Origin of the sequence: Amycolatopsis sp. NPDC051061 (assembly GCF_040682935.1) — a bacterium.
Taxonomy (GTDB): Bacteria; Actinomycetota; Actinomycetes; order Mycobacteriales; family Pseudonocardiaceae; genus Amycolatopsis.
The window spans coordinates 296,080-340,515 of record NZ_JBFBBZ010000006.1 but is presented as its reverse complement, the minus strand read 5'-3'; the positions used below and the strand labels follow the sequence as shown (position 1 = coordinate 340,515).

Here is a 44,436-nt window from a genome sequence, read left to right as displayed (position 1 = left end):
CGCAAGAACGGCCTCCACATCATCACCGCGCTACGCGACGCCATCACCGGAAACCCCTGGCTGCCAACGAACACCGAAATGCCCTGAACAGTTACTTGAATTCATGGACGCGAACCGAGTTTCGGCAATGTCAGGGTCACCGCTGCGGTGGTCAACCAGCTCAACAGGTCGGCGAGAGGAATGCGGGAAAGCCGTTCCGGCCACTCTTCGGCCACGGTGTGCAGCACGAGTTCGTCGTGCCGCGGTTCCACCTTGGTCAGCTTTGTCCCCGGCGGAAGTTCCGGCAGGGGCAGCACGATGGGCTGGAAGCGCTTCGGTGGGCGGAGAGTGCGCTGTCCGATGTGGAGAGTGCGGGGTACGAGCACGACGGCGTCGTCTTCCACTTGGGCTTCGAGGGTCAGGTGGCCCCAGTGCGGCTTCTTGGCCCAGTGGATCTGGAGCAGCCCGCTGTCCGCCGGGGCGGCCACGATCCCGGGCCGGACCTTCGCCACCCTTTCCCGGAGCACGTCCGCGGACACGGCGATCCGCAGTTCGACGCGGGCCGGCTTGGCGGCCGGCGTGGGCAGCGAGCGGAGGCGGACGTCTTCGGCGAGCACGGTGACCCGGCGCAGCGGAATGCTGCCGCCGTCGCCTTCGGGCCAGTCGACGTCCTCGGCGACGATCCGGACGTCGCCGACGCGGCCGGTGGCCAGGCGGAGGCTGTCGGCCGGGTAGTCGAGCTCGGCGAGAGTCAGGCCGACATCGCGCCCGTCGACCTTGGCGGTCAGCCTGCGCCCGACGAGCTGCTCGGTGACGGTGCGCACCAAGGCAGCCGGCGTGACCGGGACGTTCGGGAGCAGGGAACGCCCGGCCGCGGCCAGCCCGGCCAGTTCTGGCCAGGGCGACCAGCCGTCGAACCACCTGCCGTCACTCATCCGTCCAGTGTCGCGGAAGAAGAGGAGGTCTGCCGCCAGCAGGTCACGCGAAAGCGGCGCTTCTCACCCGGCTGCCGATCGAGAGCCACCTGCCGCCACCGGAGGGGGCGGTGACGACAGGTGGCAGTTCGGAGGGCGGTGTCGCCCGCCGGTCACCGGCTCGCGAACCGGGCGATGATGCCGGTGATGACCAGCCAGAACACCGCGGCCAAGCCGAAGTCGAGGATGACTTGGAGGCTGGGGTTGTCCACGTTGAACAGCCCCGGCCAGAACAACGCGAGAGGGACCGCCAACGACTTGATGAAGATGAAGAATGCGTTGCCGGCATTGGCGCCGGCGAGCACCATGATCATGTAAAGGACTTCGATCCCCGCGAAGATCGCGCCGATCGCCGTGATGACCCGCACGGCCGTGTTCCGACTGGTGGTGGTTCGCCAAGGAGACATGTCCGGAAAATTCCCGGAATGGGTGACCGATCAAACGCTCCAACCCCAAAATTGCGCCGTTCGGCCGCTCCCTGTTGCTCTCCGCTGTGCCTCCGGCACGCTCAGTCGCCCCCAAATGCCGTCCCAGTCACGCGTGATGCCCTCCCCGTCACGGGTGATGCCCGTCCGTCACGCCGGTTCCGGCTTCAATCACGCGAGTTCCGGCTTCAATCACGCGGGTCCCGTCCTCGATCACGAGAGTCCGGGCTCGGAGGTCGCGACCGTCAGCGCAGTCCGGCATCGCCCAGCAGCCGAGCGATGGCCCAGTCCTGCACCGCGAGACCCACCGACTTGAACACCGTCCGCCCATTCACCGCCGGCGGCGCACCCAGCGCATCGCCGAGCTCGACCAACGAGGAGCGCTTCACCAATCCGCTCTCCACCGCGTGGATCACCTCACCGGCTTCCTCGAGCACGGCCTCGACCTGATCCACCACGACGCACTCGGCAGTACCGAGCAGCTCGGCCGGAAGCTCCCGCATGGAAGGCAGGTAGGACCCGATCGCATTGACGTGAACCCGCTCAGGCAAGTCGTCCACATCGAACAGGGGAGTCGAAGACGAAGTAGCACAACAAACGATCTCCGCATCCGAAACCGCGTCAGCGGCCGAAGCGGCAACCCGCGTCACGATGTCCGGGAACTCGGCCCGTAGCCGGTCCGCGAAGACGTGAGCACGCGACGGATCCCGTCCGAACACCGCCAGCCGGCGAACCGGCCGCACCGCCGTCACCGCTCGCACCTGATCGGCGGCCTGCGCGCCGGTGCCGAGGAGCGCCAGGCAGTCGGCGGAGGCCGGCGCGAGCAGGTCCGTCGCGACGCCGGACGCCGCGCCCGTGCGCAGCGTCGTCACCTCGATCGCGTCGGCGACCACCTGGCCCGCGGCGGTGTTCCACACCAGCGTCCCGAGGATCATCGGCGTGCGGCCGGCGACCAGGCTGAGCGTCTTCACCACCGTCGTCGACGTCGGCGTGTGGCAGGCGCTCATCACCAGCGTCGTGCCGCCGCCGAAGGACAACCGTTGCGGCACCACGAAACGGCCGGCGGCGAGGTCGAGGAACGCGTCTCGCACCGCGTCGACGGCGGCGGTCATCGGCACGGCCGCCCGGACGGCGTGAGCATCGAGCATGCGCGGTCCCTTCGGAGTCGGAAACTGCCGCTAGCCTGACGGGGTGCCCGATGCCACGCAAGATCCACCCGTCGAGGAACAGCGGTTCGCCCGCGACGACTGGTACGGGGAGGAGATCACCGGACGGCACTACGTGCGGTGCCAGTTCCACGAGGTCGACTTCTCGGAGGCGCACACGCGGAACTCGGTCTTCACCGACTGCGTGTTCGGCAACGTGCGCTTCAACGCGTCCCGGCACACGGACTCGGCGTTCACCGGCTGCGCCTTCAAGCGCTGCAACTTCTTCGACGCCGAGTTCACCGGGTGCAAGCTCGTCGGAGCGACGTTCAGCGAGTGCGAGCTGCGCCCGCTGCGGGTCACCGGCGGCGACTGGTCGTTCGCCGGGCTGGCCGGCGCCGACCTGCGGTCGGTCGCCTTCCACGGGGTGCGGATGCGCGAGGCCGACCTCACCGGAGCGAACTGCGCCGACGCCGTATTCGCCGACGTCGACCTGTCGGGGGCGGCGCTGCACGCGGTCAAGCTGCTCCGCGCCGACCTGCGCGGCAGCGACCTGTCGGCGCTCGACCCGGTGAACGCCGAGCTGGCGGGCGCGATCGTGTCACCCGAACAGGCTGCGGTGCTCGTCACGTCGCTCGGGCTGCGCGTCCGGGCGTAGGCTCGGCCCGACCGGGAAGGAGGGCCGCGATGGGCGTCGTGACACCGGGGTTCCGCGGCCGGGCCCGCAGCGGCAACCCGCGCCTGCCACCCGGGCAGTACCTGGCCGAAGACTTCCCCGTGCTGTCGGCCGGCCCGACCCCGCGCGTGCGCACCGAGACGTGGGAGTTCACGGTCACCACCGAGACCGGCGAGAAGCACGCCTGGAGCTGGGCCGAGCTGATGGCCCTGCCGAGCGAGAAGCCCACAGTGGACATCCACTGCGTCACCCAGTGGTCCAAACTGGACACCCGCTGGCGCGGCGTCTCGGTCGACACGCTGGTCGGTGGGCTCGACACCGCCGCCGATTACGTCATGGTGCACTCCTACGGCGGCTACACCACGAACCTGCCGCTCGCCGACCTGCTCGACGGTCAGGCGTGGATCGCCTACGAGTACGGCGGCAAGCCGCTCACCCCGGAACACGGCGGCCCGGCGCGGCTGCTCGTGCCGCACCTGTACTTCTGGAAGTCCGCGAAGTGGGTGCGCGGCCTCGAGCTCAAGACCCGGGACGAGCCCGGCTTCTGGGAGAACGTCGGCTACCACGACTACGGGGATCCATGGCGCGAACAGCGGTATCAGGGCGACTAGCCTGGCGGGTCGCCCGCTTGGCCGAATTCCGCGACGAGACCCCGACGGCCCGCACGCTGGTCTTCGACCTGCCCGGCTGGCCGGGGCACCTGGCGGGCCAGCACGTCGACGTCCGCCTCACCGCGGCCGACGGCTACCGGGCGCAGCGCAGCTATTCGCTCGCCGCGCCCGCCGACGGCGACCGTGTCGAGCTGACGGTCCAGCGCGTCGCCGACGGCGAGGTGTCCGAGCACCTGGCCGGCCCGTACGCGATCGGTGACCCGGTGGAGATCCGCGGCCCGGTCGGCGGCTGGTTCGTCTGGCGTCCGGCGGACCCGGCACCGGTCCTCCTGATCGCGGGCGGCTCGGGCATCGTGCCCCTGATGGCGATGATCCGCGCCCGCCGGGCGGCGGGCGTCCGCACGCCGTTCAAGCTGATCTACTCACTGCGAACCCCGGCCGAGCTGTACTACGCGGACGAGCTGCGCGCACCGGTGGCGGGGCTGGACATCACGTACGTGTACACGCGCGAGCAGCCCGAAGGCCGCCCGGGAATCCCGCGACGCATCGACGTGGCCACGCTCAACACAGCGGGCTGGCCGGCCGAGTTCGGCGCGTCCTGCTTCATCTGCGGTCCCACGGGTTTCGTCGAGACGGCGGCGGACATCCTGGTCGCCCTGGGCCACGACCCCCACCGCATCCGCACGGAGAGATTCGGCCCCAGCCGCGACTGACTCACAGCAGTCCACAACCCGGCCGTGATGTGGACAACTCGCTCCCGCCGGCGCTCATTTTCCGTTCCCGTCGGACACCCCCAGTACGCTGGAAGCGGGGCCGGTCCCCCGGAGAGGGTGGGGGCTGCTCTCAGGGCGCCGATACCGCCGTTCGCCCGACACCCATCCGATGATTAGGTGACAGTGCGCCCCGGTGAGCGGGAATTTATCGACACCGTCGCGCAGAGATCCTATGTTTCTCTCCATGCTGACCAAGTGGGGCTCGAAGCGGCGCCGCAGCGTGGCGACCGTTCTCCTGGGGGCGGGCGCCCTGCTCGCCGCGACCGGGCCGGTGGCGGCCGCGGATCCTGGCTCCGCGAGCCGCGACGTCTACGTGTCACCCGCCGGCTCCGACCGTGCGCCCGGTACCGCGCGGCAGCCCGTCCGGACCCTGGACAAGGCGCGCGACCTCGTGCGCCAACGGGCGCCGCACCTCACGCGGGACCTCACCGTGCACCTCGCCTCCGGTGTCTTCCGGTTGGCGCGGCCGCTGCGCCTCGACGCCCGGGACTCCGGTGGCAACGGCCACCGCGTGATCTGGCAGGGCGGCGGGGACACCGAGCTGAACGGCGGAGTGCGCGTCACCGGCTGGCGGCCGGTCCCGGGCCGCCCCGGGTTGTTCGCCGCGGGTGCGCCCGCCGGGCTGAACGACACCCGGCAGCTCTACGTCGACGGTGTCCGCGAGCAACGCGCCCGCGGCCCGCTGCCCGTGACCGTCAAGGCCACCGGCACCGGGTACACCGCGAGCGCGGACACCCTGGCGCACTGGCGCAACCCGAAGGACATCGAGTTCGTCTACACCGCGGGCGAAGCGCTCTGGAACATCCAGCGGGACGGCCTCGGCCAGTGGACCGAGCCGCGCTGCCCGCTCGCCGCCGCCCAGGGCACGACGATCACCATGGCCCAGCCGTGCTGGGACAACTCGACGAAACGCGTCCTGTTCCCGGACATCCCCGGCCGCAGCGTGAACATGGTCGGCCCGGCGGACCTCACCAACGGCCGGCACCCGTCCTACGCGGAAAACGCTTTCGAGCTGCTCGACGACCCGGGTGAGTGGTACCTCGACCGGCCCGCTCACCTCGTCTACTACCGGCCGGCAACGGGCCAGGACCTGCGCCGCGCCGACGTCGAGATGCCGGTGCTGGAACAGCTCGTCGACGCGCGGGGTACGGCCGAAGCGCCGATCCACGACATCGCCTTCCGCGGGTTGCGCTACTCGTACGCGACGTGGCTCCGGCCGTCGTCGCCGGAGGGCTTCTCCGAAATCCAGGCCGGGTACACGATCACCGGCTCCGACGGCTGGGCCGTCCAAGGACTCTGCCAGTTCGTGCCCGGCGGCACCTGCCCGTACGCCTCGTGGACGCGCGAACCCGGGAACGTCTCCGTGTCCCACGGCCGGCGCGTCGAGTTCGCCGACAGCGTGTTCGCCCACCTCGGCGGCGCCGGGCTCGACCTCGTCGACGGCACCAAGGAGTCCCAGGTCCGCGACGACGTCTTCACCGACATCTCGGGCAACGGCGTGCAGGTCGGCGGCGTCGACAAGCCGGTCACGGACACCGATGCCGACGTCGTGCGCGACGTCGCGCTGACCGACAACCACCTCTACGGCCTGCCCCGCGAGTTCCACGGCGGCGTCCCGATCGTCAACGGCTACACCGTGCGGAACACCATCGCCCACAACCAGATCGACCACGTCGGCTATTCTGCGGTCTCGGTCGGTTGGGGCGGCTGGCCGGACAAGATCAAGAGCCCGGCGACGCCGAACCTGTCGCACGACAACGCCGTGTCGGACAACCTGATCTTCGACTACATGCTGATGCTGGACGACGGTGGCGGCATCTACACCCAGGGCATCACCGGCAGCTCCCTCGACGACGGCGAGAAGGTCACCGGCAACGTGGTGCACGACCAGTGGGGGCTGGGCAAGGGCGTCTACACCGACAACGGCAACACGTACGAGACGGTCCGCGGCAACGTCCTGTACCGCATGGCGTACGCCAACGTCGGCACGGTGCACGTCGACTACCGCGACGGCCTCGGCAACAACGACCCGACGCTGACCGAGGACAACTACTGGGAGCAGGGCGACCGCGACAAGGTCGACAAGGGCGCGATCCTGCGCGGCAACAAGCTCCTAGGGAGCCCGGCCGACGCCCCGGCGGCGGTCGTCGCGAACGCGGGCCTCGAACCGGCCTACCGCGGCCTGCTCACGCGCCGGGTCGGCGGCGCGGCGCCGCCCGAAGCGCCGTCGCGGGTCGGCACGTTCGCGGTGTCGGGAAAGCTGTACGCGACGTGGAACCCGACGTACGCGTTCAACAACGCGCCGGTGACGGACTACGTGGTGACGGCGACGGGTGGCGGCCGCGCGAAGTCGGCGACGGTGTCCGCGGCCGACTTCGCGAAGCGCGCGTACGCGGAAGTCCCGGGCCTGACGGACGGGACGGCGTACACCGTGACGGTTTCGGCGCGCAACGCCTACGGCACGAGCGCGCCGTCCCTGGCCGCGGCCCCGGTGACACCCGGCCCGAAGCCGGCCGTGCCGCCAGGCGTCCCGACGAGCGCGAAGGCGCTGCCGAGCGCGACGGCGGCCTCGATCCGCTGGAACCCGCCGGCGGTGACGGGGGACACCCCGGTGCTGGGCTACGTGATCACGGTGTCCGACGGCCGCACGATCACGGTGGAGGGCCGCGACGCCCTGGTCACCCAGCCGACGATCAAGGGCATGACGCGGGTGGTGGACGACCTGAAGCCCGCGACGGCGTACACGTTCACGGTCGCGGCCGTGACGGCGACGGGAACGGGCCCGGCGGCGTCGTTCACGGCGACGACCGCGGCCTGACCGCGGGCGGGGTCAGGGGGTGTCCGGGCGGGAAAGCAGCTCTCGCAAGGTCGCGAGCAGTTCCCGCCGGTCCGCCGCTCCGAGCTTCCCCCGGATGCGGGCCATGTGGTGCTCGACGGTCTTCCCCGAGATGAACAGCTTCGACCCCGCCTGCTTGTACGTCAGCCCCTCCACCACCAGCCGGGCCACCTCGAGCTCCCGCTCGCTCAGTGCCGCCAACCCGGTCCCGGCCGCCGCGGGCTCCGATGTTCCCGGCTCCCGGCGGGCCGCCGTTCCCTGGAACTGGCGGGCCGCCTCCAGGAGCCGGACCATCGCCTTGCGGTCGGACGTGCGGATCGCCGCCTGGCCGGCCAGGCGGGCCGCATCCCAGCGAAGGCCCAGGTCGTGCATCTCGGCCGCCGCCGCGGTGATCGTGTCCGGGTCGAACGTGCCGCCGAGGACCGACAGCCAGCACCGGGCCGCCGTCGCCAGCGCGCTCGGGTAGCGGCCGCAATGGGCGTGCGTGGCCAACGTCGCCAGGTGCGCCTTCGCCGCGTCCGCGTCTTCCAGCGTGATCGCCGCGTGCAGTTCGTGCCACACCAGGGAGACTGTCCACAGTGGAGGCTCGTCCAGCCGGGCCAAGAGGCTGTGGGCGCGTTCCAGCTGGCCCGAAATCTTCGCGTACGCGCCCGTGCGGGCCGCCGCGATCGCCAGCTCGCCCAGGGGCAGCAGCGTGAACAGGTCCGTCTGCTGGCGCATCGACGCCTGGTAGGCGCGGTGCCACGACCGCTGCAGCCCCACCAGATCACTGGCCCGGCGCGCCAAGCCGAGCTCCAGCGTCGCGAAGAACAGCTCGTCGCGGGCCTCCAGCGTGCGGCCGGCGACGGCGTCGTGGTGTTCGGCCGCCGTCGCGAGGTCGCCGACCGTCATCGCGACCCAGCCCAGGAGCAGGCGGTGCCGCACCGAAAGCAGGTCGCCGCCGATGCCGCCGTCGAGCGCCCGGGTCAGCACCGGCTCCGCCAGCGCCAGCTCCCCGGTGTGCAGCGCGGCGAGCGCGGACAGCGCCGCCGGGCTGTCCGGCAGCAGCGTGCCGCCCAGCGCCGGCTCCAGCATCGCCGCCGCGCCGAGCAGCGTCGACAACGTCTCCGTCGCGCAGCCGGACACCGAATCGGCGATGCCGCGGGCCATCCGGGTGGCGGCGCCGGCGAACAACGTCGGCGCGACGCCGGGCGCCGGGGAGTCGAGGAGGCGCCGGGCGCCGTCGGCGTCACCGGTGCCGACGAGCGCGATCGCCGCGAACGCGTCGGCCCCCGGCCAGTTGCCGGCACCCGTCCCGCCGGCCTCGGTTCCGGCGGCGCTGCGCGAAGCCCAGTGGTACAGCTCCGCGCTGCGGGCCAGCTCACCGCGGTGCGCCAGCACGGTGGCCGCGATCGCCGCCCCGGCCGCGCGGGTCTCCGCGTCCGCCGCGCCGAGCATCCCGTCGCCGAGGCGCAACGCCGTGTCGAGGTCGCCCGACAACGCTGCCGCGCGCGCCCAGCCCGCCGTGACGGCCGGGGCCCGTTCGCCCGCTTCGGCGGCGGCTTCGAACAGGCGGGTCGCGAGCCGCGCGTCGGCCGGCAACGCTTCCGCGGCCGCGGCGGCGAACGCGGCCGCGGCGGACGCGCCCGAGCTCCCCGTGCCGAGCAGGGAGCGGGCCAGGTCCAGTACCGGGAGGCCGTTCGCCAGCTGCAGCTCGACGAGCCGCTGCACCGTCGTCAGCCGGCGCGCGGGCGGCCCGAAGTCGCGGACGGCGGCCGCGGCCAGCGGGAGCAGCGTGTCGTCCGGGCCGAGCAGCCCGGTCGCGCGGGCCGCGTCGACGATCGCGGGGAGCTGGTCGGGTTCGCGGTCCAGCAGCGCGCACAGCAGGTCGAGGTTGCGCCCCGCCCCGGCTTCGGCCGCGATCAGGTAGCGCAGGACGTCGTCGTCGAGCTCGTCCAGCTCCGGCCGGAACTCCTCCAGCCGCCCGAGCAGCTCGCGCTCGGCCAGCCGCGGCACCCCGCCGCTGCGCGCGTGCAGCTCGGCCGCCGCCGCGGGATCGGCGGCCGAACCCGTCACCGCCGAGATCAGCCGCGCGATGTCCCCGACGCCGAGCGGGCCGAGCTGCAGCAGCGTCCAGCCCGACGCCACCGCGGCCGGCCGGTGCGCGACGACGATCGGCCCGTCCGCGCCGGTGAGCAGCTCCTCGAGCTGGTCGGCGCCCAGCCGGTCGGCGTCGTCGACGAGCAGCGCCTCGACGCCGGCCGCGCGGAAGCAGCGGTCGAGCGCGGCGAGCAGCACGCTCTTGCCGTACCCGCCGGGGGCGACGACGGCCAGCCGCAGCGGCGCGGCCGGATCGGCCTTGACCTGGTCGAGCAGCTGACGCGCCGCCGGGTGCACGGGAACGGTGCGAAGCGGGGAAACCTGCGTGAGCAGAGTGTTCAACAGTGACCTTCACCGGAGGGGGCGCCGGGGCCGGCGCAGTGGCTCGGGGCGGGGGAGGGGTCGGGGCCGGCGGTGGCTTCGCGGGCGGTGAGGGTGATCGCCACGGCCGAGAGGGCCGCGGCGAGCACGAGGACCGCGGCGGCGAGGGGACGCCGCCGCCGGAACAGGTTCATCGGGCTGCTCTTCTCGGGCAGCTCGAACGGCGTGATCTCGATCGGCGGCCGGGGTGGCCGCTCGCCGAGGTCACCGAGCGTGTCCACCTGGGGGAGCAGGGTGGTCTCGACGGCGGGGGGTTCGTAGGGGGTACCCCGGTGGTCCGCGCGCAGCGCCGCGAGGGCGGCCGCGCCGAGCGCGGTGGTCGCGGGCGGAACCGGTCCCGCGAACACCGGGCACGGCGGCCGGGCCGGCAGCGCGTGCGGCGGGACGTCTCCGCAGAACACCACGCCGGCCAGGCCCTTGGGGGACGTCGACGCCGCGCCGGCGAGGGCGAAGAGCGTGCTGAGGGCCGCGGCCGGGGCCACGCCCTCGGCGCTCGCGGCCGGCTGCCAGCCGCTCGCGCCGGTCGCCGTGGCCAGGGTGACGTTCACGCCGTCGGCGCCGAATTCGCAGACCCCGGCGGCCGTCGCGCCGGGGCCGGGGACGGGCAGGTGCGCGCCGAGCGCGGCGATCGAGCCGGGGACCAGCGTCACCGCGGGGAACCCGGCGTCGGCCAGTGCCCGGCGCAGCACGTCACGGCGGTAGCCGCCCCAGTCGCCGGGGTGGGTCAGCACCAGGTGGCGCGGGGCGCCGCCGAACAGGTTCGCGGCGTGCTCGGCGATGCCTTCGACGAGCACGGTGGTCAGCGTCTCGGGCGGGAACGGCTCGCCTTCGACGAGCATCGGTACGTCGTCGCCGATCCGCCGGTGGAAGCCGGTGAGCAGCCGGGACGGGACCCGGGCGCCCGCCTGCGCGGCCGCGTCGCCGGTGAGCAGGTACCCCTCGTCGTCCAGGAAGAGCGCGGACGCGGCGGCCGGGGTCCGTTCACCCAGCCAGAGGGGTTCGGGGTCGCCCCAGCCGGGGCCGTGGCGGCGGCAGGTCGCGGCGTGGGTCCGCCCTTGTGCCACATCGATCCCGAGGACGTAGGACAACGCCGCTTCCTCCTCACCTCGCGGGAGCCGATCGGGGGCGCGGAATCCCCCCTAGGGCTCGGGGCATCCTCACCCAAACGGGTTAGTCAAGCAAGTCGTTGGAGGGATTTAACCCAACTGAGCGCGTCGCGGATGAGCCCCTAACTCCCTAACGATGACATATCGATCCCCTATCGGCTGACCCGCCTGCGACTCGGAGTGATCCCCGATGTGCGTGGGGGGACCGGGTCCCTAACTTGATGACGGAGAGCAGCGGTCCTTGCGACCGACGCCGTCCCCCGAACCACCGGACCAGGAGAAAACCCCATGGACTCCGTGCAGACGTTGCACGATTTCGCCCTGAACCTGCTCAACGACCCGACCGCGCTGGCGGCCTTCGGGACGGACCCGCAGGGCGCCCTCGCTGCCGCCGGTCTCGGCGACGTCAGCGCCGCCGACGTGCACGAGGTCATCCCGCTGGTGCTCGACTTCGTCCCGGTCGACAGCCTCCCGCTCGTCGGCAGCCTCCCCGTCGTCGGCGACCTGTCCCTGGTCGGCACCGACGCCGGCGGCATCCAGGGCGCGATCGACCAGCTCACCGCCCTCACCGCGGGCCTCGGCCTGCCGTCCGTCCCGGAGCTGCCGGTCGTCGGCGACCTCGGCGGCGAGCTCCCCGGCCTTGGCACCCTGCCGGGCATCAACGAGATCACCAACGTCGGCAACATCACCAACGCCGGCAACGTCACCGCCCTGGCGGGCAACGTCACCAGCGTCATCATCGGTGGCGACCTGGCGAGCGGCCTCGACTCGGCCGCGCTGACCAACCTGACCGCGGCCCCGGCCTACCTGACCGACGCCAACGACGGTGTCCTCGCCGGCGCCGTCGACCAGGCCCACCAGGCCGTGGGCGGCGTCGTCGACCAGACGCACCAGGCCGTCGGCCTGGCCAACGCGGAGGTCCACGAGGTCACCGCCGACATCCACGACGTCACCGGGGGCCTCGGCCTCAGCGACACGGTCGGCAGCCTCACCGGGCACATCGGCGACTTCTCCGGCATCCTCCACGGCGCCGGCGACATCGCCTCCCCGCACGGCGGCCACGTCGCCGGACACGGCCTCGGCGACGTCACGAGCGTCGTGACGAACGCCACCGGCATCAACGTCGAGCACAACGTCGCGGGCGCGGTCGGCGACATCGCCAGCGGCAACAGCGCCGGCACCGCCGTCCACGACGTGGTCTCCGACGTGGCGGACGTCAGCCACAACGCGCTGGGCAACCTGCACATCGGTGACATCGCGTCGAACGACATCCACCTCGGGCACTGATCCCCGAACCGGTCACCGGTGCCCGTCCCGCGGTCTGGGTGCAGCCGCGGGACGGGCACCCGGTGTGCGCACAGGGAGTAAACCGGGGACACTCGACCGCTGTGACCGCACCGGCTTGGCTCGAAGTGCTCAACGAGACGCTGGACGCGTGCCGCACCCACGGCCGCGCCGATCTCGCCGAGCGCCTCCGCAGACGTCGTGACGCCCCCGAGGGGCAGATCCGGCTCGGCGTGCTCGGGTTCCCCAAACAGGGCAAGGGATACCTGCTCAACGCGGTGCTGAACGCGCCCGTGTGCGCGGTCGGCGACGCCCCGACCCCCGAAGTCCCCACCGAAATCGGCTACGCCCCCGAACCCGCCGCCACCCTGGTCAGCCGCTCCCGTGAACGGACGCCCGTCGCGGTCGACCGGCTCACCGGTGAGCTCGGCGCCCGGCCCGCCGGGACGCTCAGCCGCGTCGAGGTCGGCGTGCCGCGCGAGCTTCTTTCCGCCGGGCTCGTCCTCGTGGACACCCCACCGGTCGGCGACCCGCGGTCGCCGCGCACCGCCGCCGCGCTCGACCTGCTCGCCGAAGCGGACGCCGTGATCCTCGTCTCCGACGCCACGGCACCGCTCAGCGCCGCCGAGCTCGCGCTGGCCCGGCACGTCCGCACCTGGTGCCCGCACGTCATGCTGGCGCTCACCAAGATCGACGCCGCCCCGGGGTGGCGCGCGGTCGCCGAGCGCAACCGCGGGATGCTCGCCGAGGCGGGGATCGACGCGCCCGTCCTGCCGGTTTCGGCCGTCGTGCGCCAGGCGGCCGCGAAGGCCGGGGACGCCGAGCTCAACGCGCGTTCGGGCTTTCCCGAGCTGCTCACGTGGATCGCCGAGCAGGCCGCGCGCCCGCCCGAGCAGTCCCGCGCCCTGCTCGCCGCCGTCGGCGTGCGCGCCGCCGCCGCGGAACTCGTCGAGTCGCTGCGCGACCGCATTGATACAGCCGCCCACGACGCCGGGCTCGGGCAGGCCGCGCTGCTGCAGCGCGCGCAACGCCGCGCCGACGACCTGCGGCGGCAGAACACCCGGTGGCAGAACCTGCTTTCCGACGAAGTCACCGACCTGATGGGCGACGTCGAGTACGACCTGCGCGAGCGCACGCGCAAGATCGTCAACACCATCGACCAGACCTTCGACGAGGGCGACCCGGCGAAGGTGTGGGACGAGTTCGCGCCGTGGCTGGACGAGACCCTGGCTGACGCCGTCGAGACGAACTACGCGTGGCTGGCCGAGCGGGCGCAGTGGACCGCGCAGGCGGTCGCGGCGTGCTTCGGCGCCCAGTACGACCGCGCGCTGCCCGATCTGCCGCTCGACGGCTCGGGCATCGAAAACCTCGACGACGTCCGGCGCCCGAAGATCGAGAAGTTCAAGATCGGCCAGCAGGCCTTCACCGGGCTGCGCGGCTCCTATGGCGGGGTGCTGATGTTCGGCCTGGTCACCAGTCTGCCGTGGCTGGGCCTGCCGCTGATCAACCCGGTGTCGATCAGCGCCGGCGCGGCGTTCGCGGTCAAGACGATCCGCGACGAGGGCGGGATGCGGCTGCAGCGGCGCCAGGCCGTCGCCAAGCAAGCCGCGCAACGGCACGTCGACGACGTCTTCCTGCGCTACAGCAAGGAGTTCCGCGACGGGATCCGCGTCGTGCAGCGGCGGCTGCGCGACCACTTCACCGGGCTGGCCGAGGACCTCGCGGACGAGCTGACGCGCGAGCGCGAGACGATCATGGCGGGCACGGCCGAGCGTGAGCGCAAGACCGGGCACATCCGCAAGGAGATCGACCGGCTCGCCGGCCTGCACCAGCGCGCGGGCGAGCTCGGCACGATCGCGGGGCGGCAACGGCGGGAGCTTTCGGCGTGACGCAGGACGTCCGCGACCTGCTGCACGCCGCGGCCGGGCTCTACCGCGACGACCCGCGTGCTTCCGCGGTCCTCCACGACTGCCTCGACCGGCTGGAACAGCCGCTGCGCGTCGGGTTCGCCGGGGCGCCGTCGTCGGGCAAGACGACGCTCGCCGCCGCGCTGGGCGAGTGGCCGACGCGGGCGCTGCGCGACCTCGTCCTGCTGGACGACCCCGGCCCGGCCGACGACCTCCCGGACGCGACCGTGCGGCTCGTGCGCCACCTCGAACCGGACGAGCTCGCGGCGGCGCGCCCGCCGGGTGGTTCGGCGTTCGCGCGGCAGAGCGCGGTCAACTCCGTGCTGGTGCTGGCCCGGGCGGACGAGGTCGGCGCGGGCCGGATCGACGCGTTGCTCACCGCGAAGCAGCTGGCGCGCCGGGCCTGGCGGGAAGACCCGCTGTGCACGGGCTTCCTGGGCGTGATCGCCGTCGCCGGGCAGCTGGCCTACGGCGGGCGGTCCTTGCGTGACGACGAGTTCGACCTCCTGGCGGCCTTCGCCGCGGTGCCGCGCGAAGAGCTGGAACGGCACGTGCTTTCGGTGGACTCGTTCACCGATCCGGCGTTCCCCGGCCCGATCCCGGTCGAGACGCGGCGATCGCTGGTCGTGCGGTTCGGGATGTTCGGCGTCCGGCTGGCGCTGACGCTGATCCGCACCGGCTGCGACGACCGCGTCAAGCTCTCGGCGGAGCTGGTCCGCCGCAGCGGGCTCGGCGAGCTGCGCGACACCCTCGCCGGGTGTTTCGTGGCGCGGGCCGAGGCGTTGAAGGCGCGCACGGCGATCATCCGCTTGGAAGCCCTGCTGGCGGCCCAGCCGCGCCCGGGCGGCGACCGGCTGGTGTCCCGCGTCGAGCGCTTCGCGGCGGCCGCGCACGACTTCCGCGAGCTGCGCCTGATCGCCGACATCCGCGGCGGCCGCACGGCGCTGTCCGGCGAGCCGGCGGAGGAGGCGGTCCGGCTGCTGGGCGCGCAGGGCACGGCCCCGGCGGACCGCCTGGGCCTGGAACCGGACGCGGACCCGGGCGACATCTACGACGCGGGCCTGGACGCGCTGCGGCGGTGGCGGCACGAGGCGGAACGTCCGGACCGCCCGCACGCGGAGCGCACCGCGGCACACGTCGTGGTGCGCTCGACCGAGGGGCTCTTGGCGTTGTTCGCCTGATCCGGCACGGTTGACGGACGGGCGACCGCGACGCACCATAGACCGGTCTATGGTCCAGCGCCGGCCCAAGGAGCCCCCTGATGCCCGAAGACGTCCGCCCTCGTGTCCGGCTGTTCGGCGAGCTCCTGGCGCATTGGGCGCGCGAACGCCCTGGCGACACCGCGCTGATCTTCGGCGACCGGCAGTGGACTTGGGCGGAGTTCGATGCGCGCGTCCGGCGGCTGTCCGGCGCTCTCGCGGCGGCCGGCGTGGGCCGCGGCGACCGCGTCGCGTTCGTCGACAAGAACCACCCCGCCTGCCTGGAGACGACGTTCGCGGCGGCCGGGATCGGTGCGGCCAACGCCGTGGTGAACTGGCGGCTTTCCGGCGACGAGCTGGCGTACGTCCTCGAAGACGCGGGTGCGAAGGTGGTCTTCGTCGGCGCGGAACTCGTTCCCGCGCTCGACGCGATCCGCGACCGGCTGCCGGCCCTCGAGCGCGTGGTGGTCGTCGACGAGTACGAGTCCTTTCTCGCCGGTGCCGAGCCGCACACCGAGTCCGGGCTGGACGAGGACGACGGCGTCCTGATCATGTACACCAGCGGCACCACGGGTTTCCCGAAGGGCGCGGTGCTCACGCACCACAGCGTCATCGCGCACGGCCTCGCCGCGGGCACCGCGTTCCCGATCGGCCCGGGTGACGTCAACCTCGTCGCGATGCCGCTGTTCCACGTCGGTGGCAGCTGCTACGCCGTTTCCGGGTTCCTCTACGGCGAACCGTCCTACCTGACGCGCGAACCGGACGCGGCGTCGCTGTTCGCCGCGCTGCAGGCCGGGATCACGCACGCTTTCCTGGTGCCCGCCGTGGTCGCCGGGATCGCCCAGGCCGGCGAGGCCGCGCTCAAGGCGTTCTCCCGCCTGAAGTACCTCTGCTACGGCGCGTCGCCGATGCCGCTCCCGTTGCTGCGCACGGCGCTCGCCGCATGGCCGGACACCCGGTTCGCCCAGGTCTACGGCATGACCGAGCTGTCCGGCGCGGTCACCGCCCTGACCCCGGAGGCGCACCGGGACGCCTCGCGCCCCGAGCGGCTGGCGTCGGCGGGCACCGCACTGTCCGGAGTGGACATCCGGATCGTCGACCCGGTGACGGCCGAGGACGCGGAGGTCGGCGAGGTCTGGATCCGCACCGAACAGCGGATGTCCGGCTACCTCGGCAAGCCCGAGGCGACCGCGGAGACCATCGTGGACGGCTGGGTGCGCACCGGAGACGTCGGACGCCTCGACGACGGCGGGTTCCTGTTCCTCGAGGACCGCGTCAAGGACATGATCATCACCGGCGGCGAGAACGTCTACTCGCCGGAGGTCGAGCGCGTCGTCGCGGAGTTCCCCGGCGTGGCCGAGGTGGCCGTGATCGGCGTGCCGGACGACCGCTGGGGCGAGCAGGTCAAGGCCGTCGTCGCGGGGGAGGGCCTCGACGCCGACAAGCTCATGGAGTTCTGCCGCGAGCGGCTGGCCCACTACAAGTGCCCGCGCAGCGTGGACGTCGTGGAAGCGTTACCGCGCAACGCCACCGGCAAGATCCTCAAGCGTTCGCTGCGCGAACCCTATTGGCGGGACCGGGACCGGAACGTCTGATGCCCCCGGTCACGCGGCAGGCGTACTTCGCGGCCGCGCTGGACGTGTTGGCGGAGCACGGGTTCACCGAGCTGAACGTCGGCCGGCTGTGCCGCGGCCTCGGCGTGACGAGCGGGTCGTTCTACCACCACTTCGGCGGCTGGCCCGGCTTCGTGGAGCAGCTCCTGGACCACTGGGAGAACCGGCAGGTGCTCATCCTGCGGAGGAGGAACTTCGGCAGCGGCGGTCCGTCGGCGGACTTCGCCGCGCTGATGGACCTGACGCTCGGGCTGCCGCACGAAGCCGAGGCCGCCATCCGCGCGTGGGCGGCGAACGACGAAACCGTGCGGGCGGCGCAGAAACGCGTCGATTCCGCGCGGCTGCGGACGGTCGGGCGCGCGGTCAAGGGCATCGTCGGCGACGGCGACCTCGCGCGGACGTTGACGTCCCTGGGCATGGCGATGCTGGTGGGGCACCAACAGCTGGCGTCGGCGGGGGAGCACAGCGAGCTGGCGACCCTGCTGGCGGAGTACGCGCGGCTGGTGCACGCCCGGGCTTCGTGAGTGTCAGGGCGGTTGGAACCGCCCTGACCACTCACGAACCCGGGGTCAGGCGTTGCCGAGGATCCGGCTGACCGTGATCTCCAGGACCACCCGCTGCGGGTTCGGCTTGGGCTGCCGGTAGCGCGAGGCGTAGCGGTTTTCCGCGTCGCGCACCGACTCCGGGTCGTCGCGCAGCACCGCGCGTCCCTCCAAAGTGGACCACTTCGGGCCTTCCAGCTGGCAGACCGCGACCGGGACGCCGTCGGCGCCCGCGGCCCGGATCAGCCGGGCCTTGACGGACGTGTCGAACGTGATCACGCGGGCCAGCCCCGCGTCGAAGTCCACGGTCACGCCGACCGCGACGACGTGCGGGGTGCCGTCCGGCCGGACCGTCGTCAGGGTGGCCAGCCGGCGCTCGGTCCAGAAGGCGCGGAAGTCCGCGCCGCGGTCGATCTTCATGCGGTCCACGCTAGTCCGTGTGGCCGGAGGGCCGTGAGACCACTCACGGTCATTGTAAGGAAAGTTTCCTAATGGTCTTGACCTGGTCTTGAACCTTCTGTCACGCTCTGATTGCCGTCGCCGCAGCCAACGATGTCTGTCCACACGGAGGACTGATGAAGAGAACCATCCGCGCGGTGGTGGCCACGGCAGCGACTCCGCGACCGACGGCGACCTCGAAATCGCGTACGGCCTGCTCGTCGCGGACAAGAAGTGGGGCAGCACGGGCTCGGTGAACTACAAGACCGAAGCCGTCCGGATCATCAACGCCATCAAGAAGTCCGAGATCGACAACAGCACGAAGTTCACGCTGCTCGGCGACTGGGGCAACGACGCGGAGTACAAGAACAGCTCGCGTTCGTCGGACTGGATGCCGGGGCACCTGCGGGCCTTCGCGAAGGCGACCGGCGACAGTTTCTGGGACCAGGTCCGGACCCGGTCGGAGACCGCGGTGAGCCGGCTGCAGTCGCAGTACGCGCCGAACACCGGGCTGCTGCCGGACTTCGTGGTCACCACGAACTCGACGCCCAAGCCGGCGCCGGCGGACTTCCTCGAGGGCGAGTACGACGGCAAGTACAGCTGGAACGCCTGCCGCGACCCGTGGCCTGGGCGCGGACGCGATCACGGCTTCGGGGAGCGCGGCGACGGCTCAGGTCCGCAAGATGACCACGTGGATCAAGTCCGCGACGGGCGGCGACCCGGCGAAGATCCAGAGCGGCTACTCGCTGTCGGGCTCGAAGACGGAGAGCGGCCGGCACCCGTGCTTCACGGCCCCCGTTCGCGGTGGCGGCGATGACGGACGCGGGCAGCCAGGCGTGGCTGGACAAGCTGTGGACGTCGATCTCGACGTGGTCCCCGGACGCGTCGGACTACTACGGGACCGGCATCACGGTCCAGGTGCTGCTGATCCTCAGCGGTAACTACGTGGCCGCCTAGGCCGGCTCGCGCGGCGGCAGTCCCGCGGCACGGTAGATCTCGTCGATCACGGTCATCGTCTCGACCGCGTCGGCCGCCGAGGTCTTCACCGGTTCGCCGCGCAGGACTGCCGCCGCGAACGCGTCCAGCTGGTACGCATACGTCGCCCGGCGCGGGAACTTCTCCGTGCGCCGCGCGCTGCCGACACGCACCGAAAACCGGTGGTAAGCCTGCGGCATCAGCGGGTTGAACACGCTGAGCGAGCCCTTCGAGCCGGTCACCTTCGCGCTGATCTTCAGCACCGACGACGACCACATCGAGCACGTCACCCGGCCGGTGTGGCCGGAGGGGTAGCGAAGCTCCGCTGTCATCGCCCGGTCGACCCGGGGCGAACGCAGCTTCGCCGAAGCCGAGACCACCGCCGGGGTCTCGCCGCCGCCGAACGTCCGCGCCATGTGGACCGCGTAGCAGCCCGCGTCCATCGTCGCGCCGCCCGCCAGCTCGTAGTCGTAGCGGATGTCCGAGAACTTCGGGAGCGGGAAGCACAACGCCGTCTCCACGCGCTCGAGCGTCCCCAGCTCGCCGGACGCGACGATCTCCTCCACCCGCAACGCCAGCGGGTGGTAGCGGTAGTGGAACGCCTCCATCACGACGCGATCGGACCCGGCGGCCAGAAGAGCGATCTCCCGCGCCTCCGCCGCGTTGGCCGTGAACGGCTTCTCGCACAGCACGTGCTTGCCCGCTTCCAGCGCCGCCCGCGTCCACCGCCCGTGGAGGCCGTTCGGCAGCGGGTTGTACACCGCGTCGACTTCCGGATCCGCCAGAAGCGCTTCGTAAGACCCCTGGGCGGAAGGGATGCCGTGTTTGGTCGCAAACGTTTGCGCGCGCTCGAGGGACCGTGCCGCGACCGCGACGACGTCCACTTCGGGGCGGGAAGAAGCGGGCTTGACCAGGGCAGCGGGGGCGATGCGAGCCGCCCCGAGGATGCCGATCCGCAGGCTCATGGCGCGAAGCTAGCACCGAAACGAATTTCAACAGTGAGTTGACCTCTTCAACAACGGGTTGTACCGTTCCGGCCAGCCGAACAGTGGAGGTCCGTTATGTCCCGTTGTCGCGCCGCACAGGCAGTGCTGCTCGCGAGCTTGGCCGTCCTGGTGACGGCCTGCGGTGGTGGTCCGGACGGCGCAGGCGGGACGTCGCAGGCTCCCGGCGCGCCCGCGTCCGGCATCCCGGACACCGCGGCGATCGTCCAGGGCGTGCAGAAGGACGCCCAGCTCAACGCCGCCCTGCCGGCGAACGTCAAGCAGGCGGGGCTGCACCTCGCGTCGAACCTGCAGTCCGCGCCCAACAACTTCTACGCCGCCGACGGCAAGACCCCCATCGGCTACGAGGTCGACCTCGCCAAGGCGATCGCCGCCAAGCTCGGCGTCCCCGTGACCCACCAGGACATGGCCTTCGGCTCGCTCATCACCAGCCTCCAGTCCGGCCGCATCGACTTGACCATGGCCGGCATGAACGACACCAAGGCCCGTCAGGCCCAGATCGACTTCGTCGACTACTTCACCTCGGGCATCACGATCATGATCCGCAAGGGCAACCCGGACGGCATCACCGGACCGGACGCGCTCTGCGGCAAGAACGTCGCCGTCGTGCAGGGCACCAGCCACCAGAAGTTCGCCGAAGCGCAGAGCACGAAGTGCACGCAGGCCGGCAAGCCCGCGCTGAACGTCACCGCGACCGACAGCGACAACCAGAACCAGAACCAGCTGCGCACCGGCCGTGTCGCGGCGATCCTCAACGACCTGCCCAGCGCCGTCTACATCTCGCGGACCGCCGGCGACGGCAAGTTCTTCGAGGTCGTCCCGGGCGAGCCGATCGAGGGCGGGCCGTACGGCATCGGCGTCAACAAGCAGAACACGCCGCTGCGCGACTCCGTGCAGAAGGCGCTGCAGGCGCTCATCACCGACGGCACCTACGGCAAGATCCTGCAGGCCTGGGGCGTCGAGCAGGGCGCGCTCAAGGAGGCCGCGGTCAATGGCGGCTCCTGAGCCACTGCCGATCGTCCGGCTGCGCCACTGGGGCCGGTGGGTCGCCGCCGTCGTCATCCTCGCCCTGCTCGTGCTGCTGGGCATCGCGCTCGGCAACGCGCAGATCGCGTGGAGCCAGGTCCCGGACTTCGTCTTCTTCAAGGTGATGGCGACCGGCCTGCTCAACACCGTCGTGCTGGCGGTGCTGTCGCAGGCCGTCGCGATCGTGCTCGGCATCGTCATCGCCCTGCTGCGCCGCAGCGCCAACCCGGTCGCCCGGTGGTTCGCCGCCGGCTACATCTGGATCTTCCGCGGCCTGCCGGTGCTGCTGCAGATCCTGCTCTGGTACAACCTGGCGCTCGTCTTCCCGGTGATCGACATCCCGTTCCTGGTCCACGCGCAGACGAACGTGCTGATCAGCGCGTTCACCGCGGCGTTCCTCGGCTTGGCGCTCAACGAAAGCGCGTACATGGCCGAGATCGTGCGGGCGGGCTTGAACAGCGTCGACAGCGGGCAGACGGAAGCGGCGAAGTCGATCGGTATGACGCCGGCCGCGACGCTGCGCCGGGTCGTGCTGCCGCAGGCCATGCGCGTGATCATCCCGCCGACCGGCAACGACTTCATCAACATGCTCAAGGGCACGTCGATGGCCTCGGTGATCGGCGTGACGGAGCTGATCCACGCGGCCAACAACATCTCGTCGAACAACCTGCTGGTGATGGAGACGCTGCTGGCCGCGGCCGTCTGGTACATGGTCGTGGTGACCGTCGCCGGCGTCGGCCAGCACTACCTGGAACGCTCGTTCGGGCAGGCCGACCGCGGGCCCCTTTCCCGCGCCGGCAAGGCGTTGCGCGGCGTGCCACTGGTGAGGAGTGCCCGTGTCTGAGCCGCTGCTGCGCGCCGTCGGCGTCAAGAAGTCCTACGGCCACACCGAAGTCCTCGGCGGCATCGACCTGGACGTCCACAAGGGACAGGTCGTCTGCCTGCTCGGGCCGTCCGGCGCCGGGAAGAGCACGTTCCTGCGCTGCATCAACCACCTCGAGACGATCGACGCCGGCCAGATCTGGGTCGACGGCGAGCCGATCGGCTTCCGGCAGCGCGGCGGGAAGCTGTACGAGCTGCGCGAACGTGAGGTGGCGCGGCAACGTCGTGACATCGGCATGGTGTTCCAGCGGTTCAACCTGTTCGCGCACCGGACGGCGCTGGAGAACGTCGTCGAGGGCCCGATCCGGGTGCTCGGCCGCAAATCGGACGACGCGCGCAAGCAGGGCCTCGAGCTGCTCGACCGCGTGGGGCTCGCCCATCGCGCCGGTGCCTACCCGGCACAGCTGTCCGGCGGGCAGCAGCAGCGCGTCGCGATCGCGCGGTCGCTGGCGATGAAGCCGAAGCTGATGCTGTTCGACGAGCCGACGTCGGCGCTCGACCCGGAGCTGGTCGGGGAGGTGCTGGAAGTGATGAGTACGTTGGCGGGGGAGGGGATGACGATGGTCGTCGTGACGCACGAGATGAGCTTCGCCGCGGAGGCCGCCGACGAGGTGGTGTTCCTGGCCGACGGCGCCGTCGTCGAGACCGGGCCGCCCTCGGAAGTACTGAGCGCGCCGAAGCACGAACGGACCCGGCAGTTCCTGGCGAGGATCCTCGCGTGACGCGGATTTCGCCCCGGTACCTGCTCCAGTTCGACGAGCCCGCCGGCTACCTCGACTTCGCCCGGTTCGGCCCGCCGTCCCACGCGGTGCTCGACACGACCGCCGCGCTGCTCGACCAGGCCACCACGGCCGGTCCGTCCACTGTGGACGAGCTGATGCGGCAGGAGATCCGGGCCAAGGCGGCGGCCGCGCGGCTGTCCGGTTCGGACACCGACCACACGGTCCTGCTGCCCAACACCAGCCTCGGGTTGTTCCAGGCCGCGTTCCACAGCTCCGGCGAGGTGCTGGTGTCGGCGGCGGAGTTCCCCGCCAACACCTACCCGTGGGCGCGTGCTGAACAGGCCGGACGGCTCACGTTGCGGCGGCTGACCGGCGGTTACGTGACGCCGGAGCGGGTCGCTTCCGCTTTGACGCCGGAGATCACCACGGTGAGCGTCAGCGCGGTCGACTTCCGCACCGGCTTCCGCGCCGACCTCGCCGCGCTGCGCGACGTCGTCGGCGATCGGCTGCTGGTCGTCGACGGCATCCAGGGCTTCGGCGTGATCGAGGCGCCGTGGGAGGTCGCCGACGTCCTGGTCGTGGGCGGGCAGAAGTGGCTGCGCGCGGGCTGGGGGACCGGCTTCGCGGTCTTGTCCGACCGTGCGCTGGACCGGCTGGACCCCGTGCTGTCGGGGTGGACCGGCGCGCGCGACCCTGGCCTGTTCGACGACGAGATCCACCCGCCGGACGTCACCGCCCAGGCGTGGTCGATCTCCAACCTCAGCCCGATCACGTCCGGCGCGTTCGCCGAGGCTCTGGAGCTGGTCGAGGACGCCGGGGTCGGCGCCATCGCGGCCCGGATCGCCGAGCGGATCGGGTCCTTCGAGGAGGTACTCGCTTCCTGCGGCGCCGAGGTCGTCTCGGCTACCGAACGGCGAGCGGGAATCCTCGCGTTCACCCTGCCCGGGCACCCCGCCGAGCAGGTCGGCGCGGCGCTGGCCAACGCCGGGATCGCGGCGACCGTGCGGCCCGAGCACGTCCGGCTGTCACCGCACGCATCGACTCCGGCGGCCGCCGCGGACCTGCTCCGGGAAGCGTTGGAGACGCTGACCAAGCCGCGCGAACCGCTGGTCGTCCCGGCCGCGGGCGCGACGACGCACGAGGTGCTGACGGCGCTGGTGCCGGCGATCCCGGGGCTCGCGGCCATGCTCGGGCCCGGCAACGAGGTGCTGCTGCACGACCTGAGCCGGCTGCCGGACTCGATCGTCGCCATCGCCGGCGACCTGACCGGCCGCACCATCGGCGGGCCGATGACCGACCTGCTGCTCGGCCTGGTCCGCCGCGGCACCACCCAGGACCTGACGAACTACCGCACGCACGGGCCGGACGGACGCGCGATCCGCTCGTCGACGCTGTTCCTGCGCGACGCAGACGGGGTCGCGGTCGGCTGCCTGTGCGTCAACAGCGTCGACGCGTCCGCTTCGGCGGGCGGGAACGGCGAGCCGGAGACTTTCCCACCGGACGTCGACAGCCTGCAGCGGTTCCTCGTCGACCGCGCGGTGACCAAGGCCGGGATCCCGGTGGACCTCATGAAGAAGCGGCACAAGGCGGCGGTGGTCCGGGAGCTCGACGAAGCCGGCTATTTCCTCATCAAGGACGCGGTCGACCACCTGGCCGGGCGCCTCGACGTCACGCGCTACACGATCTACAACTACCTCAACGAGATCCGTGCCTGATCGGGGCCTTGCCCGCGGTCGCCGCGGGGCGCACCATGGCGCGCATGACCGAACCGGACACGCGGCGGGCGGTGCTTCGCATCGAAGCAGTGGACGCCGACGCCGAGGAGCTCGACGGGCTCGCCCGCCGGCTGCGCGCCGAGCTGACCACGCTCGACGTCGAGCTGGGCGCGGTGCCCGGTGAGCTGCCGGCGGGCGCGAAGGCCGCCGACCCGGTGACGATCGGCTCGCTCATGGTGGCGTTCAGCGCGGCGGGCGGCGTGTTCCCCGGCCTGGTCGAGACGCTGAAGGACTGGCTCGGCCGCCAGGCGGGAAAACACCGGATCAAGGTGACGGTCGACGGGGACACCGTCGAGCTGGAGCGGGCGACGTCCGCCGAGCGGCAGCAGCTGATCGACGCCTTCGTCCGGCGACACGGCTGACGCGACCGCGATCCCCGCATCGTCCACTCCGGACGGTGGGTGACCCGGGTATCCGATTTCCGCCTTTCGTAGGGCATTCGGGCCCGGCCACCCGTTTGCCGTCCCCGGTGGACGTGCGCGGGGCTAGGGTTCAGCCGCTCGAAGCTGAAGCCGAAAGGGAGAAAACAGTGAGACGTGCCCTTTTCGCCACTGTGGCCGCCGCCGCGGTGGCCTCCGCGCTCGTGGCCGCGCCGGCCGCGTCCGCAGCGCCCGCGAGCCAGGCGTCGATCGCCTGGGGGGCCTGCACCGATCCCACCCTCGTCGCCGCCGGCGCCGAATGCGGGTACCTGGGGGTCCCGCTCGACTACTCGAAGCCCCGTGGCGAGCAGGTCCAGCTCGCCGTCAGCCGCGTCCAGCACAAGGTCGCCGACGCGCAGTACCAGGGCGTCATGCTGACCAACCCCGGCGGCCCCGGCGGTTCCGGCCTGCTGCTGGCCACCCGCGGGCCGAAGGTGCCCAACCACGCCGGCGACGCCTACGACTGGATCGGCTTCGACCCGCGCGGCGTCGGCGCGAGCAAGCCCGCGCTGTCGTGCGACCCGAACTACATGGACTACGACCGGCCGGAGTACGCGCCGTTCACCCCGCAGCTCGAGCGGACCTGGCTCGACCGGGCCAAGGGCTACGCCGACGCGTGCGCGAAGAACAACTCGAAGGCCCTGCTGGAGAACATGAAGACGACCGACACGGTCAAGGACATGGACTCCATCCGCAAGGCGCTCGGCCAGAAGCAGCTGAACTTCTACGGCTACTCCTACGGCACCTACCTCGGTCAGGTGTACGGCTCGCTGTTCCCGCAGAACGTGCGCCGGATGGTGCTCGACTCGACGGTCGACCCGCGCGGCGTCTGGTACGGCGACAACCTCAACCAGGACGTCGCGTTCGACAAGAACATCCTCATCTGGTTCGGCTGGCTCGCCCAGCACGACGACGTCTACCACCTCGGCAAGACCCAGTCCGCGGTGCAGCGCGTGGTCAACGAGCAGCTGCTCAAAGCGTCGTTCACCCCGGCCGGCGGCGTGATCGGCCCGGACGAGATCCTCGACGTCATCCAGCAGGCGTCGTACTACCAGCTGCGGTGGACGCTCCTGGGCGACGCACTTTCGCGGTTCGTCAACCAGGGTGACTGGCAGAACTGGAAGTCGCTCTTCGAGGCCTTCGGCGGCCGCGGCGACGACAACGGCTACGCGGTGTACCTCGCCGTCCAGTGCTCCGACGTCCAATGGCCGCAGAGCTGGAACCAGTGGAAGATCGACAACTGGAGGACGTCCGTCAAGGCGCCGTACTTCACCTGGCAGAACGCGTGGTTCAACGCGCCGTGCCTGTACTGGCCGGCGAAGGCGGGTAAGCCGACGAAGATCGACGGCGGCGGGGTCAAGAGCGTGCTGATGATCGACGAGACGCTGGACGCGGCGACGCCGTTCCCGGGCAGCCTCGAGGTCCGCAGCCGCTTCCCGGGCGCGTCGCTGATCGCGGAGCCGGGCGGCACGAGCCACGCGATCACCCCGCGCGGCAACGCGTGCGTGGACACCAAGATCGCGGACTACCTGGCGACAGGCGCGCTCCCGGCCCGCAAGCCGGGCCGCACGGCCGACGTCGAGTGCGCGCCGCTGCCCCAGCCGACGCCCCCGGCACCGACGGCGGCGAAGGCTGATCTGAGTGCTACTCAGGGGTTGGTGGCCGGGCGGTTCACCGGCTGACCTGCGGAAACCCTGAGGAACGGGGTGTCGGGCCCAGTGCCCGGCACCCCGTTTTCGTGTCGTCACCGCAAGCGCCCCAATGTGGCCTTCGGTGCGTTCAACGCACCGAAGGGCCCCTTGGGTGCGTTGAACGCAACCAAGGCCACCTTGGGGCGCTCTCCGCCACCGTGGGCTTTGAACTTGCGCGGACTTTGTGTTACAAAGTCCACAGTGACGTTGCGATGCAAAGTCCACGAACGAAAGGAGAGCGCCATGACTGGGGGACCGGCGTTCGCACTCCGCGGCCTCACCAAGCGCTTCGGTCAGGTCACGGCCGTCGACGGCGTGTCCGTAGAGGTCGCGCACGGCCAGATCGTCGCGCTGCTCGGGCCGAACGGCGCGGGGAAGTCGACCACCGTCGACATGCTGCTCGGGCTGACCAAGCCGGACGCGGGGGAGGTCGCCGTCGCCGGTGGCAGCCCGCGCGAGGCCGTCGACCAGGGGCTCGTCGGCGCCATGATGCAGAACGGCGCCCTGCTGCCGGACGCCACCGTCGGCGAGATCGTCGACCTGGTCGTCTCGACGCACGCCAAGCCGCTGCCCGCGGCCGAGGTGATCGCCCGGGCCGGCCTGCAGCACCTCGTGAAGCGCCGCTGCGGCAAGCTCTCCGGCGGGGAACGGCAGCGCGTCCGGTTCGCGCTCGCGCTGGCCGGCGACCCACGGCTGCTGGTGCTCGACGAGCCCACCGCCGCGATGGACGTCGATGGTCGGCGCGCGTTCTGGGCGTCCATCCGGGAGTTCGCCGCCTCCGGCCGGACCGTGCTGTTCGCGACGCACTACCTCGCCGAGGCCGAGGACTACGCCGACCGCGTCGTGCTGATGCGCCACGGCGGCGTCGTCGCCGACGGCGCGGTCGCCGAGGTCCGGGCCGCGGTGTCCGGGCGGGTGCTCAAAGCCGTCGTGCTCGGAGCCGCCGAAGCCGATCTGGCGGAACTGCCGGGCGTCACGACCGTGCAGCTGCGTGCCGGCCGCGCCGAGCTCGCCTGCGCCGACTCCGACGCCGCCATCCGCGCCCTGCTGGCCGCGTACCCGCAGGCGTCCGACATCGAAATCACCGCGCTGGGCCTCGAAGAGGCCTTCCTGGCGCTCACCGCCGACGAGACCGAAGGGGCAGCGGCGTGAACACGACCTACCTGAGCCTGGAGATCAAGCGGATCGTCCGGAGCCCGCAGTTCGCGATCTTCACCATCGGCATGCCGGCGGCGATGTACCTGCTGTTCGGGTCCATCTACGGGGACGCCGTCCTGGACAACGGCCTGCGCTCGAGCACCCAGACGATGATCACCATGGCCGCGTACGGCGCCAGCGGCGGTGCCCTGTTCACCGGCACCCGCGTGGCCCAGGAACGCACCGACGGCTGGCAACGCCAGCTCCGCCTGACGCCGATGCGCGGCCCCGGCTACCTGGCGGTGAAGGTCGCCTCGGCGATGGCGGTCGCCCTGCCGGTCCTCCTGGTCATCTTCCTCGTCGGCTTCCTGCGCGGCGAGCAGCTCGGTATGGCCGACTGGGGCCGGCTGCTGGTCTTCCTGTGGGCGGCGACCCTGCCGTTCGCCGTGCTCGGCCTGGCGATCGGCCTGTTCGGCAAGGGCGACACGGTCGGCGCGGTGACCGGTGCCCTGATGATGCCGCTCGGCATGCTCGGCGGCCTGTGGATCCCGCTCGAGTTCCTGCCCGGCTGGATGACGACGCTGGCGCACTTCGTGCCGACCTACTGGTTGCGCCGGGTCGGCGTCGACCCGCTGACGCACGCGTCCGGGACGTGGGTCGCGGTGCTCGTGCTCGCGGGCTGGCTGGTCGTACCGGCGCTGGTCGTGCTGCGCCGGTTCCGGCTGGACACGGCGCGGCTGTGAATGCGTGTTAACTTCCGTGCAGCGTTGAGGGGTCTGCACGGCAGGAGGGCGGGACAGGTGGACGACGAGCCGATGTCGGCGGAGGAGTCGCTGAACCTGATCGCCCAGCAGAACCGGCGCACGCGCCGTGAACTGGGCGGAGGCCCCGCGCGCATGCTCGCCGCGTGGGCCTTCGCCTGGATCGTGGGCTGGGGCTTCACCTACTTCGCGACGCGGACCGCGAGCGTGCCCGGCTGGGTGGGCGGGGTGGTCGTCGCGGTGCTGTTCGTCGCCGCGATGGTCTACACCGGCTACGTCAGCGCCCGGGCCGGGCGGGGGATCCGCGGCCCGTCCAAGACGGTCGGCGCGATGTACGGCTACAGCTGGGCGCTCGCCTCGATCGGGCTGAGCGTCATCGACATCCGGATCACGCAGTTCGGCACGCTGTCCTCCGACCAGGTGTCGCTGCTGTGGTCGGGCACGTGGCTGCTGCTGACCGGCGTCCTGTACCTCGCCGGCGGCATGCTCTGGCAGGACAAGCTGATGTACGGCCTCGGCGCGTGGATGATCGTCTCCGCCGGGCTGAGCGTGCTGGTCGGGTTCCCGGCGAACTTCCTGGTGCTGGCGATCTGCGGCGGCGGTGGGTTCCTCCTCGCGGCGACCGTGTACTTCGTCCGCGAGAAGTCCCGATGAGCGATCCGTTGCCCCAGCTCGATCCCGTTATCCACGCCCAGGCGCGGCTGCGGGTCACGGTGGCGCTGGCCGGGCTGCGCGCCGCCGACCAGATCACGTTCCCGCGGCTGCAGCAGCTGCTCGACATGACGGCCGGCAACCTCTCGACGCACCTGCGCAAGCTCGAGGACGCCGAGTACGTCGAGATCACCAAGGCCTACGAGCACCGCACGCCGGTCACCCTGGTCCGGCTGACCGCGGCCGGACGCGCGGCGTTCGAGAGCTACACCAAGGCGCTGCACCAGCTGCTGGACGCCACCGGCGGGGACTGACGTGGCCCGCTGGGTGATCCACCTCGACCTGGACGCCTTCTACGCGTCGGCCGAGCAGCTCACCCGCCCGACGCTGGCCGGGCGCCCGGTGCTCGTCGGCGGCACCGGGCCACGCGGCGTCGTCGCGGGCGCGAGTTACGAGTCCCGGGCGTTCGGCATCAAGTCGGCGATGCCGATGGCGCAGGCGCGCCGGCTGCTCCCGGCCAACGGCGTGATCGTGCCGCCGCGGTTCCGCGTGTACGAGCGGCTCAGCCAGGAGGTGTTCGCCGTCGTCACGTCGGTGGCGCCGCTGCTGGAGAAGATCTCCCTCGACGAAGCGTTCGCCGAGCCACCGTCGCTCGTGGATGCGTCCTTCGACGACGTGACGGCGTTCTGCGCGTCGCTGCGTTCCCGGATTCGGGCGGAAACGGGCCTGGTGGCGTCGATCGGCGCGGGCAACGGCAAGCAGATCGCCAAGATCGCCTCGGACGAAGCCAAGCCGGACGGCCTGCTGGTGGTGCCGCAGGGCACCGAACGCGAATTCCTCGCGCCGCTGCCGGTGCGCGCGCTGTGGGGGATCGGCCCTGTCGCCGAAGGGAAGCTTCGGTTCATCGGCGTCCAGACGCTCGGACAGCTGGCGGCACTGTCCGAACAGGACGCGGCGGCCACGCTGGGCGGCGTGATCGGCCGCGACCTGCGCCGGCTCGCCACCGGCTTCGACGACCGCCCGGTCGCCGACCGCGGCGAGACGAAGCAGGTCAGCGCGGAAACGACGTTCGACACGGACATCATCGACCTGGCCACGCTTCGCTCGGAAGTTCGCCGGATCGCCGTCGGGGCGCACAAGCGGCTGGTCAAGGCCGAGCGCGTGGCCCGCACGGTGGTGATCAAGCTCCGGCACACGGACATGCACACGGTGACCCGTTCGGAGACGATCTCCGCCCCGACCGACGATTTGGCGGAGCTGTCGGCGGTGGCGGAACGGCTGCTGCTCGACCCGGCGGAGTTCGGCGGCATCCGGTTGGCCGGGGTCGCGTACAGCGGGCTGTCGGTGCCCCACCAGGACGCGCTGTTCAGTCTCTCCGTGCGGGAAACCCCGGCTGCCACCGTGGTCTCCGCCGCGCCCGCGCCGGTCGCCGCCCCGTCGGAGTGGCGACCGGGCGACGACGTCGTGCACGAGGAATTCGGCACGGGCTGGGTCCAGGGCGCGGGCCACGGCCGGGTGACGATCCGCTTCGAGCACCGCACTTCGGGCCCGGGCGCGGCTCGCACGTTCCCCCAGACGGACCCCGCCCTGACCCGCGGCGACCCCGCCGACTGCCTGAAGTAAAGCGCCCCAATGTGGCCTTGGTTGCGTTCAACGCACCCAAGGGGCCCTTCGGTGCGTTCAACGCACCGAAGGCCACATTGGGGCGCTGGGGACCTACTCGGCCGAGCAGCCTTGGAGCTTGGCGACTTCCTGGCCTGCCAGGAGGAACGCGCCGACGCCGTAAGCCGCGGTGTCGGACGCGTGAGCCGTCGCCGGACGGTCGCCGACCGGCTGGACGTAGCCGACCAGACCGGACGGCTGCAGCGCCTTCGTCGACAGCGCCGTCCACGCCTTGTCGACGACCGGGCGGAACCGCGCCGCGGGGAGGATGCCCGCGGAGATGCCCCAACCGAGGCCGTAGGTGAAGAACGCCGTGCCGCTCGTCTCCGGGCCGCCGTGGTCGAACGGGTTCAGCAGGTCCGAGTTCCAGAACCCGTCACGGCGCTGCACCAGCGCCAACGTCGAAGCCATCTTGTTGAACACCCGCAGGTACTCCGGCCGGCGCGGGTCGTCCGTCGGCAGGACCTGCAGCACCTTCGTCAACGCCGCCAGGGCCCAGCCGTTGCCGCGCGACCAGAACACCCCCGAGCCCGTGAACCGCGCGTCGCGGTACCACAAGCCCGTGAACTCGTTGTACAGCTTGTGTTCCGACGACTTGAACAGCTTGTCCATGGCGTCCAAATAGGACGGATCGTGGTCGATCACGCTCATCCGCGCGAACGACGGCATCGCCATGTTCAGCGCGTCGACGTAGTTCCAGTAGTCGCGGTGCCCCGCCTGCACGGAAGCGACCTCGTCCTGGATCCGCGTGCGGATCGCATCGAGCGAGATCTCCGGGTGGAAGTACGTGTACAGGTCCAGGTACGCCTCGCCGGCGGCCTGGTTGTCGGGGAAGAACGGCCGCTTCGGATCGGACGGCAGCCGGTAGCCGTTCGCCTCCGCCCACGGCAGTGTCTTGTGGTTCGACTGGCCGGTGGTCCGGACCAGCGCGAGGTTGCCGACGTGGAACGTCGCGTTCTGCCAGTCCGGGGCGTCGAGGTTCGTCCCGTTGGTCACCCAGTAGTTGCCCGCGGACACCATCTGGTCGGTGATCGGGCATTCGGCGGGGGCCGCGACGGCCGCCGGGGCGGCGAACAACCCGCCCGCCACCACCGCGGCCGCGAGCACGCCAAAGCCACGAATTCCCGGGAAACGCATGAAAGCGTCCTCCTCAGCACGTCATGGCGGCGGTCGTTCGCAGCGAGTGTTCAGGGTTCCCGGTGGACGTGTCAAGGTGCCGGTGAGCGGTACGGCGCAACGGTTTCCAGCAACCGGCGAGAGGCGGACTCGGCGCCGTCGGCGTTCTTCGCCAGCACGAGCGTCAGCACCCGGGAATGCGCCACGAGCTCCATCGGCTCGCCGTGCGCGGTCAGGGCGGCCACCACCGGCACGTGCAGCTGCGCGATCAACGCGTTCCCGGACGCGCGGATCAGCGCCGCGTGGAACCGGGAATCGGCGTCCCGGAACGCCGCGCGGTCGGAGCGTTCGACCGCGTCCGCCATCAGCTCGTAGGCCGTGGCCATCGCCGAAAGCTCGTCCGGACGCCGGTGCTGCGCGGCCATCCGCGCCGCCTGCGGCTCGATCGTCAGCCGCAGTTCCCGCAGCTCGCGCAGGTGCTCCTGGCCGTCAGGACCGTTGACGCGCCACGCGATGACGTCCGGGTCGATCGCGTCCCACGCGTCGGGCGGCAGCGTCCACGTGCCGACCCGCGGGCGCGCGGTCACCATGCCCTTCGACTCCAGCACGCGCAGCGCCTCGCGGACCACGGTCCGGGACGCGGAGAACCGCCGGCCGAGCTCCTCGGGGACGAGCGGCTGCCCGTCCCCGAGGACTCCTTCGACGATGAGCCTGCCCAGTTCGTCGACGATGCGGGCGTGGAGGTTCCGGGGAGCGCTCATCGCCGGGCGCCCGCGCTACTCGGGCAGGCCGACGCGGCGCTCTCCGCTGCGCAGCTGCTGCAGCACGACCGCGATCACGAGCAGGGCGCCGTGGGCGACGTTCTGCCAGAACGGGTTGATGCCCAGGCCGGACATGCCGTTGTCGAGCACGCCCAGGATGATCACCGCGAGCACGGTCGAAATGATCGACCCGCGCCCGCCCTTGAGCATCGTGCCGCCGAGCGCGGCGCCGGTGACGGCCTGCAGCTCCAGGCCTTCGGACCCGGACACCGGCTGGCCCGAGCCGGTGCGCGCGGTGATCAGGATGCCCGCGACCGCCGCGACCACGCCGGCCAGCGCGTAGACGCCGATGATGTACCGGTTGATGTTGATGCCGGCCAGGCGCGCGGCCGTGTCGTTGCCGCCGATGGCGTAGACGTTGCGGCCGATGTCGGTGTACTTCAGGAGGAAGTGCAGCAGCGCCGCGACGATCAGGAACACCCACACCAGCGACGGCAGGCCCGCGATCGCGCCCTTGGCCAGGAAGATGAACAGGTCGTCGCCGCCGGTGTAGCCCTGCGACTTGCCGTCCGAGATCACCTGCGCGATGCCCTTGTAGGTGGCGAGCATGGCCAGCGTCGCGACCACCGGGTTGACCCGGCCGAAGATGATGATCATGCCGTTGACCAGGCCGCAGAGGATGCCGACGCCGATCGCGGCGAGGATGCCGACCTCGGCGTTGCCGGTCGAGGTGAACACCATCGCCGAGATGACCGAGGCGAGCCCGGCCATCGAGCCGACCGAGATGTCCAGCGCGCCCAGGATGATCACCAGCGTCTGCACCAGGGCCAGCAGCCCCATGATGGTGATCGCGCTGCCGATCAGCAGCAGGTTGTTGGTGCGCAGGAAGTTGTCGTTCAGGATGCTCAGCAGGACGATCAGCGCGATCAGGGTGATGATCAGGCTGGAGTTCTGCACGCCGATGCCGGTGAGCACGCGGCGCGCGGCCGACGGCTGCGGCGGCGCGGCGGGCGCCGACGTTTCCTTGGTGGGGGTACTCATGCGCCGACCTCGCTGACGCTCAGCTCGGCCTGAGCGGCGAGCGCTGTGTTGAATGGTTCGTTCGCAGGCTCACTCATGCGCCGATCTCCTGGGCTTCTTCCACGGCTGGTTCGGTTTCGGGGATGGCGAGGGTCAGCACGGCTTCCTCGGTCGCTTCGTCGCGGCCGAGCTCGCCGGCCAGGTGGCCCGCGCGCATGACGAGGATGCGGTCGGCCAGCGTCAGCACCTCGGGCAGGTCGGAGGAGATGACCAGCAGCGCGATGCCTTCCGCGGCGAGACCGTCGATGATCCGGTAGATCTCGGCCTTCGCGCCGACGTCGACGCCGCGGGTCGGCTCGTCCAGGATCAGCAGCTTCGGCCGCCGCGCGAGCCAGCGGGCGAGCACGGCCTTCTGTTGGTTGCCGCCGGACAGCTTGCGGACTTCCTGCTCCATCGACGGCGTCCGCACGCGAAGCTCGCTGATGTATTCCTCGACGAGCGCGCGTTCCTTCGCGCGCTTAACGACGCGGAAGCGGCGAAGCCGGTCCAGCACCGAGATGGAGATGTTGTCGCGTACGGACCGCTGCATGAGCAACGCGTCCGTCTTGCGCTCTTCGGGCGCGAAGCCGATCCCGGCTTTCACGGCGTCACCCGGGTTGTGCGCGCGCAGCCGCTTGCCGTCGAGTTCGACGGTTCCGGACCGGATCGGCAGGTCGCCGACGATCGCGCGGGCCAGCTCGGAGCGTCCGGCGCCGACCAGCCCGGCCAGGCAGACGACCTCGCCCGCGCGGACCTGCAGGGAGATACCGGTGACGTCGTCGGTCGTGACGTCGTCGAGCTTCAGCACGACGTTCCCGGTTTCTTGCGTGACGCGCCGTTCCAGCGCCGAAAGGTCGCGGCCGATCATCATCCGCACCAGGCCGGGCTCGTCGGTCTCCGCGACCTGCTGGACGCCGACGAGCTTCCCGTCGCGCAGCACGGCGATGCGGTCGGCGAGCTGGAAGATCTCCTTCATCCGGTGCGAGACGTAGACGACCGCGACCCCGCTGTCGCGCAGCCGCCCGATCAGCCGGAACAGCGCTTCGACTTCGTGCTCCGACAGCGACGACGTCGGCTCGTCGAACGCGATCACCTTCGGCGGGGTGGCCGCGGTGAGCACGCGGAGGATCTCGACGATCTGGCGCTGGGCGGCCGACAGTGCGACGCCGAGCGTCGCCGGGTTGAGCACGCCCTCGAAGCCGTACTCGGCGAGCGCGTCCTGCGTCGCCTTCACGAGCGTGCGGCGGTTGAACACGCGCGCCTTGGCGGGGAGCTCGCCGACGAAGACGTTCTCCGCCACCGAAACGTGCGGGATGATCTCGGGTTCCTGGTAGATCACGCGGACCCCGGCGGCCATCGCCGCGCGCGGGGTGTCGAACGCGACCTCGGTGCCGTCGAGCAGCAGCCGGCCGTCGTCGGGGCCCTGGTCGCCGGAGAGGACGCGCAGCAGCGTCGACTTCCCGGCGCCGTTCTCGCCCATCAGCGCGAGCACCTCGCCGGAGCGGAACTCCAGCGAGACGTCGTCGAGGGCGGTGACGCCGGAGAAGCGCTTGCCGATGCCCTCGACGGCGAGCGCGGCAGGAGAGCTGGACATGGTCGCCTTCCGTACAGCGGTCGTGAGTGTTTAGGGCGGTCAGAACCGCCCTAAACACTCACGAGGGGTCGGTCAGGTGCAGTTGACGCCGGCCTGCTTGTAGTTGTCCTTGTTGACGATCGTGGTCTTCGCGATCGTCTCCGCGGGCAGCTCCTTGCCGTTCTTCACCTTGTCGACCAGCACCTGGATCGCCGAGCGGCCGACCTCGGCGCCGGAGATGTAGAGCGCGGACTTGTTGCCGGTGTCCTTGCCGGCCGCCCAGTCCTTGCAGGTGAGGTACGCGCCGAGCCCGACGCCGATGATGTTGTTCGCCTGCACGCCGGAGTTGGCCAGCGCGGTCACGACACCGGTCTCGTTTTCGTCGTTGCAGCCCCAGACGACCCAGTGCTTGACGCCCGGGTTGGAGCCGATCACCGCGCCGGAGCGGTTCTGCGCGTCGACGGGGGAGTTGTCGGTGCCGACGTCGATCACCGGGACGTCCGCGCCCGCCGCTTTGGCGAACGCCGACTTGGCGGCGCCGACGCGGTCGGTGCAGACGCTGAGGTCCTGCTTGTAGGCGCTGATGATCTTGGTGTCGGCGGCGGCCCAGCCGGCGGCCTTGAACAGCTTCCCGGCCTCGGTGCCGACCGAGTCGCCCATCTGGCTGCCGTTGAAGCCGACGAACGGGGCCTTCGCGCCGGTGCCGTCCTTGATGACGTCGTCGGAGGCGATGATCGGGATGCCCGCGCTCTTGGCCTTGTCGATCACCTGCGGGCCGATGGCCTGGTCGGGGACGACGATGGCGACGCCGTTCGCGCCCTGCGCGACCGCGGCGTCCAGCTCGGTGATCGCCTTGTTGGCGTCCTGGCCGAGGTTGACGACCTTGAGCTCGACGCCGAGCTCCTTCGCCTTCTCCTGCGCCCCCTGCGCCTGCTCGACGAAGTACTGCTGGTCACCCTGTTTCTGCAGGTAGTAGAGGGTGATCTTGCCGTTGGCGGGCGCCTGCTGCGATGCCGGGGCTTCCGTCTTGCCGGAGGAGCACGAGGCCATCAGGACACCGGAAATCAAACAACAACCAACAACGCTCCAGGCGTGCAGCCTGTGCGAGTGTGGGGACATCGTTGCTCCCAAGGAGGCCGGGGTTCGAGTGGCGCGTGGGGGCGCCGCTGGGTGACTGGTATTACAAAACACCCGTTCGTGCAGCGTCAAGCCGCAGTTAGCGGAGCGATACCTACTCTGTGTAGTTGCATCGTGGCATATGCCCGCCCCATTTATCGTATTTTTTCGGCGCTGTCCTGCGCGTTGTCCGGTTTTGTCCTGGGCGAATGTTCTGATCGGTGTTGTCGACTGTGGTGGAAGTTTCCGTTGACCAGGTCGCCGCACGTGTCGGGTTCGTCCGGATGGCAGGATGACCGGACCACAGCAGCAGGGGGACCGATGACGAAGCTCCGCGTCGCCGCGATCGCCGGGGTAGCCGTCCTGGCGGCCGCGTGCAGCAGCCCGCCGCAGTCCGGCCCGGCGCCGACGCCGTTCCCGGAGACGCCTTCTTCGGCGCAGGCGGCACCGGACGGCTCGTTCAGCGTCGTCGCGACCGGCGACGTCCTGATCCACCCGGCGCTGACCGAGCAGGCCGAGGCCGACGGCGGCGGGAAGATCGACTACCGGCCGTTGCTCGCCGGGATCAAGCCGCTGATCTCCGGCGCCGACCTCGGGATCTGCCACCTCGAGACGCCGTTGGCGCCGGAAGGCGGCCCGTACAGCGGGTACCCGTCGTTCAGCGCGCCACCGGAGATCGCGGACGCGCTCAAGGACACCGGCTACGACACCTGCTCGACGTCGTCCAACCACACGATCGACCAGGGCGCCGACGGCGTGAAGCGGACCTTGGACAAGCTCGACGCCACCGGGATCAAGCACACCGGCTCGGCGCGCTCGGCCGCGGAAGCGGCGAAACCGCTGGTCCTCGACGTCCACGGTGTGAAGGTCGCGCAGGTGTCGTACGCCTTCGGGTTCAACGGCATCAAGGTGCCGGCCGGGAAGCCGTGGCTGGCCAACCAGATCGACGTCGACGACGTCCTCGCGGCGGCTCGCAAGGCGCGTGAGGCCGGAGCGCAGGTCGTGATCGCGAGCCTGCACTGGGGGGTCGAGTACCAGCACGACCCGACGGCCGAGCAGCGGTCGCAGGCCAAGAAGCTCCTGGCGTCCGACGACATCGACCTGATCGTCGGCCACCACGCGCACGTGGTTCAGCCGTTCGAGAAGATCGGGGACAAGTGGGTGGCCTACGGGCTCGGCAACAGCGTCGCCCGCCACTCCGAGCCGCGCGGCGACACGGAGGAGGGTGCGGCGGCCCGCTTCCGCTTCGTCCGCGACGGCGACCGCTGGAAGGTCGACAAGGCCGAGTACATCCCGACCTACATCAAGCTCGAGGCCCCGATCCGCCTCATCGACTTGTCGACATCAACAGCATCGGCGCAGGTCACCAAGGCCCTGGGCGACACGGACAAGAACATCCTGAGCCTGAAAGCGGACCAGGACGGCCTCACCCGCCCCGGCAAGTAACCGTGATCAGACGGTCGACACGCGTGATTGAGGAGTCGACACGCGTGTTTGAAGGGTCGACACGGCAGCGACCGACCTGCTGTGGCGTGTCGACCCTCCGATCACGTGAGTTGGCGTTCTGATCACGCGAGTTGGCGTTTCCCTCACGGAGTCAGTGGGTGCGGGTGGTGATCAGGCGGGCCAGGGCCGCCAGTTCCGCGGCCGGGCGGGGGACCGGGTTCACCGCCGCCAGCTCCCGCAGTCCCTTCGCCACCAGCGCCGCCGCCTGGGCCTGGCTCCACTGGCGGCCACCGGCCTCGTCGACGAGCGTGGCCGCGAGGGCCAGTTCGATGTCGTCCAGCGGGTCGGTGCCGGAGTACAGCGCCGCCAGCTCCGCTCCGGCCGTCGTGCCGGACGACAGCGCCGTCACGACCGGGAGCGACTTCTTGCGGTTCTGGAGGTCCGAGTACACCGGCTTGCCCGTCTCGGCGGGGTCGCCCCAGATGCCGAGCAGGTCGTCGACGTGCTGGAACGCGAGCCCGATCGACCGGCCGAACTCCCCGAACCGCGGCACCGCCTCCGGCCGGCCGGCGAGCAGTGCGCCCAGCCCGCAGGACGCGCCGATCAGCGCCGCCGTCTTCCCGCCGGCCATCCGGACGCACTCGGCCGGCGTGACGTCGTCGCGCTGCTCGAAGTCGACGTCGGCGGCCTGGCCTTCGAGCAGTTCGAGCACGGCCTGGGACAGCAGCTTCGCGCCGTCGGGCGCCAGCTGTTCGAACGCCACGCTCAGCAGCGCGTCCCCGGCGAGCACCGCGGGCCCGGTGCCGAAGACCGTCCACGCCGTCGGCCGGTGGCGCCGGGTGGTGTCGCCGTCCATGACGTCGTCGTGCAGCAGCGAGAAGTTGTGCACGTACTCGACCGCGACGGCGGCCGGCACGGCGTTCGCGGGGTCGCCGCCCGCGGCTTCCGCGCATAGCAGCACGAGCGCCGGCCGCAACGCCTTCCCGCCGTCCGCGGAGGACGGTTCGCCCTGGGCGTCTTCCCAGCCGAAGTGGTAGCCGGCGATCCGCCGCATCGCGTCGGGCAGCCGCTCGGCCGCCGTGCGCAGCGCCGGGTCGACCAGTCCCTTGCTCCACGCGAGGACGTCGGCGAGGGGGCGGGCGGCGGTCCGGGAGTCCATGGTCGTCATGAGCGGCCGATCTCGACGTGGTCGAGGACGCCGAGTGCGTCCGGGACGAGCACGGCGGCGGAGTGGTAGGCGCTGACGAGGTAGGACGTCACGGCGTGGTCGCTGATGTTCATGAACCGGACGTTGAGGCCGGGCTGGTATTCGTCCGGGAGTTGCTGGGGGCGCAGGCCGATGACGCCGGCGTCGTCTTCGCCGGTGCGCATGGCGAGGATCGACGTGGTGCCGGTGTCGGTGATGGGGATCTTGTCGCAGGGCAGGATCGGGACGCCGCGCCAGGTTTGGACGCGTTTGCCGTCGAGGACCGCCGGGTCGGGGTAGATGTGTGCCCGGGTGCATTCGCGGCCGAACGCGGCGATGGCGCGGGGGTGGGCGAGGAAGAATTTCGTTTTGCGGCGGCGGCAGAGCAGGTCGTCGAGGTCGAGTGGTGTGGGTGGGCCGGTGCGGGTGGTGAGGCGGTGTTTGAGGTCGGCGTTGTGCAGGAGCCCGAAGTCGGTGTTGTTGATCAGTTCGTGTTCTTGTCGTTCTCGCAACGCTTCGACGGTGAGCCGCAGTTGTTGTTCGAGCTGGTTCATGGGGTTGTTGTAGAGGTCGGTGACGCGGTTGTGGACGCGGAGCACGGTTTGGGCGACGGCGAGGTCGTACTCGCGGGGTGAGGGGTCGTAGTCGACGTAGGTGCCGGAGAGGATGGGCTCGCCGTCGTGGCCGGCGGAGAGGTCGATGCTGGCTTCGCCGGCTTTGTTTTGGGGTTTCCGTGGGCGTCCGATGGCTTCGGCGACGTGGTTGCGGAGTGATTCGGATCGGCCGTTGAGCCGGGCGTACGCCGAAGCGGGCAGGACCAGGGCGATGACGTGGGTGGCGGCGCGTGCGGTGAAGCTCCACCGGGCGTCGTCGCGGGTGAGGAGTTCGGCGCCGAAGTGGTCGCCGTCGGTGATGGTGCCGAGGTGGGTTTCGTCGCCGTATTCGCCGCGGCCGTGCTGGGTGACTTTGCCGTGGGCGATGAGGATCAGGGTGTCGAGCGGTTCGCCGGTGGTGGTGATGGTGGCGCCGGGTTCGTATTCGCGTTGTTCGAAGGTGTCGGCGAGTGCGGCGAGGGCTTGTTCGTCGCCGAAGCCGTGCAGGAGTTCGAGTTCGGTGAGTTCGGCGGGGATGACCTGGACGCGGGTGCCGGTGGTGTAGAAGCTGACTTTGCCGTCGCCGATGGTGTAGGTGAGGCGGCGGTTGACGCGGTAGCTGCCTGCGGGTACGTCGACCCAGGGGAGCTGGGAGAGCAGCCAGCGGGTGGTGATGCCGCGCATCTGCGGCAGTGTCTTGGTCGTCGTGGTCAGCGCCCGCGCGGCTGTGACGCCCAGGGACAGCTGCGGTGCCGACGGTTCTTCGGTGACGGTCAAGGGTTCACGCGCCGATCGGGTTCGGGGGCTGCGGGGAGACCGGGCTTGGGCACGACCCGCGCCGCGGCCGTGCCGAGCCCGGTCGGCCCGAAGGCCGACGGCGGCAGGCCGGGCCCGGGGCGCGGCGGTTCCGCGTCGGGCTTGCGGGGCGGTGTCGCGGGCTCCGGCATTACCCCTCCCGCCCGAGTTCGGCGCTTTCCAGCACGGCGAGTGCATCGGGGACCAGTACGGCGGCGGAGTAGTAGGCCGACACGAGGTAGGAGATGATGGCCTGCTCGGAGACACCCATGAACCGCACGTTCAGCCCCGGCTGGTACTCATCCGGCAGCCCGGTCTGGTGCAACCCGACCACGCCCTGGGCCTGCTCCCCGGTGCGCATCAGCAGGATGGAGCTGGTGCGGGTGTCGGTGACGGGGATCTTGTTGCAGGGCAGGATCGGCACCCCCCGCCAGGCGGGGACGTGGTGCCCGCCGAAGTCGACGGCGTCGGGGTAGACGCCGGCTTTGGTGCATTCGCGGCCGAACGCGGCGATGGTTTTGGGGTGGGCGAGGAAGAACCCGGGGTCCTTCCAGACCAGGGCGAGCAGTTCGTCGAGGTCGTCGGGGGTGGGAGGGCCGGTGCGGGTGGGGATGCGCTGGGCGAAGTCGGCGTTGTGCAGCAGCCCGAAGCCGGTGTTGTTGATCAGTTCGTGTTCCTGGCGTTCCCGCAGTGCCTCGATGGTCAGCCGCAGCTGTTGCTCGATCTGGTTCATCGGCTGGTTGTAGAGGTCCGCGACGCGGGAATGGACCCGCAGGACGGTCTGGGCGACCGACAGTTCGTATTCGCGGGGTTGGGCGTCGTAGTCGACGAAGGTGCCGGGCAGTATCGGTTCGCCGTCGTGGCCGGAGGCGAGGGAGATTTCGGCTTCGCCGTGGTCGTTGCGGGCACTCGAGCCGCCGGCGGTGAATGCTTCCAGGTGGGTTTGGAGGGTTTCCGAGCGTGAGAGGACGTCTTCGAACACGTCCCTGGGTAGTGAGAGGACGGTGCAGGTGGTGACGGCCTTGGCGGTGAATTCCCAGATCCCGTCGACCTGGGTCAACGCGGTTTCGCCGAAGTAGTCGCCGTCGGCGAGGGTGCCGAGGACGGTCTGGTCGCCGTAGGCGCCGGTGCCGACCTTGGTGATTTTGCCGTGGGCGATGAGGAACACCTGGTCGGCCGGGGAGCCGAACTCGACCAGGACGTCTCCGGGCTCGTACTCGTGCTGGGAGAACCGGGAGGCGAGTTCGGTGAGGACGTCTTCGTCGTCGTAGCCGCGCAGGGGTGCGAGTTCGCCGAGTTCGGGTGGGATGACGCGGACTTCGGCGCCGGTGGTGGTGAAGGTGACCCGGCCGTCGCCGACCGAGTAGGACAGGCGGCGGTTGACGCGGTAGGCGCCGCCGGAGACCTCGACCCAGGGCAGCAGCTTGAGTAGCCAGCGGGAGGAGATGCCCTGCATCTGCGGGACCGACTTGGTCGTCGTGGCCAGGGTGCGGGCCGCGGCCCGCCCGAGGCTCAGCGGCGCCTGCTCGGATTCCACCGGGTCGGTGACAGTCACAACGAGAACCACCCAATCATTCGGAAGCCGGGATTGCCCAAGACTGGCAACGAAGAATCAACATAGCAACGGCGCCCGGCCGCACAATGACACGATCGGGTCGGCGGGCTGATCACGTGCTGGGTTCCCGGCCATTCCGGGCACCATCTTCCCGCCGGGTACCCACCGATCATCACCCGGCGTTCGTGGTCGTCACCCGGTCGGGAATATCCCTCCACGTAAGGGGAATCCGTCGTCGCGGTGGGGAGCGGTGCGGGTCACCCCGGCGGCGGGGAACTGCGCCGAACCGGCTATGGTCGCGGCCTGGGTGAGGCCACTCGGATGAATCGAACAATTCCCGGTTGTCCGGCCGTAAATGGGTGACTAACTTGGGCGGTCCGGCGGTGAATCCGCCTGGCGGGAAAGGACGTGGATGAACATCTTCCTGGCCGGCGGTCTCTGGGTGGCCGGCGCGGCCCTCGTCGGGGGCTTGATCGCGTACCTGGTCCGCCGGTTCGGCTGGGACGAGGGGCGGCCCGACAACAACGACGCGGCGGGCCAGGTGTTCACCATCGTCGGCGGGCTGCACGCGGTGCTGGTCGCGTTCGTGCTCATCTCGCTGTTCGACTCGGTCGGCGCCGCGAGCGAGGACGCGCAGACCGAGGCGGACAGTCTCATCGCGGCGACGTGGGCGGCCGACGCGCTGCCGGCCGAGACGAAGGACCGGGTGCACCAGCTCGCCGTCGCCTACGCGCGGACCGTCGAACAGCAGGAGTGGCCGCGGCTGTCCGACGGCGGCGAGATCCCCGCCACGGGCTGGACGCAGCTGGACCAGATGCGCCAGGCCGTCGCGGCCGCCGACGTCGACGGCGACTGGCAGATCGACCGCAAGACCGAGGCGAGCAACCAGCTCTGGTCGGTCTACCAGGCCCGCACGCAGCGGCTGAACAACGCCACCGGCGGCGGGGTCGGGGCGGTCGTCTGGTTCGCGTTGATCCTCGGCAGCCTGATCACCGCGATCCTGCTGCCCAACCTGTTCGGCGGCACGCGGCTGGCCGCGCACGTCATCATCGTCTCCACCCTGGCCGGCACGATCACGTTGCTGCTGTTCGCGATCCACCAGCTGCAGAACCCGTTCAGCGGAGGCGCGAAGATCCCGCCGGAGGCGTTCACCGGCGCGCTGGAAAGGCTGGCTTGACCGGCAGGCGGGCCCGCTGGGCGGCGATGCTCGGCGTGGCCGCGGCGGTCTCGGCCCTGCTGGCGGCGACGGGCTGGCTCGCGTCCGGGCCGTCCCGCCGCCCGGCGGCCCAGGACCCGGACGGCTGCACGATCCTGCAGGCGGAGAACGAACGCGACGGCGCTCCGACGACGTTGCGGCTGCTGTCCCTGCCCGACGGGACGACGAAACGCCTGACCCAGGCGGGCTACTGGATCAACGCGATGGGGTACTCGGCCGCGCAGGACGTCGTGTACGGCGTCGCCGACGGAACGCGCCGCGGCCGGTACGGCCACGGCGCGCACGCGGTGCGCATCGACGCGTCGGGAGCGGTGACGGACCTCGGCATCGTCGGCCGGGCGGGCGCACAGCATCCGTTGTGGAGCCTGGTCACGGGGGCGACGGCGGGGGCGATCGCCGGGAACCGCTGGTACGTGCGGCAGGACAGCGATCTGTACACAGTGGACGTCGACCCGTCGTCGGCGGACTACGTGCGGGTCGTGCACCGGACGCCGCTGCGGCCGGTGTCGCTCGCGGCAGGGGTGGACGACTTCGCGTACGACCCGTCGTCCGGCTTGCTGCTCGGGGTCTCGGCGGCTTCGCGGGGGGACAGTTCGGTGGTGAGCTTGGACCCGTCGACGGGGAAGGTCGCGGTGGTGCCGGGGCTGCGCTTCCCGCGCGGGGGTGCGTACGGGTCCGTGGTGCTCGGACCGGGGGCGATCTACGCGACGGCCAACCGGGACGGCCGCCGGAGTGTGACTTACCGGTTGCCGCGGGACGGTTCGGGCGCCGCGGTCGAGGTGTCGACCGGGCCGGCGCTGGTGAGCGGGGACGCGGCCGGGTGTTTCGTCGAGGCTGCCCCGCCACCACCTCCGCCCCCGCCGCCTCCTCCTCCGACTACCTCGGAGACGCCCACGCCCACGCCCACTCCGACGACTTCGCCGGCGCCTTCCCCTTCCTCGACGACGCCGGCGCCGGAGCCCCCGCCGCCGTCGCAGCCACCACCGGTGGAGCAGCCGGCCGCGGTGGCCCCGGCCCCGGCACCCACCCCGGCCCCGGTGGTCGCGCCCACGCCGACGGTGGTGGAGCCGACACCGGCACCGCCACCGACGAAGCGGCACGTGCAGCCGACGGAGGAGCCGGAGCCGGTGGTCGAGGGCACGGCGGTGAAGACGAAGGAGAAACGCCGCTGGGGACTGACGGCGCTGATCCTGGTGCTGGGCGGCGGAGCGGCAGCGGCCCACGGCCGCCGGCACCGCTGATCCCGGGGTGGGGGGGGGGGGGCTAACGGTGAGCAAACAAAATACGAAAACACCAAAACAACACACACCCAACCACAGCACACACACCACCCCCCCCCCCCCCCCC

Annotated in this window: 41 protein-coding genes; 25 read left to right on the top strand and 16 right to left on the bottom strand. The window is 71.2% G+C overall.

The genetic code is table 11. The features are described from left to right. Nucleotides 1–101: 101 nt before the first annotated feature. The 3 genes from AB0N03_RS11405 to AB0N03_RS11395 form a co-directional block, all read right to left on the bottom strand. A complete protein-coding gene (locus AB0N03_RS11405) occupies nucleotides 102–914 on the bottom strand; it encodes a hypothetical protein (RefSeq protein ID WP_364368956.1) in 813 nt (270 codons plus the stop codon). A 152-nt stretch (nucleotides 915–1,066) separates the two neighbouring features. After that, nucleotides 1,067–1,321 carry a hypothetical protein gene (locus AB0N03_RS11400; protein ID WP_364368954.1) on the bottom strand — a complete coding sequence of 85 codons (255 nt, stop codon included), beginning with the start codon at nucleotides 1,319–1,321 and terminating at the stop codon, nucleotides 1,067–1,069. Between the two features lie 302 nt (nucleotides 1,322–1,623). Beyond that, nucleotides 1,624–2,526 carry an ornithine cyclodeaminase family protein gene (locus tag AB0N03_RS11395; RefSeq protein ID WP_364368952.1) on the bottom strand — a complete coding sequence of 301 codons (903 nt, stop codon included), beginning with the start codon at nucleotides 2,524–2,526 and terminating at the stop codon, nucleotides 1,624–1,626. Nucleotides 2,527–2,569: 43 nt separating this feature from the next. Here AB0N03_RS11395 and AB0N03_RS11390 point away from each other — a divergent pair, with 43 nt between their 5' ends. The 4 genes from AB0N03_RS11390 (at nucleotide 2,570) to AB0N03_RS11375 (ending at nucleotide 7,401) form a co-directional block, all read left to right on the top strand. Beyond that, on the top strand, nucleotides 2,570–3,181 hold the full coding sequence (locus tag AB0N03_RS11390) for a pentapeptide repeat-containing protein (RefSeq protein ID WP_364368949.1): 612 nt from the start codon (nucleotides 2,570–2,572) through the stop codon (nucleotides 3,179–3,181). 29 nt (nucleotides 3,182–3,210) lie between these two features. After that, complete coding sequence (locus tag AB0N03_RS11385) at nucleotides 3,211–3,810, top strand: sulfite oxidase-like oxidoreductase (protein WP_364368946.1); 600 nt, start codon at nucleotides 3,211–3,213, stop codon at nucleotides 3,808–3,810. Next, on the top strand, nucleotides 3,780–4,523 hold the full coding sequence (locus tag AB0N03_RS11380; RefSeq protein ID WP_364368943.1) for a ferredoxin reductase: 744 nt from the start codon (nucleotides 3,780–3,782) through the stop codon (nucleotides 4,521–4,523). Before AB0N03_RS11385 ends, AB0N03_RS11380 begins: the two co-directional genes overlap by 31 nt. A 244-nt stretch (nucleotides 4,524–4,767) precedes the next feature. Continuing rightward, nucleotides 4,768–7,401: a fibronectin type III domain-containing protein gene (locus tag AB0N03_RS11375; RefSeq protein ID WP_364368941.1), complete on the top strand. Its 2,634-nt coding sequence runs from the start codon at nucleotides 4,768–4,770 to the stop codon at nucleotides 7,399–7,401. 12 nt (nucleotides 7,402–7,413) lie between these two features. On the opposite strand, the gene AB0N03_RS11370 is transcribed toward AB0N03_RS11375, so the two are convergent. Next, complete coding sequence (locus AB0N03_RS11370) at nucleotides 7,414–9,840, bottom strand: LuxR C-terminal-related transcriptional regulator (protein WP_364368938.1); 2,427 nt, start codon at nucleotides 9,838–9,840, stop codon at nucleotides 7,414–7,416. Next, nucleotides 9,837–10,967 (bottom strand): molecular chaperone DnaK, encoded by a 1,131-nt coding sequence (locus AB0N03_RS11365; protein ID WP_364368935.1) that lies wholly within the window; start codon nucleotides 10,965–10,967, stop codon nucleotides 9,837–9,839. The genes AB0N03_RS11370 and AB0N03_RS11365 overlap by 4 nt, the downstream gene beginning before the upstream one ends. Nucleotides 10,968–11,273: 306 nt before the next feature. Between AB0N03_RS11365 and AB0N03_RS11360 the strand changes: the two genes are divergently transcribed. The 5 genes from AB0N03_RS11360 (at nucleotide 11,274) to AB0N03_RS11340 (ending at nucleotide 17,512) form a co-directional block, all read left to right on the top strand. Further along, entirely contained in the window at nucleotides 11,274–12,272 is a 999-nt protein-coding gene (locus AB0N03_RS11360) for an IniB N-terminal domain-containing protein (RefSeq protein WP_364368932.1), read from the top strand. A 101-nt stretch (nucleotides 12,273–12,373) separates the two neighbouring features. Further along, the gene (locus AB0N03_RS11355; RefSeq protein WP_364368929.1) at nucleotides 12,374–14,158 is read left to right on the top strand and encodes a dynamin family protein; all 1,785 of its coding nucleotides are present in this window, start codon (nucleotides 12,374–12,376) and stop codon (nucleotides 14,156–14,158) included. After that, a complete protein-coding gene (locus AB0N03_RS11350; protein ID WP_364368926.1) occupies nucleotides 14,155–15,357 on the top strand; it encodes a GTPase in 1,203 nt (400 codons plus the stop codon). Before AB0N03_RS11355 ends, AB0N03_RS11350 begins: the two co-directional genes overlap by 4 nt. An 80-nt stretch (nucleotides 15,358–15,437) precedes the next feature. Continuing rightward, complete coding sequence (locus AB0N03_RS11345; RefSeq protein ID WP_364368923.1) at nucleotides 15,438–16,970, top strand: long-chain fatty acid--CoA ligase; 1,533 nt, start codon at nucleotides 15,438–15,440, stop codon at nucleotides 16,968–16,970. Beyond that, nucleotides 16,970–17,512, top strand: a complete 543-nt coding sequence (locus AB0N03_RS11340) for a TetR/AcrR family transcriptional regulator (RefSeq protein ID WP_364368921.1) — start codon at nucleotides 16,970–16,972, stop codon at nucleotides 17,510–17,512. The genes AB0N03_RS11345 and AB0N03_RS11340 overlap by 1 nt, the downstream gene beginning before the upstream one ends. Nucleotides 17,513–17,557: 45 nt before the next feature. On the opposite strand, the gene AB0N03_RS11335 is transcribed toward AB0N03_RS11340, so the two are convergent. Then, nucleotides 17,558–17,950, bottom strand: coding sequence for a TIGR03618 family F420-dependent PPOX class oxidoreductase (locus tag AB0N03_RS11335; protein WP_364368918.1), 393 nt, complete (start codon nucleotides 17,948–17,950; stop codon nucleotides 17,558–17,560). Nucleotides 17,951–18,038: 88 nt separating this feature from the next. Here AB0N03_RS11335 and AB0N03_RS11330 point away from each other — a divergent pair, with 88 nt between their 5' ends. Together AB0N03_RS11330 and AB0N03_RS11325 are read left to right on the top strand one after the other, a co-directional pair. Next, nucleotides 18,039–18,785 carry a glycosyl hydrolase family 8 gene (locus tag AB0N03_RS11330; protein WP_364368915.1) on the top strand — a complete coding sequence of 249 codons (747 nt, stop codon included), beginning with the start codon at nucleotides 18,039–18,041 and terminating at the stop codon, nucleotides 18,783–18,785. Next, nucleotides 18,782–18,925, top strand: a complete 144-nt coding sequence (locus tag AB0N03_RS11325; RefSeq protein ID WP_364368912.1) for a hypothetical protein — start codon at nucleotides 18,782–18,784, stop codon at nucleotides 18,923–18,925. The genes AB0N03_RS11330 and AB0N03_RS11325 overlap by 4 nt, the downstream gene beginning before the upstream one ends. Here AB0N03_RS11325 and AB0N03_RS11320 read toward each other — a convergent pair. After that, the gene (locus AB0N03_RS11320) at nucleotides 18,922–19,908 is read right to left on the bottom strand and encodes a Gfo/Idh/MocA family oxidoreductase (RefSeq protein ID WP_364368909.1); all 987 of its coding nucleotides are present in this window, start codon (nucleotides 19,906–19,908) and stop codon (nucleotides 18,922–18,924) included. The two genes, AB0N03_RS11325 and AB0N03_RS11320, sit on opposite strands and share 4 nt — an antisense overlap. A 96-nt stretch (nucleotides 19,909–20,004) precedes the next feature. Here AB0N03_RS11320 and AB0N03_RS11315 point away from each other — a divergent pair, with 96 nt between their 5' ends. The 11 genes from AB0N03_RS11315 (at nucleotide 20,005) to AB0N03_RS11265 (ending at nucleotide 30,634) form a co-directional block, all read left to right on the top strand. Further along, the gene (locus tag AB0N03_RS11315) at nucleotides 20,005–20,952 is read left to right on the top strand and encodes an ABC transporter substrate-binding protein (protein ID WP_364368906.1); all 948 of its coding nucleotides are present in this window, start codon (nucleotides 20,005–20,007) and stop codon (nucleotides 20,950–20,952) included. Next, nucleotides 20,939–21,817 (top strand): amino acid ABC transporter permease, encoded by an 879-nt coding sequence (locus tag AB0N03_RS11310; protein ID WP_364368904.1) that lies wholly within the window; start codon nucleotides 20,939–20,941, stop codon nucleotides 21,815–21,817. The genes AB0N03_RS11315 and AB0N03_RS11310 overlap by 14 nt, the downstream gene beginning before the upstream one ends. Then, on the top strand, nucleotides 21,810–22,577 hold the full coding sequence (locus AB0N03_RS11305; protein WP_364368901.1) for an amino acid ABC transporter ATP-binding protein: 768 nt from the start codon (nucleotides 21,810–21,812) through the stop codon (nucleotides 22,575–22,577). The genes AB0N03_RS11310 and AB0N03_RS11305 overlap by 8 nt, the downstream gene beginning before the upstream one ends. Beyond that, nucleotides 22,574–24,292 (top strand): aminotransferase class V-fold PLP-dependent enzyme, encoded by a 1,719-nt coding sequence (locus AB0N03_RS11300; RefSeq protein WP_364368898.1) that lies wholly within the window; start codon nucleotides 22,574–22,576, stop codon nucleotides 24,290–24,292. The genes AB0N03_RS11305 and AB0N03_RS11300 overlap by 4 nt, the downstream gene beginning before the upstream one ends. A 44-nt stretch (nucleotides 24,293–24,336) precedes the next feature. After that, entirely contained in the window at nucleotides 24,337–24,714 is a 378-nt protein-coding gene (locus AB0N03_RS11295; RefSeq protein ID WP_364368896.1) for a hypothetical protein, read from the top strand. 167 nt (nucleotides 24,715–24,881) lie between these two features. Further along, nucleotides 24,882–26,453, top strand: coding sequence for an alpha/beta hydrolase (locus AB0N03_RS11290; RefSeq protein ID WP_364368893.1), 1,572 nt, complete (start codon nucleotides 24,882–24,884; stop codon nucleotides 26,451–26,453). A gap of 252 nt (nucleotides 26,454–26,705) precedes the next feature. Next, nucleotides 26,706–27,614, top strand: coding sequence for an ABC transporter ATP-binding protein (locus tag AB0N03_RS11285; RefSeq protein ID WP_364368891.1), 909 nt, complete (start codon nucleotides 26,706–26,708; stop codon nucleotides 27,612–27,614). After that, nucleotides 27,611–28,342 (top strand): ABC transporter permease, encoded by a 732-nt coding sequence (locus tag AB0N03_RS11280; protein WP_364368888.1) that lies wholly within the window; start codon nucleotides 27,611–27,613, stop codon nucleotides 28,340–28,342. Before AB0N03_RS11285 ends, AB0N03_RS11280 begins: the two co-directional genes overlap by 4 nt. Nucleotides 28,343–28,399: 57 nt before the next feature. Next, nucleotides 28,400–29,014 (top strand): hypothetical protein, encoded by a 615-nt coding sequence (locus AB0N03_RS11275; RefSeq protein WP_364368886.1) that lies wholly within the window; start codon nucleotides 28,400–28,402, stop codon nucleotides 29,012–29,014. After that, nucleotides 29,011–29,325: a transcriptional regulator gene (locus tag AB0N03_RS11270; RefSeq protein WP_364368883.1), complete on the top strand. Its 315-nt coding sequence runs from the start codon at nucleotides 29,011–29,013 to the stop codon at nucleotides 29,323–29,325. Before AB0N03_RS11275 ends, AB0N03_RS11270 begins: the two co-directional genes overlap by 4 nt. Before the next feature lies 1 nt (nucleotide 29,326). After that, nucleotides 29,327–30,634, top strand: a complete 1,308-nt coding sequence (locus AB0N03_RS11265) for a DNA polymerase IV (protein ID WP_364368880.1) — start codon at nucleotides 29,327–29,329, stop codon at nucleotides 30,632–30,634. Between the two features lie 93 nt (nucleotides 30,635–30,727). Here AB0N03_RS11265 and AB0N03_RS11260 read toward each other — a convergent pair whose 3' ends face one another. The 5 genes from AB0N03_RS11260 to AB0N03_RS11240 form a co-directional block, all read right to left on the bottom strand. Then, a complete protein-coding gene (locus AB0N03_RS11260; protein ID WP_364368877.1) occupies nucleotides 30,728–31,810 on the bottom strand; it encodes a glycoside hydrolase family 88 protein in 1,083 nt (360 codons plus the stop codon). A gap of 71 nt (nucleotides 31,811–31,881) precedes the next feature. Beyond that, a complete protein-coding gene (locus AB0N03_RS11255; RefSeq protein WP_364368874.1) occupies nucleotides 31,882–32,550 on the bottom strand; it encodes an FCD domain-containing protein in 669 nt (222 codons plus the stop codon). 15 nt (nucleotides 32,551–32,565) lie between these two features. Then, on the bottom strand, nucleotides 32,566–33,591 hold the full coding sequence (locus tag AB0N03_RS11250) for an ABC transporter permease (RefSeq protein ID WP_364368871.1): 1,026 nt from the start codon (nucleotides 33,589–33,591) through the stop codon (nucleotides 32,566–32,568). A 73-nt stretch (nucleotides 33,592–33,664) separates the two neighbouring features. Further along, nucleotides 33,665–35,203, bottom strand: a complete 1,539-nt coding sequence (locus AB0N03_RS11245; protein ID WP_364368868.1) for a sugar ABC transporter ATP-binding protein — start codon at nucleotides 35,201–35,203, stop codon at nucleotides 33,665–33,667. A gap of 72 nt (nucleotides 35,204–35,275) precedes the next feature. After that, on the bottom strand, nucleotides 35,276–36,250 hold the full coding sequence (locus tag AB0N03_RS11240; protein ID WP_364368866.1) for a substrate-binding domain-containing protein: 975 nt from the start codon (nucleotides 36,248–36,250) through the stop codon (nucleotides 35,276–35,278). Nucleotides 36,251–36,619: 369 nt separating this feature from the next. Between AB0N03_RS11240 and AB0N03_RS11235 the strand changes: the two genes are divergently transcribed. Next, the gene (locus AB0N03_RS11235) at nucleotides 36,620–37,744 is read left to right on the top strand and encodes a CapA family protein (protein ID WP_364368863.1); all 1,125 of its coding nucleotides are present in this window, start codon (nucleotides 36,620–36,622) and stop codon (nucleotides 37,742–37,744) included. A gap of 151 nt (nucleotides 37,745–37,895) precedes the next feature. On the opposite strand, the gene AB0N03_RS11230 is transcribed toward AB0N03_RS11235, so the two are convergent. The 4 genes from AB0N03_RS11230 to AB0N03_RS11215 are packed head-to-tail and all read right to left on the bottom strand — an operon-like array spanning nucleotide 37,896 to nucleotide 41,873. After that, nucleotides 37,896–38,912, bottom strand: coding sequence for a family 2 encapsulin nanocompartment cargo protein polyprenyl transferase (locus AB0N03_RS11230; protein WP_364368860.1), 1,017 nt, complete (start codon nucleotides 38,910–38,912; stop codon nucleotides 37,896–37,898). After that, nucleotides 38,909–40,300 carry a family 2B encapsulin nanocompartment shell protein gene (locus tag AB0N03_RS11225; protein ID WP_364368857.1) on the bottom strand — a complete coding sequence of 464 codons (1,392 nt, stop codon included), beginning with the start codon at nucleotides 40,298–40,300 and terminating at the stop codon, nucleotides 38,909–38,911. Before AB0N03_RS11225 ends, AB0N03_RS11230 begins: the two co-directional genes overlap by 4 nt. Beyond that, nucleotides 40,297–40,470: a hypothetical protein gene (locus tag AB0N03_RS11220; RefSeq protein ID WP_364368854.1), complete on the bottom strand. Its 174-nt coding sequence runs from the start codon at nucleotides 40,468–40,470 to the stop codon at nucleotides 40,297–40,299. The genes AB0N03_RS11225 and AB0N03_RS11220 overlap by 4 nt, the downstream gene beginning before the upstream one ends. After that, nucleotides 40,470–41,873, bottom strand: coding sequence for a family 2B encapsulin nanocompartment shell protein (locus AB0N03_RS11215; protein ID WP_364368851.1), 1,404 nt, complete (start codon nucleotides 41,871–41,873; stop codon nucleotides 40,470–40,472). Before AB0N03_RS11215 ends, AB0N03_RS11220 begins: the two co-directional genes overlap by 1 nt. Nucleotides 41,874–42,285: 412 nt before the next feature. Between AB0N03_RS11215 and AB0N03_RS11210 the strand changes: the two genes are divergently transcribed. Together AB0N03_RS11210 and AB0N03_RS11205 are read left to right on the top strand one after the other, a co-directional pair. Continuing rightward, nucleotides 42,286–43,050, top strand: a complete 765-nt coding sequence (locus tag AB0N03_RS11210; RefSeq protein ID WP_364368849.1) for a hypothetical protein — start codon at nucleotides 42,286–42,288, stop codon at nucleotides 43,048–43,050. Then, nucleotides 43,047–44,330: a hypothetical protein gene (locus AB0N03_RS11205; RefSeq protein ID WP_364368846.1), complete on the top strand. Its 1,284-nt coding sequence runs from the start codon at nucleotides 43,047–43,049 to the stop codon at nucleotides 44,328–44,330. The genes AB0N03_RS11210 and AB0N03_RS11205 overlap by 4 nt, the downstream gene beginning before the upstream one ends. Nucleotides 44,331–44,436: the final 106 nt, after the last annotated feature.

What these genes read in the sequence shown, in the direction of transcription:
- AB0N03_RS11285 (WP_364368891.1), top strand. Translation starts at nt 26,706, where the DNA reads ATGACTGGGGGACCGGCGTTCGCACTCCGCGGCCTCACCAAGCGCTTC.
- AB0N03_RS11245 (WP_364368868.1), bottom strand. Translation starts at nt 35,203, where the DNA reads ATGTCCAGCTCTCCTGCCGCGCTCGCCGTCGAGGGCATCGGCAAGCGC.
- AB0N03_RS11310 (WP_364368904.1), top strand. Translation starts at nt 20,939, where the DNA reads ATGGCGGCTCCTGAGCCACTGCCGATCGTCCGGCTGCGCCACTGGGGC.
- AB0N03_RS11315 (WP_364368906.1), top strand. Translation starts at nt 20,005, where the DNA reads ATGTCCCGTTGTCGCGCCGCACAGGCAGTGCTGCTCGCGAGCTTGGCC.
- AB0N03_RS11295 (WP_364368896.1), top strand. Translation starts at nt 24,337, where the DNA reads ATGACCGAACCGGACACGCGGCGGGCGGTGCTTCGCATCGAAGCAGTG.
- AB0N03_RS11210 (WP_364368849.1), top strand. Translation starts at nt 42,286, where the DNA reads ATGAACATCTTCCTGGCCGGCGGTCTCTGGGTGGCCGGCGCGGCCCTC.
- AB0N03_RS11345 (WP_364368923.1), top strand. Translation starts at nt 15,438, where the DNA reads ATGCCCGAAGACGTCCGCCCTCGTGTCCGGCTGTTCGGCGAGCTCCTG.
- AB0N03_RS11235 (WP_364368863.1), top strand. Translation starts at nt 36,620, where the DNA reads ATGACGAAGCTCCGCGTCGCCGCGATCGCCGGGGTAGCCGTCCTGGCG.
- AB0N03_RS11360 (WP_364368932.1), top strand. Translation starts at nt 11,274, where the DNA reads ATGGACTCCGTGCAGACGTTGCACGATTTCGCCCTGAACCTGCTCAAC.
- AB0N03_RS11320 (WP_364368909.1), bottom strand. Translation starts at nt 19,908, where the DNA reads ATGAGCCTGCGGATCGGCATCCTCGGGGCGGCTCGCATCGCCCCCGCT.
- AB0N03_RS11395 (WP_364368952.1), bottom strand. Translation starts at nt 2,526, where the DNA reads ATGCTCGATGCTCACGCCGTCCGGGCGGCCGTGCCGATGACCGCCGCC.
- AB0N03_RS11340 (WP_364368921.1), top strand. Translation starts at nt 16,970, where the DNA reads ATGCCCCCGGTCACGCGGCAGGCGTACTTCGCGGCCGCGCTGGACGTG.
- AB0N03_RS11250 (WP_364368871.1), bottom strand. Translation starts at nt 33,591, where the DNA reads ATGAGTACCCCCACCAAGGAAACGTCGGCGCCCGCCGCGCCGCCGCAG.
- AB0N03_RS11220 (WP_364368854.1), bottom strand. Translation starts at nt 40,470, where the DNA reads ATGCCGGAGCCCGCGACACCGCCCCGCAAGCCCGACGCGGAACCGCCG.
- AB0N03_RS11375 (WP_364368941.1), top strand. Translation starts at nt 4,768, where the DNA reads ATGCTGACCAAGTGGGGCTCGAAGCGGCGCCGCAGCGTGGCGACCGTT.
- AB0N03_RS11260 (WP_364368877.1), bottom strand. Translation starts at nt 31,810, where the DNA reads ATGCGTTTCCCGGGAATTCGTGGCTTTGGCGTGCTCGCGGCCGCGGTG.
- AB0N03_RS11335 (WP_364368918.1), bottom strand. Translation starts at nt 17,950, where the DNA reads ATGAAGATCGACCGCGGCGCGGACTTCCGCGCCTTCTGGACCGAGCGC.
- AB0N03_RS11385 (WP_364368946.1), top strand. Translation starts at nt 3,211, where the DNA reads ATGGGCGTCGTGACACCGGGGTTCCGCGGCCGGGCCCGCAGCGGCAAC.
- AB0N03_RS11270 (WP_364368883.1), top strand. Translation starts at nt 29,011, where the DNA reads ATGAGCGATCCGTTGCCCCAGCTCGATCCCGTTATCCACGCCCAGGCG.
- AB0N03_RS11325 (WP_364368912.1), top strand. Translation starts at nt 18,782, where the DNA reads ATGACGGACGCGGGCAGCCAGGCGTGGCTGGACAAGCTGTGGACGTCG.
- AB0N03_RS11255 (WP_364368874.1), bottom strand. Translation starts at nt 32,550, where the DNA reads ATGAGCGCTCCCCGGAACCTCCACGCCCGCATCGTCGACGAACTGGGC.
- AB0N03_RS11380 (WP_364368943.1), top strand. Translation starts at nt 3,780, where the DNA reads ATGGCGCGAACAGCGGTATCAGGGCGACTAGCCTGGCGGGTCGCCCGC.
- AB0N03_RS11230 (WP_364368860.1), bottom strand. Translation starts at nt 38,912, where the DNA reads ATGACGACCATGGACTCCCGGACCGCCGCCCGCCCCCTCGCCGACGTC.
- AB0N03_RS11405 (WP_364368956.1), bottom strand. Translation starts at nt 914, where the DNA reads ATGAGTGACGGCAGGTGGTTCGACGGCTGGTCGCCCTGGCCAGAACTG.